This is a genomic window from Gimesia maris, assembly GCF_008298035.1.
Lineage (GTDB): Bacteria > Planctomycetota > Planctomycetia > Planctomycetales > Planctomycetaceae > Gimesia > Gimesia maris.
This window is the reverse complement of sequence record NZ_CP042910.1, coordinates 1-57671: the sequence shown is the minus strand read 5'-3', so window position 1 is coordinate 57671 and position 57671 is coordinate 1. Positions and strand designations below refer to the sequence as shown.

General features: G+C 52.1%; 44 protein-coding genes. 27 read left to right on the top strand and 17 right to left on the bottom strand.

The features are described 5' to 3' along the window. The first annotated feature begins 285 nt into the window (after positions 1-285). The 6 genes from GmarT_RS00215 to GmarT_RS00190 all read left to right on the top strand — a co-directional run bounded on the left by GmarT_RS00215 (position 286) and on the right by GmarT_RS00190 (position 9529). Positions 286-927, top strand: coding sequence for a hypothetical protein (locus tag GmarT_RS00215; protein WP_002644881.1), 642 nt, complete (start codon positions 286-288; stop codon positions 925-927). 140 nt (positions 928-1067) lie between these two features. Next, positions 1068-3290, top strand: a complete 2223-nt coding sequence (locus GmarT_RS00210) for a right-handed parallel beta-helix repeat-containing protein (protein WP_002644882.1) — start codon at positions 1068-1070, stop codon at positions 3288-3290. A gap of 99 nt (positions 3291-3389) precedes the next feature. After that, entirely contained in the window at positions 3390-5027 is a 1638-nt protein-coding gene (locus GmarT_RS00205; protein WP_052301226.1) for a TaqI-like C-terminal specificity domain-containing protein, read from the top strand. After that, positions 5027-5812 carry an MBL fold metallo-hydrolase gene (locus tag GmarT_RS00200; RefSeq protein ID WP_002644884.1) on the top strand — a complete coding sequence of 262 codons (786 nt, stop codon included), beginning with the start codon at positions 5027-5029 and terminating at the stop codon, positions 5810-5812. The genes GmarT_RS00205 and GmarT_RS00200 overlap by 1 nt, the downstream gene beginning before the upstream one ends. An 85-nt stretch (positions 5813-5897) precedes the next feature. Beyond that, a complete protein-coding gene (locus tag GmarT_RS00195; protein WP_002644885.1) occupies positions 5898-6308 on the top strand; it encodes a BlaI/MecI/CopY family transcriptional regulator in 411 nt (136 codons plus the stop codon). Positions 6309-6313: 5 nt separating this feature from the next. After that, positions 6314-9529 carry a M56 family metallopeptidase gene (locus GmarT_RS00190; protein ID WP_002644886.1) on the top strand — a complete coding sequence of 1072 codons (3216 nt, stop codon included), beginning with the start codon at positions 6314-6316 and terminating at the stop codon, positions 9527-9529. 17 nt (positions 9530-9546) lie between these two features. Here the strand turns inward: GmarT_RS00190 and GmarT_RS00185 are convergent, their stop codons facing one another. Next, a complete protein-coding gene (locus GmarT_RS00185; RefSeq protein WP_002644887.1) occupies positions 9547-9831 on the bottom strand; it encodes an antibiotic biosynthesis monooxygenase family protein in 285 nt (94 codons plus the stop codon). Between the two features lie 306 nt (positions 9832-10137). On the opposite strand from GmarT_RS00185, the gene GmarT_RS00180 reads away from it, so the two are divergent. After that, on the top strand, positions 10138-12084 hold the full coding sequence (locus GmarT_RS00180; RefSeq protein ID WP_002644888.1) for a hybrid sensor histidine kinase/response regulator: 1947 nt from the start codon (positions 10138-10140) through the stop codon (positions 12082-12084). Positions 12085-12114: 30 nt separating this feature from the next. Here the strand turns inward: GmarT_RS00180 and GmarT_RS00175 are convergent, their stop codons facing one another. Continuing rightward, on the bottom strand, positions 12115-14328 hold the full coding sequence (locus GmarT_RS00175) for an HAAS signaling domain-containing protein (RefSeq protein WP_002644889.1): 2214 nt from the start codon (positions 14326-14328) through the stop codon (positions 12115-12117). Next, on the bottom strand, positions 14325-14687 hold the full coding sequence (locus GmarT_RS00170) for a PadR family transcriptional regulator (protein ID WP_002644890.1): 363 nt from the start codon (positions 14685-14687) through the stop codon (positions 14325-14327). The genes GmarT_RS00175 and GmarT_RS00170 overlap by 4 nt, the downstream gene beginning before the upstream one ends. Before the next feature lie 249 nt (positions 14688-14936). Here GmarT_RS00170 and GmarT_RS00165 point away from each other — a divergent pair, with 249 nt between their 5' ends. The 3 genes from GmarT_RS00165 (at position 14937) to GmarT_RS00155 (ending at position 20482) form a co-directional block, all read left to right on the top strand. Then, positions 14937-18623 carry an outer membrane protein assembly factor BamB family protein gene (locus GmarT_RS00165; RefSeq protein ID WP_002644892.1) on the top strand — a complete coding sequence of 1229 codons (3687 nt, stop codon included), beginning with the start codon at positions 14937-14939 and terminating at the stop codon, positions 18621-18623. A 296-nt stretch (positions 18624-18919) separates the two neighbouring features. Further along, a complete protein-coding gene (locus GmarT_RS00160; RefSeq protein WP_002644893.1) occupies positions 18920-20044 on the top strand; it encodes a DUF1559 domain-containing protein in 1125 nt (374 codons plus the stop codon). 21 nt (positions 20045-20065) lie between these two features. Next, complete coding sequence (locus tag GmarT_RS00155; protein WP_002644894.1) at positions 20066-20482, top strand: hypothetical protein; 417 nt, start codon at positions 20066-20068, stop codon at positions 20480-20482. A gap of 24 nt (positions 20483-20506) precedes the next feature. Here the strand turns inward: GmarT_RS00155 and GmarT_RS00150 are convergent, their stop codons facing one another. Then, positions 20507-21901, bottom strand: a complete 1395-nt coding sequence (locus GmarT_RS00150; RefSeq protein WP_002644895.1) for a DUF1501 domain-containing protein — start codon at positions 21899-21901, stop codon at positions 20507-20509. Positions 21902-22109: 208 nt separating this feature from the next. Here GmarT_RS00150 and GmarT_RS00145 point away from each other — a divergent pair, with 208 nt between their 5' ends. Then, on the top strand, positions 22110-23570 hold the full coding sequence (locus tag GmarT_RS00145) for a sulfatase (RefSeq protein ID WP_002644896.1): 1461 nt from the start codon (positions 22110-22112) through the stop codon (positions 23568-23570). 354 nt (positions 23571-23924) lie between these two features. Here GmarT_RS00145 and GmarT_RS00140 read toward each other — a convergent pair whose 3' ends face one another. Both GmarT_RS00140 and GmarT_RS00135 read right to left on the bottom strand, forming a co-directional pair. Then, complete coding sequence (locus GmarT_RS00140; RefSeq protein ID WP_002644897.1) at positions 23925-24125, bottom strand: hypothetical protein; 201 nt, start codon at positions 24123-24125, stop codon at positions 23925-23927. Next, on the bottom strand, positions 24122-24934 hold the full coding sequence (locus GmarT_RS00135) for an FG-GAP repeat domain-containing protein (RefSeq protein ID WP_002644898.1): 813 nt from the start codon (positions 24932-24934) through the stop codon (positions 24122-24124). The genes GmarT_RS00140 and GmarT_RS00135 overlap by 4 nt, the downstream gene beginning before the upstream one ends. Before the next feature lie 93 nt (positions 24935-25027). On the opposite strand from GmarT_RS00135, the gene GmarT_RS00130 reads away from it, so the two are divergent. The 5 genes from GmarT_RS00130 (at position 25028) to GmarT_RS00110 (ending at position 29628) form a co-directional block, all read left to right on the top strand. Beyond that, the gene (locus GmarT_RS00130) at positions 25028-25990 is read left to right on the top strand and encodes a hypothetical protein (protein ID WP_002644899.1); all 963 of its coding nucleotides are present in this window, start codon (positions 25028-25030) and stop codon (positions 25988-25990) included. Between the two features lie 105 nt (positions 25991-26095). Continuing rightward, a complete protein-coding gene (locus GmarT_RS00125; RefSeq protein ID WP_002644900.1) occupies positions 26096-26581 on the top strand; it encodes a DinB family protein in 486 nt (161 codons plus the stop codon). A gap of 304 nt (positions 26582-26885) precedes the next feature. After that, positions 26886-27656 carry an SGNH/GDSL hydrolase family protein gene (locus GmarT_RS00120; protein ID WP_081459407.1) on the top strand — a complete coding sequence of 257 codons (771 nt, stop codon included), beginning with the start codon at positions 26886-26888 and terminating at the stop codon, positions 27654-27656. 134 nt (positions 27657-27790) lie between these two features. Then, positions 27791-29401 carry a sodium:solute symporter family transporter gene (locus GmarT_RS00115; RefSeq protein WP_002644902.1) on the top strand — a complete coding sequence of 537 codons (1611 nt, stop codon included), beginning with the start codon at positions 27791-27793 and terminating at the stop codon, positions 29399-29401. Next, on the top strand, positions 29398-29628 hold the full coding sequence (locus tag GmarT_RS00110; RefSeq protein ID WP_002644904.1) for a hypothetical protein: 231 nt from the start codon (positions 29398-29400) through the stop codon (positions 29626-29628). The genes GmarT_RS00115 and GmarT_RS00110 overlap by 4 nt, the downstream gene beginning before the upstream one ends. A gap of 1328 nt (positions 29629-30956) precedes the next feature. On the opposite strand, the gene GmarT_RS00105 is transcribed toward GmarT_RS00110, so the two are convergent. Then, positions 30957-32321: a DUF1501 domain-containing protein gene (locus GmarT_RS00105; protein ID WP_002644906.1), complete on the bottom strand. Its 1365-nt coding sequence runs from the start codon at positions 32319-32321 to the stop codon at positions 30957-30959. Between the two features lie 237 nt (positions 32322-32558). On the opposite strand from GmarT_RS00105, the gene GmarT_RS00100 reads away from it, so the two are divergent. After that, on the top strand, positions 32559-33461 hold the full coding sequence (locus GmarT_RS00100; protein ID WP_002644907.1) for a prolyl oligopeptidase family serine peptidase: 903 nt from the start codon (positions 32559-32561) through the stop codon (positions 33459-33461). A gap of 592 nt (positions 33462-34053) precedes the next feature. On the opposite strand, the gene GmarT_RS00095 is transcribed toward GmarT_RS00100, so the two are convergent. The 3 genes from GmarT_RS00095 to GmarT_RS00085 form a co-directional block, all read right to left on the bottom strand. Further along, positions 34054-34536, bottom strand: a complete 483-nt coding sequence (locus GmarT_RS00095) for a TIGR03067 domain-containing protein (protein ID WP_002644908.1) — start codon at positions 34534-34536, stop codon at positions 34054-34056. A 79-nt stretch (positions 34537-34615) separates the two neighbouring features. Then, a complete protein-coding gene (locus tag GmarT_RS00090; RefSeq protein ID WP_002644910.1) occupies positions 34616-35371 on the bottom strand; it encodes an SDR family NAD(P)-dependent oxidoreductase in 756 nt (251 codons plus the stop codon). Between the two features lie 93 nt (positions 35372-35464). After that, on the bottom strand, positions 35465-36349 hold the full coding sequence (locus tag GmarT_RS00085) for an RNA polymerase sigma factor (RefSeq protein WP_044236863.1): 885 nt from the start codon (positions 36347-36349) through the stop codon (positions 35465-35467). A gap of 1225 nt (positions 36350-37574) precedes the next feature. On the opposite strand from GmarT_RS00085, the gene GmarT_RS30180 reads away from it, so the two are divergent. Next, the gene (locus GmarT_RS30180) at positions 37575-37700 is read left to right on the top strand and encodes a hypothetical protein (protein ID WP_002644913.1); all 126 of its coding nucleotides are present in this window, start codon (positions 37575-37577) and stop codon (positions 37698-37700) included. A 164-nt stretch (positions 37701-37864) separates the two neighbouring features. Here the strand turns inward: GmarT_RS30180 and GmarT_RS00080 are convergent, their stop codons facing one another. From GmarT_RS00080 to floA, 3 genes are all read right to left on the bottom strand, one after another. After that, positions 37865-39499, bottom strand: a complete 1635-nt coding sequence (locus GmarT_RS00080) for an alginate export family protein (RefSeq protein WP_002644915.1) — start codon at positions 39497-39499, stop codon at positions 37865-37867. 392 nt (positions 39500-39891) lie between these two features. Next, positions 39892-40938 (bottom strand): 3-oxoacyl-ACP synthase III, encoded by a 1047-nt coding sequence (locus GmarT_RS00075; RefSeq protein WP_002644916.1) that lies wholly within the window; start codon positions 40936-40938, stop codon positions 39892-39894. Between the two features lie 613 nt (positions 40939-41551). After that, complete coding sequence (gene floA / locus GmarT_RS00070) at positions 41552-42496, bottom strand: flotillin-like protein FloA (protein WP_002644919.1); 945 nt, start codon at positions 42494-42496, stop codon at positions 41552-41554. A gap of 299 nt (positions 42497-42795) precedes the next feature. On the opposite strand from floA, the gene GmarT_RS00065 reads away from it, so the two are divergent. The 9 genes from GmarT_RS00065 to hpt all read left to right on the top strand — a co-directional run bounded on the left by GmarT_RS00065 (position 42796) and on the right by hpt (position 51967). After that, positions 42796-43260: a RidA family protein gene (locus tag GmarT_RS00065; protein ID WP_002644921.1), complete on the top strand. Its 465-nt coding sequence runs from the start codon at positions 42796-42798 to the stop codon at positions 43258-43260. Positions 43261-43463: 203 nt separating this feature from the next. Continuing rightward, entirely contained in the window at positions 43464-44711 is a 1248-nt protein-coding gene (locus GmarT_RS00060; protein WP_002644922.1) for an FAD-dependent oxidoreductase, read from the top strand. Positions 44712-44735: 24 nt separating this feature from the next. Beyond that, complete coding sequence (locus GmarT_RS00055; RefSeq protein WP_002644923.1) at positions 44736-45512, top strand: aldo/keto reductase; 777 nt, start codon at positions 44736-44738, stop codon at positions 45510-45512. Positions 45513-45736: 224 nt separating this feature from the next. Next, positions 45737-46483, top strand: a complete 747-nt coding sequence (locus GmarT_RS00050) for a (Fe-S)-binding protein (protein ID WP_002644924.1) — start codon at positions 45737-45739, stop codon at positions 46481-46483. A 1-nt stretch (position 46484) separates the two neighbouring features. Next, positions 46485-47855 carry a lactate utilization protein B gene (locus GmarT_RS00045; RefSeq protein ID WP_002644925.1) on the top strand — a complete coding sequence of 457 codons (1371 nt, stop codon included), beginning with the start codon at positions 46485-46487 and terminating at the stop codon, positions 47853-47855. Beyond that, positions 47842-48459 (top strand): LutC/YkgG family protein, encoded by a 618-nt coding sequence (locus tag GmarT_RS00040; protein ID WP_002644926.1) that lies wholly within the window; start codon positions 47842-47844, stop codon positions 48457-48459. Before GmarT_RS00045 ends, GmarT_RS00040 begins: the two co-directional genes overlap by 14 nt. Positions 48460-48600: 141 nt before the next feature. Further along, on the top strand, positions 48601-50277 hold the full coding sequence (locus GmarT_RS00035) for a hypothetical protein (protein ID WP_002644927.1): 1677 nt from the start codon (positions 48601-48603) through the stop codon (positions 50275-50277). Between the two features lie 82 nt (positions 50278-50359). Then, entirely contained in the window at positions 50360-51430 is a 1071-nt protein-coding gene (gene truD / locus GmarT_RS00030; protein WP_002644928.1) for a tRNA pseudouridine(13) synthase TruD, read from the top strand. Between the two features lie 15 nt (positions 51431-51445). After that, complete coding sequence (hpt, locus tag GmarT_RS00025) at positions 51446-51967, top strand: hypoxanthine phosphoribosyltransferase (RefSeq protein ID WP_002644929.1); 522 nt, start codon at positions 51446-51448, stop codon at positions 51965-51967. A 55-nt stretch (positions 51968-52022) separates the two neighbouring features. Here the strand turns inward: hpt and GmarT_RS00020 are convergent, their stop codons facing one another. From GmarT_RS00020 to GmarT_RS00005, 4 genes are all read right to left on the bottom strand, one after another. Then, positions 52023-54518: a DNA gyrase subunit B gene (locus tag GmarT_RS00020; RefSeq protein ID WP_002644930.1), complete on the bottom strand. Its 2496-nt coding sequence runs from the start codon at positions 54516-54518 to the stop codon at positions 52023-52025. A gap of 110 nt (positions 54519-54628) precedes the next feature. Then, positions 54629-54973 (bottom strand): DciA family protein, encoded by a 345-nt coding sequence (locus GmarT_RS00015; protein ID WP_002644931.1) that lies wholly within the window; start codon positions 54971-54973, stop codon positions 54629-54631. A gap of 3 nt (positions 54974-54976) precedes the next feature. Beyond that, complete coding sequence (dnaN, locus tag GmarT_RS00010) at positions 54977-56107, bottom strand: DNA polymerase III subunit beta (RefSeq protein WP_002644932.1); 1131 nt, start codon at positions 56105-56107, stop codon at positions 54977-54979. Positions 56108-56642: 535 nt separating this feature from the next. After that, entirely contained in the window at positions 56643-57671 is a 1029-nt protein-coding gene (locus tag GmarT_RS00005) for a helix-turn-helix domain-containing protein (protein WP_002644934.1), read from the bottom strand.

Here is a 57671-nt window from a genome sequence, read left to right as displayed (position 1 = left end):
CTGAAGCAGTTCACGCTCGAAGACAGAGGCATTCCTGAATCCACAATTAAAGGAAGTTAAGAAAATCGTACCAGACGGAAACAGCGTGTCAACAGGCGAGTTGAAATGTCTGGGTTTATTGAAGCGAAAGCCTTTCGAATTTTAACAACTCACCCAGGAGAATGTGTTTTGAACCGATTTACGATATTAACATGCAGTGTTATTTTCTGTTGTAGCTGTAGCGATGCAGAACAGGCTGAACCCGCACCCTCCCTGGAGAAACCAGAGGCTTCCGCAATAGAATCGGTGTCCTCCCCAGCGGTCATTGATCCACATGATTTAATTGTGCCGGGAACGCTCACCGTTGATGTGATGGGGTTGGCTGTGCCGAAAAGAGCGGAAGAAATTGGACGGAAATTCAAACAGGCACTCGCCAAAAATCCTGACTGGTTTCTGGAACACAGTAAAAACAAAAAACCCGGCGAACCACTGCCTCACGATGAGCGGATGGGGATTTCAAAAGAAGAATACGAAGAATTTCTCAAACTTTCTCAGAAAACGACGATGCGGAAAATGAAGGAAGCACCCCTGATCATCACGCAGAAAGAGGAAGATGTTTTTGAGTTGGATGGCGGAACAGAACTGTCCGACTTCACCGGTATCGTGATTGACTTGAAACAGGATCAGGTTCAAAGCCCGTTTGGTACCCTGACAGAACGCTCGATCATCAATGCGCCGGAAAGCACCGCACTCGGCGCCTGGAACGGCGTCCAATGGAAAGGGAACCTGACTGAAGCTGATGGCGTTACGGGATCAGTCGCCAAGTTGGCCATGGGTAAAATCAAAAAATCGGGGCGGTGTGTGATCTACTACGATGTCAGAAAAATCACTCCGGGAGAGAAAACCCACATTTCACATATCCTGAACTATGATGCACCGCAGAAATAATGCTGTCAGAAACGCGGGAACAAGAGGCGGGTCTGAGTAATGTCGTTTGACGGTTCCCGGTTTGCCTCATATAGTCGAAGGTGTAACGTGAGCATACTGTTTCACTGCTACTGGATTCTACTTCCTGCCGAGTGACGATTATGAAATACTTTCTTGCTGTTTTGACCTGTGTTCTTGCTGTCAGTCTTACAAGTTCCGTGAACGCAGATTTGAATCTGTATGTCAAAGCCAATGCGACTGATGGGAATGGAAGCAAAACGAAACCCTTTTCGTCGATTCTGGACGCGCGGGATCAGATTCGCAAAGCGCGGCAAAACGGGAAGTTAAAACCGGAAGACAAGGTGACGGTGCATATTGAGCCGGGCGTGTATTCTTTGCGCATGTCGCTGATGTTTGATAAAAATGATAGCGGCACGAAAGAGAATCCCGTGGTTTATCGGGCGACGAAACCGGGGAGCGTGCGAATTCAGGGAGGTCAAACTCTGGATGCCGGCGCATTTCAGCCTGTCACGGATACGGCAATCCTGAAACGGCTGCCTGAAGAAGTCCGCAACAAAGTCCTGGTCTGTGATCTGTCGACGGTGGTCAAGGAACCTTTTGCCGAGTTCAAAGCCTCTTATCGGGGCGTGCCTGTCGGGCCGTGGCTGTATGTGAATCATCGACCGATGACACTCGCCCGCTGGCCGAACGCAGATGCTGCAGATGAGGGCTGGGCTTCGTTTACGAAAGTCATCGATAAAGGGCTGCCCGACCCCAAAGCGAAAGATCCGGCGAAGCAGAAATCGCATCCCGGTGCGTTTGTGTTTGATGATCTGCGCCCTGCCCGCTGGAAGCTGGATGAGGGTGTGTGGCTACTGGGGTACTGGACGCACGACTGGAGTGACGAAGTCATTCGCATCGCCGACTACGATCCGCAGCAGAAAATCATCAGGCTGGCGGCGCCACACAGTTACGGCATCATGGGGGGCACCTGGGGTGCAAAAGCACGCCGGTTCTTCGCGCTGAACGTGCTGGAAGAACTCGACGCGCCGGGGGAATGGTATCTGGATCGTGTGAACAAGCAGCTGTATCTGTACCCGCAGGGAAAGCTGGACTACGCTGAGATTGTGCTGGCGACGTTAACACAACCTCTGATGCAGGTGCGGGGCACAAAACACATCCGGTTCGAAAATCTGAATTTTGAATATGGTCATTCGGAAGGGGTCTCGCTGAAAAATGCCGAGGGCGTTGAACTGGCGGGCTGCGTCGTGGCGAACCTGGCGAGCGGCGGCATCTCGGTGTCGGGCACACAGAATACGATTCGCAGTTGTGATCTGTATCACCTGGGAACGCGGGGCATCACACTGAATGGCGGCGATCGGAAACAACTGAAACGGGCCGGGAACCGGGCGATTAATAATCACATTCACGATTATGGTCTGTTTCAGCGGACGTATGCTCCGGGCATCTACGCGGGGGGTTGCGGACAGATTGTGCAGAACAACTGTATTCACGACGCGCCACATAATGCGATTCTGTATGGCGGGAATGAAAATCTGTTTGAGCGTAATGAGATCTACCGCGTGGTGATGGAGACCGGCGATTCGGGTGCGTTCTATACCGGTCGTGACTGGACGACCCAGGGAAACATATTGCGTCACAATCTCATCCACAACCTGGGAGGCGGGGATGCAGAGCATGTGAATACGATGGGCGTCTACCTGGATGACTGCGACAGCGGCGACACGATCGAAGGGAACGTCTTCTATCGTACGGGGCGGGCCATCATGATCGGGGGCGGACGCGATAACCCGATTCTCAATAACCTGGTGATCGACTGCCCGATCGGACTGCACGTCGATTCGCGGGGCATGACCTGGAAGCAGTGGAATGATCCCAAATCGTCAGGCTGGAATCTGGAAGAGAAGGCCGAAGCCATGAACTACAAACAGCCGCCGTGGAGCACAGAGTATCCGCGTCTGGCGAAGATCATGGCCGACTCGCCGCGGGAGCCTTTGTATAACCCGATCCGACGGAACGTGTTTGTAGACTGCAGCAAAGAGGTCTGTCACATGGATGGCAATGTGAAGAAGCTGCTCGACAAATTCGAAATCGAACACAATCTCGCCGTGAATACAACAGGCGCGAAAAACGGCATTGCGATGACGAAAGACCTGAAAGGTTTCACCAATTTGAGTGGTTCTCAAAGCAAACCCATTCCACTGGGCATGTCTGTTGACATTAGTGGACAGCTGAAATTGCAGCAGGACCCAAGTCTGCTGAAAGCAAAGGCGTCGTTTGAAGCGATTCCCTTCGATAAGATTGGCCTGTATCGCGATGAATATCGGAAAGAATTACCGAAGCGAGATCCTCATTCCTATTAAACCGTTCAAACCCTGTTTTCTTATTCACTTGAGTTCACTAAAATCGATGCTGATTTCGTGAACGACCCAGGCAGGCTCTCTGGTAGAATGAGGCACTACGTGGCTACGGATGAACTTGCTGTACTTTCGCTGACGATTGCAGACGCCGCGGATTCGCTGGGTGTTTCGACAGCATCGGTGCGAAACTGGATCAAGGCTGGTTATCTGGTCTCGACCGAGCGAGGGAGTATCACGCGCGATTCATTCCATGAGTTCATTGAACATGTCGCCGGCCAGGAGAAGCTGGTTGCCCGTGCCAATAAATCACAGAAGGACAGCCACGACCACGGTGCGCTTTCCCTCCGGTATCGACAGATTTTGTCAGAGAAGGAATTTGACGGCGATCAGATCGGCGATCAGTATCAGGCATCCCTGTCGAACACGTATCGCAATCAGGAAGGCATTTATTATACACAGGACTGGATTATCGAACGTTTCTTCGCGCATCTGCCTGAAGACCGGGAGGGGTTGACGTTTTGTGATCCCTGTTGCGGTTCCGGCAACTTTATTCTCGCAGCGCTCGAACAGGGTTTTACAGCGGAAAATATTTTTGGTTTTGACATCGATCCGGTGGCGGTTGCGATCACCAGGCGTCGTCTGTTTGAACGGACCGGCTTTGATTCACCAAATATTCAGTGTGCTGATTTTCTGGAAACCAGTCTGCAGGCCGGACAACCTCCGTTTGATGTCATTTTCACGAATCCTCCCTGGGGCAAGAAGCTGAATAAAGCGCAGAAGCAGTCGTATGCCGTTCCATTCGCTGCGGGAAACAGTCGCGATACCTGTTCGCTGTTTTTTCATGCGGCGCTGTCGCGGTTACAGCCGACAGGTTATCTGGGTTTCCTGCTGCCCGATGCGTTCTTTAATGTCGCTGCGTTTACCGATGTGCGTGATCGGGCATTGGCGCTGGATATCAAAGCGCTGATGGATTTTGGCAAACCGTTTCCCGGTCTGGTGACCAAGGCGAAAGGGATTGTCCTGCAGAACCAGGCGAACCGGAATGAACCGATCTGCTGCGAAGGTTTGACGGAAACCACAGTCCGTACGCCGAGTTCGTTTCAACAGAATCCGAAATCGATTCTGAATTTCTCCTGTGCACCGGAAGAAGCAGCGACGATCGCGCATCTGTATGCACTGGATCATCTGAAACTGTCTAATCACGCGCGGTTTGGACTGGGAATCGTCACCGGGAATAATAAAAAGTACTGTGTCGCGTCACCTCAAGCCGGTTATCTGCCCGTGTATAAAGGCGCCGATCTGCAGCCGGGGTCTCTGCGGGAACCCTCCACGTATCTTCCTGCGGACTTCTCACTCTATCATCAGGTGGCGCCCCGGGAACTGTATCAGGCACCGGAAAAACTGATCTATCGCTTTATCTCGTCGCGTCTGGTTTTTCATTATGACACAGCGCAGTCTTATTTTCTGAACAGTGTGAATATGCTGGTAACGGAACCGGAATTTCCGATCACCGGCCAGCAACTATGCCAGATCTTGAACAGCCGCGTGATGAACTGGCTGTTTCAATCCATCTTCGAGACGCATAAAGTTCTTCGCGCCGATCTGGGTGCGTTACCGATTCACACGCGGTATTTTGAACGGTATGATGAGTTTGACGAAGCCCGTTATTTGAATTTTCTGGGCATTGAAGAGATCGAGTCTGGCGGGTACTGCATCAAAAAGAGTGGAGAGTCAGCGTGATGAAAACCGAACTGCTGCATGCGAATTTTGGCTGGTTACACGCACCTCCGTTTCCGCCGGCCTGCTGTCACTGTCTGATCATACGCAGCGAAGCCGGGCTGATGCTGGTTGACACGGGGATCGGCATGCAGGATATCGCGTCGCCGGAAGAGCGGGTCGGTACAGAAGCGATGCAGGCCGCCGGCTTTCAGTTTATTGAATCGGTAACCGCGCTCGCACAGATTCAGGAGCTGGGTTATACCGCCGCGGATGTGACCGACATCATTCTCACGCACGGCGATCCCGATCATGTGGGAGGTCTCGCTGATTTTCCGGACGCGCGCGTGCATCTGTCTGCAGAAGAGAAACTGCAGCTGGAAACCGACGATCCCCGCTATCGCAGCGCGCAGTTTTCGCATCGCCCGCAATGGGTGACTTACGACATCAACGACGCCGACTGGTTCGGAATGCCGTCCCGCTGCGTCGATACTGCCGTGAACATCGATGTGCGGCTGATTCCCCTGTTCGGTCATACCGGCGGCCACTGCGGCGTGGCGGTAGAGACGGAGGGGGACTGGTTCCTGCATGTGGGGGACGCCTATTATCTGCGGGGAGAACTGACTGACCCGCGGCATCCGATTGGCGAGCTGGCTGCGTTTCGCGCGACCGATAATGCAGAACGACTCACATCACTGGCGCGGCTCAAAACGTGCATCGACGCGCACGGCGATGCTTTCGCATACTGCGGCTATCACGATACGAGTGAGCTGCCCGCTTCCGTGCCTGCGTTCGAAGAGATTTGCTGATTTGAAAAATCCCTGTTGACATACCTACAATGCGTAGGTATTAATTACCTACATAACGTAGGCACAACGCAGACAGGAGTTTGACATGGCGAAAGCAGATACCACGCCGCTGACGGAAATTCAGCGCGAGATGATGGAAATCGTGTGGCAACGCGAAGAAGTGACGGTGAGCGAAGTGCGGGAAGCATTGTCGACCCATCGTCCCCTGGCCCGCAACACGGTGCAGACAATGCTCGTGCGGTTGGAGGAAAAGGGCTGGCTTAAACACCGCGAACAGGGTCGGACGTTCGTCTATTCAGCGAATCGCCCCCGTACGCTCTCGCTGGGCGCCAAAGTTTCTCAGATGGTGGATCGTCTGTTTGCCGGTTCTCCCGAAGAAATGGTGACCGCGCTATTGGAATACCGGGGCCTGTCTGCCGACGAAGCCGAACGCATCCGTGCGATGATTGAAGCTGCGGAAACAGAGCCAAAGCAAAAACCCAAACGACAGAGGTAAGCTCGATGAACGCGTTTGATTTCTGGAAACCCGGTGATCTGCTCCTGCTGGGGAGCGTGAATGTACTGCTGCAGGTCACGTTTGTGACGGCCCTGTTTCTGGTACTGGCTGCCTTTCTGCGCCGCAACCCGACTGTTCGCTACGGTCTGTTGTGTACGGCACTCATCCTGATCATGCTGAGTCCGGTGATCACACTGGTCATACAGTCTTCCGGAAACAGCCTGTTGACCTTTTCGCTCGAAACAGAGGATGCAGCGAGCCGCCCGAGCTCCGAAGTCAGATATGTTCCTGTCGAAGTCGATGCACTGCCTTTGATGTCCTCCGCCGGGAATCGAGAACGACAACACTTTGCCCGGTCTGCATTGCCTGATCCGACAGAACCGGGGATGCTCAAACGGAAACTGCATTCCGGCTCGGTGCTGGAATTATCAAGGGGACCGAAACAATATACACTCGTCGCGAGTGAGGTTCCCACAACAGAAACAGGGGCGGTTCAGACATTCCGCCTTACATTGCAAATCTTTCTGTTTGTCTGGATTGCGGGTACTGTGATCGCGCTGATCAGACAGCTCACGGGCTGGTACCAACTCACCATCATTTTACGTACTGCGAAAGCCAACCGTCATTCTTCTCTGGCAGAGTCCTTTGCAGAAGCGGGGCGACTGTTTCCACAAAAAAGACTGCCGGAACTGGTTTTATCAGTGCATGTCTCAGGGCCTGTTTCCGCCGGTCTGTTCAGGCCGCGCGTCATTTTCCCGGAACAGCTTGCGAGCCAGATTGCTCCCGAGGCATTGCGGGATATTTTCATTCACGAAATCGCGCACAGTGTCCGCCGCGATCAGGTGATTCTGCTGATTCAAAACCTGGTGTCAGCACTGTTCTGGTTGCATCCGCTTGTAAAAATCTTGAACCGACAACTGGCACAGGCACGGGAAGAAGTCTGCGATAATTACGTGCTGGAGGAAACGGACGCAAAATCGTACAGTCAGAACTTGTTGACATTTGCCAGCCTGATTCAGAACGAACGGCTGTTACCAGGTGCGATTGGTCTGTTTACCTCGCGCTGGAAGCTTGAACATCGAATCGCGGGTCTGCTGGACCGGAAGCGAAGTCGTTTAACCAGGCTCACGAGAAAGAAGCTGCTGTGTCTGCTCGCGCTCTCATTCTGTATGACTGTCGGTATCGCGGCGGGAACCTTCACGTCGGCAGTTGCACAAACCGAGGATTCTAAAAAGGCCGAACCTGTAGAGAAAGGCATTACGGTGCGTGGCACGATCACCACCCACGAAGGCAAACCGGCGGCAGGGGCACACGTCGAAGTCATCGGGTTGAAACCTGTGGATGAGACAAAACCCGATCGAAAAATGCTGGCAGAAGGAGTGGCAGACCAGTCAGGTCACTACGAACTGACGCTGACAATGGATGAGCCGAAATCGTACAGTCAGATGAGACTCCACGTCAGGACCGAGCACTCCGGATTGTTCTCGCGGGCCAAAAAATGGCAAGGTGATCTCATGACGGTCGATTTGAAACTTCCAGTACCATTAAACGGCATCATCCAGTTCGTCGATGCGGAAGGACGGTCTGCGAAAAATTTATCGCTGGAAACGCAACTGCTCAACTTTAAAATCTCGGCGACTCCCAGCGCCGCCATTCAACCGTTACAGACTGCAGATAAGCCAGTCAAACGCCCTCAGAAAATAATGAACGTGGGTCCTGATTCCATGCTGCACTTCAGTCCCTGCAAAACTGATGACCAGGGCAAACTGTTGCTGAACATGTTTGATCTGCGAAGAGGCGTCACCCTGAAAATTACCGGCTCGGAACAATTCGCACCGCAATGGGTGATCATCAATTCGGGTCAACCGGAAGAACGCAGCAAACACGACGGAACGTATCGTGACATTATCCGAAATATCAAGCCGGGAGAGACGTTGACGATTCCTCTCGCACCGGCACAATGGTTTTCAGGTCGTGTTCTGCTGGGTGATACAGGGAAGCCGGCAGCTAACACGCGAATCAAAATTTGGGCCAGCCAGCAGGAAAAGCATGGGTCGATGGTTTCGATTGAAGGCAAGACCGACGCTGCGGGAAATTTTCGTTTGAACCCCCGACCAGGGGTCCGGTTCGGAATCATCGCCTATCCGCCACAAGGCACTCCCTATCTTACACGGGAAGTGAAAGACCTGCGCTGGACTCCTGAAACTTCGAAAAAGATTGAGATTAAACTCGACAAGGTCGTGCTGGCAGAAGGCTTTGTCCGCGATGCAAAGACCGGCCAGCCGTTAGAGGGGGCAGCGGTCCAGTACTACCCGGAGAGCGGCAATAACAAGCGGGATCGGGAAGACATCATTGCCGGCTGGCAAAGCATTCAGAAAACGGACAAAGCAGGCAAGTTTCAGATTCCCGTTTTGCCGGGGCCGGGAACCCTGCTCGTACATGCTGCTGATCGAAAGTATATTCTGCAGGAACAGGGGACGAGAGAATTACACGAGAGAAAGCCAGGGGGCGCGCGGATTTATGCACACGCCTTTCAGCGGATCCATCCCGTGACGGGAAAAGCCTTAGAGCCCTTGCAGATTGATTTGCAACCCGGAGCTACGGTCGCTGGTACACTGATCGATCCATCCGGTAAACCCGTGCCGCATGCGCTGGTACTTTCGCGTCTGAAGGTCTCATCCACTTCGCCCGACTGGTGGCGCGGTGATTCGGACAAAGCGAAGAACGGGACATTCGAATTGAAGGGGCTACGCGAGGGCGAAGAATACCCGGTCTATTTTCTCGACCCAGAGCATCGGCTGGGCGCTGCAGCGCTCATCAGTACGAAGAATCTGGCTCCTCGGATTGTGCTGAAACCGTGTGGCGCTGCCACCGCAAGATACGTGGATCAAAAAGGAAAACCGATTGCTGATGAGATGCTGGGGGGATTGCGACTGGTCGTCACGCCGGGCAAACCTCAATATGATCTGCAGGCGGTTCGACGGGGAGAAAAACTGGCTGACGAAGCGTTCGTCGCTAATATTGACCGCTTGAATTATCAATCACCGACCACATCCACCACCAATGCGCAGGGAAAACTGTTTTTTCCTGCGCTGATTCCTGGTGCCCCTTACCGACACGTGGAGATTGTCGACGGGCATCCTGAAATCACGCACGAGTTTATACTGCAACCTGGTGAGCAGAAAGACCTGGGTGAGATCGAAATCCAACTCAATGAGTGACTGCGGCCCACTTTGATTTAGTGCTTGTAAATCTTGTGCCGTGGACGATCGGAGAGGATTTCTTCTTTGCCCCAGTTGGTGACAGCGCGGAAGGCATCACTCTGGATGAAGTCTTTGAAGGCCTGCTCGTCCGACCATTCGCTGGTGATCATGTACGAGGCATCGTCGGCAACATCTTTCCACAGGTGAGAATTGTCGTGCCCTTCCGCTTCATTCAAAGCAGCAAGCACGCTGGCGAATTTTTCTTCAAATGATTCCTGTTTCCCTGCGATAACGTGATAATTCATGCCAACGGTGATCATGGATCAATCTGCTCCTGAATGGATTCTGGTGTTCATAAAGATTTCGCTCATCTTAGTACACAATCGTCCGGTTCACAATCAACATGAATCGAGTACCTGTTCAGCCCCGCTGAGAAATTTGTGCTTGACTTAATTACTTCTATTCTGAAAGCGATTCCCATTTTTTAATGCTTTTACCGGGAAATACCGTTATATAATGACCATTGCGGGCTTGAGTTCACATGATCTTTTCCAAAGGAGAGACTCGGTCCGGATTTCCTGAAATATCTGCAGCTGCAGATACTCATCTAAGCCGGAATCTTTTATATGGACCAACATGGTACAGACTGGTATGCAGCGGCATTGCAGAACCTGACTGACACATTAATTGTAGCCAGTCTTCAAAAGCAGGTCATGCTCTTGAACTCCGCCGCCGAACAGCTGACAGGCTGGAAACAGAGTGACGCACAGGGCAAAGCTGTTTCTGAGATCCTGGAGTTTTCCTGTAAGTCTCAGACGCTTGATCACAGCCTTCTGCTGGAACCGGTCTTCCAGTCTGGCCTGTCAGTGAATATCCCGGACAGGACTTTTCTGAAAGAAAGCCATGCTGCAGAGCATTTAGTTACGGGACGGATCTTACCGGTAAGGGAGGAAAACGGGAACATCATCGGAGCCCTGTATCAGCTGCATACAAAATCTGTTGAGCAGAGTTCTCATCCCAAACTCGGGATCAGTGAGCATGTGTTACACACCTTCATTGAAAACGCTCCCATCGCGATCGCCTTATTCGATCAGCAACTCCGTTATCTGGCGACGAGCCAGCGCTGGTTGCAGGATTACGGTCTGGACGGTGAGATCCTGCTCGGTCGTTCGCATTATGAAGTCTTCCCTGAAATCCCGGAGCACTGGAAAACCGCGCATCAGCGGGCATTGGCTGGTTCTGTTTTACGTAACGAAGAATGTTTCATTCGCGCGGATGGTTCACTGCAGTGGCTGCGCTGGGTGATCCAGCCCTGGCATGAATCGCCGGGTACCATTGGCGGCATCGTGATGCTGACTGAAGATATCACTGAGCGAAAATTACTGGAAGAAGAAAACCGGAAACTGCTGGAACAGTTCGCTGCATCTCAGAAAATGGAATCGGTTGGCAGACTGGCCGGTGGTGTGGCCCATGATTTCAATAATATGCTGAATGTCATTTTAGGCCATGTCGGCCTGGGGCTGCTGGACATTGATGCGAAACATCCCCTGTACGACCATCTCGTGGAAATTCGCAGTGCCGCCGAACGTTCTGCGGAACTGACGGAACAATTACTGGCCTTTGCCAGTCGCCAGGTGATTGAGCCCAGACTGCTTGATCTGAATGAGACGATCGAAGACATGATCAAGATGTTGCGCCGGCTGATTGGTGAGGGAATCGAATTTGTCTGGTTGCCGGGTGCTTCCCTGGGACTGGTCAAAATGGATCCCTCGCAAATCGATCAGATCCTGGCCAACCTGTGCGTGAATGCCAGTGACGCAATCTCCGGCATCGGGAAAATCACGCTGGAGACACGTAACATTGAATTTGATGAAGCGTTCTGCCGGGAGCATCCGGGTTATCTTCCCGGCAAGTATGTGCAACTGGCGGTCAGCGATAGTGGTAGTGGCATCGACCAGGAGACCTTGAAGAATATTTTCGAACCTTTTTTTACTACCAAAAGAGCGGGAAAAGGAACTGGCCTGGGACTGGCAACCATTTATGGGATTGTGAAACAGAACAAAGGTTTGATTCAGGTCAGCAGTGAAGTCGGAAGTGGTTCGCGATTTGAAATCTCTCTGCCTCGGCAGGCCGCGGGGGAGAAAACAAAAGTCATTAAGGAAACATTTGAAACACCTCCGGGCCAAAACGAAGTCATCCTGCTGATCGATGATGAAGCGATGCTGGCGCGCACCACTCGAGATATTCTGGCATCGCTGGGTTACCAGGTTTTGACGGCGACCAACCCTCGCGAAGCGATACAGGCTGCACAGGATTTTCAGGGAACGATTGATCTGTTGATCTCAGATGTGGTCATGCCGGAAATGAACGGGAAAGATTTGTTTAACACTCTGAAGAGCATTCGTCCCGAACTGAAAGTCTTATACATCTCCGGCTATACGGTGAATATCATCGCCGATCATGGTGTACTCAAAGACGGGATCATCTTTCTGCAAAAGCCATTCAGCCGTCATCAGCTGGCCGTCAAAGTGCGACAGGTAATTGAACAGAATAAATCCAGCGACTCCGCCTGACAAACTGAGTATTCTCTACTGCAGATTTACTCATTCCTCTGCTGATCCGGCTTGCTCTGCTGCAGTAACTTCAGGACGTCCGTCCTTGAGCTGATAACTTAACGGTTTACCCGTCTGTGGATCGACGGGAATTTCGGAGAAATACGCGGGAACGAGCTCCTGCAGTCTTTTCGGAAACCGACCGTGCTCCCGGCGATACATTTGGGCTGCCAGAATCGTCAATGCTGCCGCACGCTGGGTTATCGAATCCTTGTGTAAATTCATGAAAGTGTAGGACTCGAATGGAGACATCAACAATAAGGCAGGGAGATATTTGAGCCGCAACTCAGGGGAATCCATCAGGCGATGATACTCTTTATTGTAAGCATCTTCTGCCTCTGGCGTTGCATTGGTAATCGCCTCACTCAAAAGCTCGTTTAAATACAGCAGCTCACGACGCATCTCTTTGCGATCTGCAATCTGCATCGCCAGGAAACCTGACTGGACCTGAAACGGGATCCAACTGTTTCGCTCTGGTTCTTTTGGATCCTGCCTGACCAGAGACGGAATCGTGGAGAGCAACAGATTACGATCATGAATGGAACCCTCTGCCAGTGTCTGCAAACTCTGGAAGCCATGTATCGTAAATCGGCCTTGATCATTACCATCGTCTGTGTAGGCATGCTGTAGCAGATTCTGAACATCCTGTTCTCGGGTTTCACTGATATTGAGTGGTGGCATCGGCATTTGTTGCACTTTTTGAAAGAGAACCTTCAACTGTCGATTATTAAACAGATCTGGATATGTCTCTACGATCTCTGCTGCCAGTTGTGCGCTACGACCTGCCTCTCCATTTGCAGTACTCTGGATGATGGCCCAGGGGCCCGACTGACGGTAATGTTTAACCACATTGATACGCGCCAGCAACAGTTGCAGACAGCGTTCCGCATTCCCCTCTTCCGCTGCCAGATGAATGCCGCCGGTCAACAGGGAGAAGACGTTACTTCTCAGTGCATCAGCTTGCGGCAGATAAATGTTGAAGTCTGTATTACCAGCCGGATTCGCTTCGTATGGTCTGTTTAAGTCCCGATATTCATTGAGATCATTGGCCTGGGGTCGATTGATAAATCCGAGTGCGGGGCGGCTGGCTGCTTGAAGATACATATCGATCTGCTCAGAATGTGATTTCAGATACTTTTTCATATCAGGCCAGTTTTTGCCGGCAGGTCCATCAGTCATCCCGGCAAGATCGAGTTTTGCCGAGTTGATGCGGTCCACTTTTGTCAACATTGAGAGCCCCTGCAGGTAGAGAGGCCAGGCGCGCTCCTCCCTGGGAATCGTGCGGCTCTGCTCATCCAGTTGCTGAACCATATCAAACTTGATTGTGGGTCGTGCGACCATTAATCGAACGGTCACTACGGACCAGGGAACCAGAATGAGGATCAACAGTATTCCCAGTGCCTGCGTGGCGTGACGGCGGGCGCGCCAGCGGAACGGGCGATTCCGCAGACGCGCGCGGCGGATGAGCTTCGCGGCGGTTTTGGGGGAACCGAACGATTCGATCAGCGCTGTTTCACTTTCTCCCTTCTCGATTCCGTCGGCAAAGTGAGCACAAAGTTCCCTGGCCACATCCCGTTTTTCCGCAGGCCAGAGCCGGGATTTCTGTACGACATCCAGCACAACCGCCATTAAGGGTTCGGACAGCTGATAATCCAGCAGTTCTCCCAGCGATTGTGTTTCGTAAACCAGACCGCTTAAAGCAGCAGCGTCACCACATTGGGTGACAATCTCTTCAGGCGTGCGCCCGCCGTCCAGCTGCCACTGCAGAGTCTGACAGACGCGGTTCAGCATCTGGCGGGCAGCGCGTGCTTTCACATGCTGATTGACGACAATCCGTTCGACGGTGGGCCATAAATGAGCGGGCAACGGGGCGTTTAATATCCAGTCGGTCCTGCGTGTCGCACGGATCAAAGCGGCGATGCTTTCCGGTTCACTCAGCTGCTCTACCAGTTGAGGTGCCGCACAACCTTCGCGTAACAGACTACTGCAGGACTTCGCCAGACGGATCGCAACGGTCCAGCGCAGGCGACCGTCCAGACGATCTGCAATTTCCCGGATTGCCTCGACCAGACTTTCAGGCAGGGCACTCGTATCGAGTTGTTCCAGTGGCTCTTGAGGACCCGTGATTCGTCCGCGGAGCAGATGAGAAAGCGGTGTGTGCAGAATCTGTTTCCATCTGGATAGTGAAGCGGAGGCGACGTTCATGCTTCCCCTCCCCGTAACTTGGGCTGTGTGCCGGAGAGGATGCCCAGGCTCTGCATGGCGCTGGTGACGGCGCCCCACTGCGCCGTGTCGCTGGCCAGTCGTTTTTTACCTTTCGCGGTGAGCGAATAATATTTGCGTTTGCGGCCGCTCTCCGATTCCTGCCAGCTGGGACGGATCAGTCCCTGTGACTGCAAATTATAAAGCAGCGGATAGAGCGTGGACTGCCCCATGTCGAGAATGCCGCCCGTCTGTTCGGACAGCGCTTCCACGAGTTCGTAACCATATTTCGGGCCCTCTTCCAGCAGCTTCAAAACCGCCACCGGACCGGCACCCCGCATCAGTTCGCGTTCGATGCGCATGATTGCTTCCTTCCACGAATGGGATTCAGAGAAAACTCAGTTACTTATATACTATGTGTGACATAGTATGTCTGTCAAGAATTATTTTTCCAGCGGGCTTGATAAGTGGTTTGTGCGTGCCGTGAATGAAAAACTGATGAAGTTGGCAGACCTGCCTGTTAAAACCAAACTCACTCCGTTACTTTTAATAGATCAGTGGTGATTGATGGTTGGTTGTCCGACATAAAAAGTTCGTTCAGGAGTTGATGAATGCCTTTCCCTGTGACGCGTCTTACTGCTTTTGTTTGCTGCAGCCTGTTCAGCGGGCTGCTGTTTCTTTCCTCCGCTGCAGCAGAAGACTGGCCGACCTGGCGGAAAGATGCACGGCGGACGGCAACCACGAACGAGCAACTCGCGAAAGACCTGCATCTCCAGTGGACACGGCAACTGGGGCCGCTCAAGCCGGCCTGGCCTGAAGATCCCCGCATCCAGTTTGACGCTCACTACGAACCGGTGATCGCCGGACAGACCTTGTTCGTCAGCTCGTCGCGTAATGACAGTGTGAGCGCCTTTGATCTTAAGACCGGCCAACAACAGTGGCAGTTTTTCGCGAATGGTCCGGTCCGATTCGCGCCGCTGGTTGCGGGCAAGAATGTTTACTTCTCAGCCGACGATGGCTGTTTTTATTGTCTGAATACAGCAGACGGAAAACTGAACTGGAAATTTCAGGCCGCCCCGAACGCGCGGAAAGCGCTCGCGAATGAGCGGCTCTCTTCGGTCTGGCCGATTCGCGGAGGCGCTGTACTTTCTGAGGGTAAGATTTATTTCACCTGCGGCGTCTGGCCGTTCGAGGGAACCTTCCTCTACACACTGGATGCAGAAACAGGAGCAGCGGTTTCCGAGCCGGAACATGAAATCAAAACATTGACGGATGTGACACCCCAGGGTTACCTGGTCAAGAATGAAAATAAGCTTCTGATTCCCTGTGGCCGTTCGGTCGCTGCCTGTCTTGATCTGAAAACGGATCAGTTCATCACACATAAATATGGAAACCGGGTAACCAATTATCATGTCTCTTCTGTCGGCCCCTACATTTTTCATGGCGGTTCTTCTTTTCGAATGGACACCAGCCAGGATCTGGGAGTGGATGCCCGTTTTCCCGTGTTGACGGAAGAAATTGTCTATTTTGGCAGAGCCGGCAATGTGGTTGCCTACGATCTGAAAAATCTGAAGACAGTGGAATCAAAAGACCGCCGTGGTAAAGTCGTGAAGAAAAAAGTGCTCAATCAGCTCTGGAGTCTGCCCATCCCTCCACAGCAGAAGCAGCCTCAAGCGGAATGGGAAGCCTGGGTCAAAGCACATCCGGTGCAGCTTGATTTGAAAGCCGGCAATCGTTTGTATGGCCATCAGGGTGAGATGATTTTCGCGCTGGATCTGGCAGAAGATGGCAAAGCCGCTGACATTAGCTGGACACAATCCATCACCGGCACACCAGCCACCATGATTGCCGCAAATGGTGCACTGGTCGTTGTGACCGAAGCAGGCGACCTGCTTTGTTTCGGAGACAAACCGATTAAACCAATTACGTTTTCTGCACAGAAACGCGCATTGAGTGCACAACAGGATGCCTGGACCGAAAAAACCAGCCAGTTGCTCTCACTGACACAGCCCGGCGCTGGATATGGTCTTGTGCTGGGAACCGGTAGCGGGCGTCTGCTGGAAGAACTGATCAATCAATCAAAGCTGACGCTGATTGCAGTCGAGCCGGATACAGAAAAAGTGGCAGCGCTGCGGGCGAAATACGATGCGACAGGTCTGCTGGGAACACGGGTCGTCATACACCAGGGCAATCCGCTCACATTTGAACTTCCCGCTTACATGGCGGAATTGATCGTCGCCGAAGATTTAAGAGCGCTGGGTGGGTCGCTGAATGCAGATACCTGGAAGACGGTTTACAAATCGCTGCGCCCCTACGGCGGGACCGCCTGTCTGAACCTGGGTGAAACAGCATACACACAGTTAGCGACTACGGTGGAGGAGAAGCATCTGCCTCGCGCGGAACTCAAACAAGCGGAAGGTTTCACACTGTTGACCCGCGTCGGTGCCCTGCCCGGTTCTGCAAACTGGACCCACGAGTACGGGGATGCCTCGAACACACTGATGTCCCGCGATGAACTGGTGAAAGCACCGCTGGGCGTGCTCTGGTTTGGCGGACCTGCGGGTCACGGCGACCTGTTTTACAACCGTCATGACTGGGGCCCCAGTATGGCGGTGATCGAAGGACGAATGTTTCTGCAGGGACCCGGAAAATTAACGGCCGTTGATGTCTATACCGGGCGGATTCTATGGATGATCCCTCTGGAAGAAACGCCGGAAGACAGCCCGGGACGTCGCGGCCAGAGCTATGACGGAAAACTGGTCGGCCATCATTTCATCGCCCTCGAAGACAGTATCTATCTGGTCACCAGTCAGAACACCTGCGTGATGCTTGATCCGGCAACAGGGAAAACGCTGGCCGAGATGACCCTGCCCCACGTTGATGATCGCTGGGGACGCATCCGTATACATGAAGACCTGCTGTTAACGTCGGTTTTCCGGACTTCAAAAAAGATTGGTGAAAAGTACGGCTTACTTCCGCTGGAACTGGTGGCACTCAACCGCCACACCGGGGAAGTCATCTGGACACACAAGGCACAGATGAGTTTTCCCGTCGTCTCTTTGAGTGGAGACCGGATTTATGTTTATGATGGCGCGTTGGAAAACTTTTATGGGGACTGGAAACGCCGCGGTAAAATTCCCAATGCGCTGGCGGAACGATTTATAAAAGCGATCGATTTAAAAACCGGTAAATTGATCTGGGAACATCAGACGGACGTCGTGGGGACCTGGCTCTCCTATAGCGATCAGAAAGATGTGATGCTGGTTACCAACCGCGATGGAATCTCAGCCTTTCGCGGCAAAGATGGTTCGGAACTCTGGAAAAAATATTCGACCGGCCAGGGATTTCGCGGGCATCCCGAAACGCTCTGGGACAAGGTCATCATCTGGAACGACCGCATTCTGGACCAGCGTGGTCCCGGCCTGTCTTATGATCTGGAGACCGGCGAGCCGATTCTGCGTAAAAACCCGATCACCGGCAAACCGATTCCGTGGGAGTTCACCAAGGCGGGACATCACTGCAATTACGCGATTGCCAGCCCGCACCTGATGACTTTCCGCGCGAGCTCCGCCGGGTTCTGCGATATCGACAGTGCGAATACGTCGCGCCTGGAAGGCTTCCGCACCGGTTGTCGCAACAGCCTGGTACCGGCGAACGGCGTGCTCAATTCACCGAACATGGCACATGGCTGCAGTTGTGGTTACTCGCTGTTTACTTCCCTGGCGCTGACCCATGTACCGGATTCGGAGGTCTGGAGTTATAGTGCGCTGGCGATGAACGCCAAAGAGGATCAGGTGCAGCAGCTGGGTGTCAACCTGGGTGCGCCCGGCGATCGTCAGGCAGAGAACGGCACACTCTGGCTGGACTATCCCAGCGTGGGAGGCTCCTCGCCTGTGGTCTCACTCAAACTCAGCGGCGCTGATCTGGAGTACTATCACAAGCATTCGTCTTTTGTTGAAGAAGGCGATTTGAAATGGGTGGCCGCCTCGGGAGTAGAAGGAGCAGCCGCATTGTCAGTGACGCTTTCACCGGTTCCCACGCCGGAACGCAGTTATACGGTCCGGCTTTACTTTCTGGAGCCCCAGGATCTGAAGCCGGGCGAACGTGTGTTCGACGTGAGTCTTCAGGGGAAACCGGTGCTGCCGGAACTGGATGTAATCAAAGCAGCCGGCGGCGCGAACCGGGCGATCGTCCGGGAATTCAAGGGCGTTCGCTGCTCAACCAGTCTGCAAGTGGATTTGACTGCGATCAAAGGGCGAACACTGTTGTCGGGCGTGGAAATCGTGGTGGAAAAATAGCGGTCTGCTGACAACACACAGATGACTGTTGCCTTCCGCAGGTATCTCTTCGATACCGTACAGGTCCGGTGCGCAGCCGGATTTCAGAAAATCGATCCGCTTTATAAACATGCCGCGTACTGCAGATTAAGAAACCCTGCGACTGCATTAAGATCTTTTTAAGTTTCTGGTATCTGTTTTAATCGCTCTTGTCACACCCTGAATCCGCCTTAATGTGTGCAGGAAACAGGGCTCACACCCCACATGCTACCATACATGTTTCCTTCTATCTCTGACTCATTACGGAGTATACTCAGATGAAGACCTCCCCTGCTTCGAGAGAAAATCGCGCTGGATTCACGCTGATTGAACTGCTTGTGGTGATCGCCATTATTGGCATCCTGGTGGCTCTCCTGTTACCGGCAGTTCAACAGGCGCGTGAAGCAGCCCGTCGCAACCAATGCAAAAACAACCTGAAGCAGTTGTGCCTGGCGATTCACAATTATCATGACAACTACCTGACCACCCCGCTGCATATGCATCGGGGTTCAGACGATTATGACGGCGCGAGCAATGGCGGTTCGGGAAATCTTTCCTGGTATGTCGGCCTGCTGCCGTTTGTGGATCGGGGTAACATTTATGACCGAATCCCCTTTGAAACGTGCGGCCTGGGTGACTCCTGGAGTGGGATTGCCAATAACAGTTCTGTACTGGGAGGTCTGGCACGGATTGAAGTTCCGCTGTTTCGATGCCCCAGCGAATCGGTCGTCAACACCGTGGTCTCTACCGCGAATTTCAGCTATGTCGCCAATGCCGGCCGACCGCGCAATTTACTTTCTCCGGGTCAACCTTCCACGGGAGCTGCAGCACCGCCTTCCTCAAAAGGGATTATCTCAATGTCCCGCATGAACGAAGCAGGACCTTACAGTTCCAACTGGCGGTCCACCACGAACGCTGCATTTGGATTCAGCGATATTACCGATGGGCTTTCCAATACCGCGGCAATCTCAGAATCGCTGGTCAATGATGGCAGCGGAGATCATCCAGACCGTCGCCGCAATCTGTATTACACCAGCTCCGCCATGATTGAGCAGTATGATGCCTACATTGACCAGGTGGTCTCAGACGGGCTCACAGGTTACACCAACTGGTCAGACTGGAGTCAGTATAAAGGCCACTCATGGCTGTATACCGACTCGTGGCAGAAGCATGTTTATACACACGTTTTTCCACCCAACACGATTTCGATTCCCTCTTACTCCAGTGACACTTTCCGCTGCCATGAAGGTGATTCCGGAATCAGTCCTTCCAGTGATCATACCGGGGGAGTCCAGGTCGCAATGATGGATGGCTCCGTGCGATTCATTTCCAACTCCATCGACTTGAATACCTGGTGGGCGCTGGGAACCAGAAATCAACGTGAAGTGATCAGCGAATTTTAAACTCTGTTTTGGGCCTCACTAATGTCAGTACGATCAGCGCGTGTCTGTTTTTCCGTAAGCTTCCTTTTGCTTTGCGCGATTGCTGCAGGCTGTGCGGGAGAGGAAGATCCCATTGAAGCGCGACTGAAAGAAGTAGGTTATACACCGGAGAAAATTGTCGCCGAACTGGAACTTCGCATTAAGAATCTTGATAAGATGTCAGCGCACCAGCACAGTGCCGGCAACGATTCGAAACAGGGGGGAACCCGCGCAAGTGACCCGCGCGGCAATCCCTTCTCTTTTGATTCGATCATCAAAGACATCAAACATAAAATTGATCAAGTCCAGCAAAGATCTGGTGAAGACGTGAACGTCCTGGAACAGGTCACGCAGAAAATCGAAAACGGCAAACTGGATGACACCATGCGAAAGCGGGTCCTTGAGGCACTGCAGAAATGAGAAGCACCGTCTGAGGTGAGACGATCAGAACAGGCCGGGAATCGGTGTGCCTGCGGTGGCGACCTGGACCACTTCGCTGGGAACGCCGCGCGTAATGCGAAGTTCGCCGAGGTCGAACAGGGTGTGCATGATACTGGTGACCAGGTCCTTGCGTTCAATGGGTTCGGTCTGAGGTCCGCCGGCATGTCGGTCTGACTGGCCAATGACCTGCCCCATATTCAGACCGCCGCCTGACAGCATGAGTGGCGATAGATTGCCCCAGTGATCGCGTCCGCCACGACTGTTGAGTTTGGGAGTGCGTCCCATTTCGCCCGTACAGACCAGCAGAATATCATCACTGAGGCCGCGTGCGTGCACGTCTTCCATAAAGGCAGATACGGCATGATCGAAGGGGACTCCCATGTAGTCCATGCCTTCCCCGACGCCGGCGTTATTTTTATCCGCGTGCATGTCCCACACAAAATTGGTGGTGATCGTCACAAAGCCGCAGCCTGCTTCACAGAGCCGACGGGCCATCAACAGCAGCTTGCCCAGTGACTGTGCGTTGTCAATGTAGCGTTTGTAGTTCTTCCAGCGCGTGCTGATGGATGCCGGCTTGACCAGGGGAGCGGTATCGTAGCGGGCGACGACGGCTGAATCTTCCTGAGATAAATCAAAGGCGCGAGAGACGCCACCCAGGATCACGTCAAACGCCTGTTGCTGAAGTTGCGAACTGGCGGCAAACGTCTCACTTTTTTCAGCCGCCCAGCGGGCACGATCCAGTTTTGAGAGTAACAATCGGCGATCATCAAGACGGTTCGGGGAGATAGACAGAGACATATTCGACTGCATATCGCCGCCAGCTCCGGGAACAAACGGGGCATACGCGGAGCCCATCAGACCATGCGAATCAAATTTGCCGAACTGGGTGACAGCGGGCAGCATCTTGTCATCAATGGCCTGCGGAAAGAGCACCGCGTTCGTCGGCATCCCGTTCTCGGGATGATTGGCGCCTACGACCCGCGAATAAAGCGAACCCAGATTTGCGTTGAGCGTATCCTTGTGCACGATTGGCTTGATATCGTGGCGACTGTCGCCTGATCGATACGAACGGACTATCGACATGCGATCGGCCAGTTGGGCCAGTCTGGGAAACGTCCCGCCGAACGTCACGCCGGGAATCTTCGTCGCCACTTCGCCCGTCACACTGTGTATACCCGACGGCGCGGTCATTTTGGGATCGAACGTTTCAATCTGGCTCGGTCCGCCATGCATGAACAGGAAGATGACCGACTTGTTCTTCAGCAGCGTGCCTGATCCCGCCGCCTGCGCTTGTAGCGACAGCAGACCAGGCAAGGTCAACCCACCCAGTGCCAGACCGCCCACGCGCAGGAATTCCCGCCGTTCCTGTTTGCCATGATGATTACAGAAAGAAAGCATGATTTTACCTGAGCCAAAGAAAACCGTCTGCTTATAGGTATCGACTAATATATCGACTTTTGTTTATGTTTTCCAGTTCTAAATCTGCAATGAGACAATTCTCTCTCTGCAAATCAATACAGGCATTTTCTTTCGCTCTCCCCAGTCGTTATGATAAATCATTGCTTCATTTCTTTATGCTTTCAGGATTCATCGAAAGGAACTTCGGATGCGCTTGCTGATGATGCTCATATTCTTCTGCTCTGTCTATTCTCCGCTGCAGGCGGCTCAAAAGCCTAATATTCTGTTCATTGCCATTGATGATCAGAACGACTGGATCGGTTGTCTGAAAGGACATCCGCAGATCAAAACTCCCCACATCGACAAGGTGGCAGCCAGAGGAACCCTGTTCGCAAATGCCCATTGTCAGTCGCCACTCTGCAATCCGTCGCGGACGAGTCTGATGACCGGGCTGCGACCTTCGACGACGGGCGTGTATGGCCTGGCTCCCTGGTTCCGCACGATTGAGAAGTTCAAAGATCGCGTTTCGCTGCCACAGTATCTGGAACAGAACGGCTACAAAACTTATACGACCGGCAAAATTTATCATGGCGGTTATGGACGCAAAAAAACCGACAAGGAATTCTCGGTCATCGGACCTCCGCCCGGCGTGGGAGTGAAGCCTCCGAAAAAACTGGTCGAGACCCCCAACCCGCATCCGCTGGTCGACTGGGGCACATTCCCTCATAAAGACGAGGACAAAGGAGACTGGAAAGTCGCAAGCTGGGCCGTCGATCAATTGAACAAAAAGCCAACCGAACCGTTTTTTCTGTCGGTCGGATTTTTCCTGCCTCACGTTCCCTGCTACGCCACACAGCAGTGGTTCGACCTGTATCCGGAAGAGACGCTGCAACTCCCCCCGTTCCTGGCGACCGACCGCGACGACACGCCCCGCTTTTCCTGGTACCTGCACTGGAAACTGCCTGAGCCGCGCTTCAAGTTTCTGCAGGAAGCGAATCAGTGGAAGAACCTGGTCCGTTCGTACCTGGCGTGTACCAGTTTTGTCGACAGTCAGATCGGGCGCGTGACCGATGCGCTTGAGAAAAACAACCTGGACGAAAACACGATCATCGTGATCTGGTCGGATCATGGCTGGCATCTGGGTGAAAAACTGATCACGGGAAAAAATACGCTGTGGGAGCGTTCGACGCGGGTGCCTTTGATTTTCGCCGGTCCGGGCATTACGGAAAATGCGGTCTGCGAAAAACCGGCCGAGCTGCTGGACATTTATCCCACACTGATCGAACTATGCGACCTGCCTCCCCGCACGGATCTGGAAGGGCACTCACTGGTACCTCAATTGAAAGATGCGAACACGCCCCGCAAGTGGCCTGCGATTACTTCGCACAACCGCAACAACACGTCGGTGCGGACAGAGAACTATCGGTACATCCATTACGCTGACGGATCGGAGGAGTTTTATGACATGAAACAGGATCCGGCAGAATGGAACAACCTGAGCGGTGATCCCAATTATGCCACGCTGATCGAAGAGCATCGTGCGTGGCTGCCTACCGTGAATGAGAAACCCGCGCCGGGCAGCAAGCATCGAATTCTGCGTTATGAAAACGGTCAGGCAAACTGGGAAGAGGTCGACATCAAAGCCGACGAACCGATTCCCGAACTGTAAAAAGCATGGCGTATTCGCAGCCGATATACATCGGAAAATCTGCAAGCGAACGGAAGCAGATAAAACCAGTTTTACCATTCAGTAAAATCGTGACGGCAGTTTTTTCGGCACACGATTTCTGCAGAATTTTTTGTGATGCGCATTCAAGATTCGTCACACAGGCTGCCGAACTAAGCGTGTATAACAATTAAAACTGGGAGCAAGTCACTGCTGATGAACCCAAGACAGACGCTCGCGTCTGAGTAGTCAGTTGCGGATCTTGTAACCCAATTGTAAGTGTTACACGAACAGGAGTACTACGTACTTTAAGGGCTGGGAGCTTGGGCTTCCAGCCCTTTTTTATTGCGCGTGTTTTTAACGCGACTGCGTAGCCCAGTAGAGCTGTTTGTGACCATGCGATTCAAACTCCGCAACCTTCCGTTTCGCGACTTCTTCCGAGAGCCCCGCTTCGATCAGAAAGCGATTCCCATCATCCCCCTGCCGCCAGACCGACCAGTTTTCCGCCGGTGCAAGTTGGTCATCTGTAATATTTTTGTGTGTCGTGTCGTCGTTCATTTTGATTCCAGTAAATGTGATTGCTTTTCTGCTGGATACAAAGTGAAGACCGGTCTTTTCTCTAACGTCACAGGTGCATTCAGTCGTCCCTGTTTGCTGAACCGCCCCTCTAACCCGGTAAATTCCTCAGCTGTCATTGTCTTCGTGCGAACGTAGCTTCCCTGGTTCAGCGAATAGATGGTGAACTCTTTGGGGCCAGGTACATTCTCCTGTGCCACCCATTCAAATCCGGCATTGGCAAGTTCATATTTTCCGTCATTGTCGATATCAATGATCCGCAGAGAGAATCGGCTTCCATCCTTGTAGATCTGCCTGACGCCCGCAGACGTGACTTTGAAGATTGTCAGAAACGCATTATCAGCGACTCCACCAGTTGACGTCAGCAGCACTTCATCAGACCCATCTCCATCTAAATCGATGCGATGAAAAAATGAATTTCGCGGGTAAGTCGAGCCGAAATACAGCAGACGCGGATCACCGGCTTTCATGTTCTGTGTCAGTAGTTGCTGAAATGTATTTTCCACTAATACCTTTTCACTGGTCACTGCCAGAAATCGTCCTTCTCCTTCCCTGTTTCTACCAATCCAGAAAATGACTCCCTCTTCCGGGGGATCAAGACCGTCCGTCTTTCGAAACACCCACATCTGCTCCGGGACAATGGGTACCTTGAACTGCAATTGAATCTTCTCTGCAGGGCCCCCTTCAGCCTGACCCCGGGAATCATTCACCCACAGACACGCCATCAGCAATAGCACTAACAGCACGAAACGGCCGGTGATAGAATTAATAAGACCTGATAATATCTGCATCGTTTCCCCTCGATTCGTCTTGAACTCCTTACTATCAAAGAGAGTATAATCGAGCGCGTCCTCAGTAACACACGATTTTCGGGAGAAGATTCCATGCGGCTGCCTGCCACTACCGGAAACTCAACTCAGAACAGACTGAAGCTGGTCCTGATTCTTGGCTTGCTGATCTCTTTACCCGACTGTCTAACGGCCGACGAAACCGGGGACCTGATCTGCGAAGTGAAAAGTCTCGCTCTGACGGACAGCGCGGATCAGACTGCTGCTGGACTGCCGCCCCTCCAGCTTGGCAATCGTGCGATCGCTGCCCATTCACCCTGCCGCAATACATTGTTTTCCATTTCCAGTGAGACACGTGACCTGTTACTGAGTATTACAGGTCCGAATGGCACAGACTGGCGTGAGATTTCGCTCAAAAAAGAAGATGGTTCTCGCTGGGCAATAGGCTACATTGATTCCATTTCCCTGTCTCCGGACGGCACAACTATGCTGGTGATGCAGGAGACAGGCCGGCTTGCAGTGATCCGCGAACAGTCAGCAGGTTATATCGCGCGTAGTTTTCAGTCATCCAACTATCGCCAGATGGACATCGGAATCGAATCTGAAAATAAACAGGACATTTTTAGACTTTTTGAGTTTCCAGGATCAATCCGGATTTTAATAAATCCCGAGCAGCCCTACATTGCGATGCGCGGCCTGGAAATAAAAACTTTCTGCTGGCTGGATGAGAATCGATTTCTGGCAATTTCATATGAGGATGGGCGAATCATTCAATTCGACACCCATACCATGCGCGTTCAGCGAACGCTGCGGCCCAGTCAATGGAAATGGAGTCGACACACTGGCAACTTGCAGTTTTTTATTGAAGAACATGGGAAATCCATACCCGGTGCCAAAATCAATCTGGCAGAAACGGGAAAATCGATCTACCTGAAACTCGTCGGCGTGTATGCAGATCAGTATTTGCTTTACCAGGATCTCTCTCAGAAGAAACACCTGCTGGAACTCAAAACGGGTAAACAAATCGACTGGCCTCTCCCGTACAAAAATTCTCCATAACGGTCTCTCAATCTGAATTTGCCATTCTTGACTGTCACATTTCACCTGACTACCTTAGACTTTCATAACTATTGACAGACAATGGAAAACTCCAGAGGTGATAATATGTTCGAAAACGAAATTGCCATTAACCAGTTGCAGTTGAAACAGTTTGCAGCCATCGTAGCGGATCTGCCTGAGGAGTCTCTTGATACACGGGGTAACGGGCACGGGCATCCTCCGGTCTGGATTCTTGGTCACCTGGCGATTGTCGGCGAAATGGGACAGACGTTTCTGGGAGGCAGCCTGACACATCCAACGTGGGCGCCGCTGTTTGGCCCCGGTTCGAGTGATGAAGTTCAGCCGGATGAATCTCTGACGCGGGATACGTTGATTACGTCGCTCAATCAGGCTTATGAAACACTGCAGTCGATGGCGGCGGAGGCACAGCCCGAGGATGTTGCGGGGCCGCATGGAATTGAATTTTTCGAAGGGACCCCCGTGCAAACAGTGGGGCATGCAATCTCGCTGCTGCTGACGAATCACTTCGCCTTTCATCTGGCGCAACTCTCCAGCTGCCGCCGCGACCGCGGGCTGGGGCATATTTTTTAAGATGGCTGTTTGCTGTGAAAACAATTGCAACCAGAGGCTGCTTTGTTTAGTCTGAATAGACTCACTGAGACTACCTGGGTCGTGTTTCCTTATTTGATCTGTTGATACATATGTGGCAGAACCGGGGCTAAGGCCCTTCGGCTAATGAGTCGCTCTGGCTGGCATATTGTATAAAATCAGCCGCACGGCGTTAGCCGCGGTTAATACTGGCCTGAGTAATGTTGCGGTCCTGAGAATCACATTCGAAACGATTAAATAAACATTACCTGGCGCCTCTTTTTTTCTTCACAGACAGGCTGAAATCATGATGCAACGTACTGCGCGTTTCCTGTTTTGTTTCTCACTGCTGACGGGTTGTCTGTTGGGTTCTCCCCTGATGGCGGCGGATAAAGAACCGGCGGCGAAAGCGGACAAACCGACCATCGTCACCTTTGGTGATTCGACGACGGCAACGCGCGGGCCGCTGGTCGTGTATTCGATGATTCTGGAGAAAGAACTTCCCGCAGCGGGTGTTCCCGTAAAAGTCGTGAACTCCGGGATCGGGGGACACACGACTCAAAATGCGATCGCCCGGTTTGAGAAGGATGTGCTGCAGCATGATCCCGATCTGGTGGTGATTCAGTATGGCATCAATGATTCCGCCGTCGATGTCTGGCGCGATCCGCCTGCGACTCAATCGCGTGTTTCGGTGGAACAGTACGCCGCGAACCTGCGCAAGATGATTAAACAGCTCAAAGAGAAACAGATCTCTGTCATCCTGATGACGCCGAACTCGCTGCGGTGGATTCCCCGCCTGAAAAAACTGTACGGCAAACCGCCTTACGATCCCGAAGATGTTCAGGGTTTTAATGTACTGCTGAAATCGTACGCGGCTGCGGTACGGAAGATCGCCAAAGAGGAAAATGTGCCTCTCGTCGATGTCTACGCGGCCTTTGAAAACTATGACAAACAGGCCAATCAGGCCGCCGATGATCTGCTGCTGGACGGCATGCATCCTAATACCCAAGGCCAGAAGATGGTGGCGGACCTGCTGCTGCCCCAGATCAAAGCCGCATTAGCAAAACAGGACCAGTGAACGTCTGCGGTGCCGTCCCTGCTGATTTTCTGCGCTGACGGTCGATTTTTGCAAGGGTTCGCTGTATCGTAGGAATCACGTCCGCGGTTCGCTCACTCCCTCTGATTTCGAATGTATTCCAGGGTTCATTCCTCATGCAGTCACTGTCGTTCCTCGATTTTGCCGTCATCGCCGCATATCTGATCGGAACACTGGGCCTGGGTCTGTATATCGGTTCTAAAATCAAGACCGGCTCCGATTACTTTCTGGCCGGTCGCAAGCTCCCATGGTGGGCGATTGGCATGTCGCTGGTGGCGACCGACATTGGTGCCGTCGACATTGTGGGCACGGGAGGTGCCGCGCATCAGCATGGACTGGCGGTGGCGAATTTCGAATGGATCGGCTGCGTGCCCGCGATGATCATCGCCGCGTTTGTGTTCATTCCCTTCTTCTGGCGGAGCGGCGTGACCACGATTCCCGAATACATGGAACGACGGTTCAATGTCGCAGTCCGCTCGGCACTGGCGATCTGCTGGATCATTTTTATGGCGTGCAACCTGGGCATCATGCTGCTGGCTTCCGCGAAAATGATGCACGTGCACCTGGGAATGACTGTCAATGCCTGCATTTATCTGACGGCGTTCCTGGTCGGCATCTACACCATTTCCGGCGGACTGGCGGCGGTCGTCTATACCGACATGATTCAGTGTGTGATCATGATCGGGGGCTGCCTGCTGGTGCTTGTGCTGGGAATCATCGACCTGGGCGGCATCGACAATTTCCAGGCGGAGATCAAAAAACAGGAACAGATTCAAAGTGAGAAGCAGGCGGCTGTCGTCGAAAAACAGGAAGCGAAAGCAGCGCCGGCGGCCGGAGTCCTTGATGTTTCGCATACGTCGCTCATTCTGCCTGCTGATGCCGACACGCCGTTTCCGTGGACGGGCATTTTCTTTGGTCTGGCGTTGATTCTGAGCCCCGCCTACTGGATTGGTAACCAGGCGATTGTACAACGTTCGCTGGGAGCCAGAAGTGAATTCGACGCGAAAGCCGCCTATGTATGGGGTGCACTGCTGAAAAATCTGGTACCAGTGGTCGTCGCGGTGCCCGGTTTGATCGCGTTTGTGAAATTTCCCGAGCTGACCGATGGCGACCAGGCGTTCCCCGAACTGATTTCGCATCTGCTGCCGACCGGATTGAAAGGGCTGTTCCTGGCGGCTTTCCTGGCGGCGCTGATGTCGAGCATCGACTCGTATCTCAACTCCGCATCCACGATTGTAACCAATGACTTCTACAAACGCTTTTTTCGCAGAGACGCCAGCGATGAATCGCTATTGAACATCGGCCGCGTGGTGACGTTTCTGCTGGTGCTCTGGGCGATCGGCTTTTCGTTCTTTCTGATGACCCGCAGCGAAGGCATCTATACGATCTTCCAGACACTGATGGCGTTTTTCCAGGGACCCGCGTTTGCGATCCTGCTCACCGGGCTGCTCTGGAAGCGGGCAACCGGCGTGGCTGCCTTCATCGGGTTCATTGTCGGTGTCTGCTTTTCGATCACGCTGTTCGCGTTGAACCAGGAATCGGTCTACACGGCACTGGGGATGGAGCCGCTATTTCAGATTTCTGAACCGTTCCTCTACTTTTCGATCTGGGCGTTTGTGGTTTCGTTTTCACTGATTGTGATCATCAGCCTGCTGACGAAGCGCGAGCCGGACGAAAAGATTGAAGGGCTGGTGTTCAGCCTCAAACCGCGAAAGGAAACCGCATGACGCCCCTGCATCATATAGGAAATTTCGTGCGCGACCTGGTGGTGCAGATTCCAATGTCCGCCGTCCGGCTGCTGTTTGTCGGCACTCTGGTCGCTGTCCTGATCTGGGTCTTGCGACTTCCCCGCGAAACGACGACGGCAGAGAACGCGACACACTGGTATCAGAACCTGAAAATCTGGGCCTGCCTGGCACTGGCGATTCAGATTGTGATCTACAGCATTTTCTGAATCGGAACTGGTTTCGTTTTTTCTACCACAAAAAGCACGAAATGACACGAAAGCATCTGGTTAGTGAGAGGTCAGAACCTGAGTGAAAATAATCGCATGAAGGGTGTGATTTCGAGTCAGGTTCCTCTTGGGTTCTGCTATTCCTGAAATGATCGCTTACTCTGACAGTTTCCTGCTCGCTGCGCTCGGCCCGAATTTTATTCGGGCCCACCCATTATTCTTTTTTTCGTGTGGTTTCGTGTTTTTCGTGGTAGTAAATCAAAAAGTATGAACCCCGACTAAAATCGGGTGGCCTCGGATATAATCCGAGGTTGTCGCAGACAACAGGAGGTTGTGAGAGAAACTGCTTCGTCTGGGTTGAGGATGAATTTCTGATAGAGACTCGTGAATTGATCTCTACATGACAGGAAACCGAATCTGGTTTGATTGAGTCAACTGCGACCTCCTGCTCGCTGCGCTCGGCCCGGATTTTATTCGGGCCCACCCACTATTCTTTTTTTCGTGTGGTTTCGTGTTTTTCGTGGTAGTAAATCAAAATTTATGAACCCGACTAAAATCGGGTGGCCTCGGATGTAATCCGAGGTTGTCACAGACAACAGGAGGTTGTGAGAGAAACCTGCTTCGTCTGTGTTGAACTTGAGTTTCTGATCGATACTCGTAAATGGATCTCTACATGATAGGGAATCGAATCTGGTTTGATTGAGTCAGCTGCGACCTCCTGCTCGCTGCGCTCGGCCCGAATTTTATTCGGGCCCACCCACTATTCTTTTTTTTGTGTGGTTTCGTGTTTTTCGTGGTAGTAAATCAAAAAGTATGAACCCGACTAAAATCGGGTGGCCTCGGATGCAATCCGAGGTTGTCGCAGACAACAGGAGGTTGTGAGAGAAACCTGCTGCGTCTGTGTTGAACTTGAGTTTCTGATCGATACTCGAAAATGAGTCTCTACATGACAGGGAATCGAATCTGGTTTGATTGAGTCAGCTGCGACCTCCTGCTCGCTGCGCTCGGCCCGAATTTTATTCGGGCCCACCCACTATTCTTTTTTTTGTGTGGTTTCGTGTTTTTCGTGGTAGTAAATCAAAAAGTATGAACCCCGACTAAAATCGGGTGGCCTCGGATGCAATCCGAGGTTGTCGCAGACAACAGGAGGTTGCGATAGAAACCTGCTGCGTTTGAGTTGAAGTGGAGTTTCTGGTTGATACTCGAAAATGGGTCTCTACATGATAGGGAATCGAATCTGGTTTGATTGAGTGAGCTGTGACCTCTTGCTCGCTGCGCTCGGCCCGGATGTGCATCCGGGCTTACCCTGCCTGTTGAGTGAACTTCACTCAGCTTTTCAGAATCTGCGGGATCGGTTTGGCGCCGTGGTCAGCGAGGGGAATGGGGCGGCCGATGTTGGACATGTTCTGCTGCTGGGGATCGAGGCCGAGCGCGGCGCAGATGGTTGCCATCAGATCGGGAACGACGACCGGCTGGTCGGTGACTTTCATGCCGTCCTCGCTGGTTTTGCCGATGACCTGTCCGCCGCGAATGCCACCACCGCCGAGCACCGTGGTCCATGCTGCGGGAAAATGATCGCGGCCCGTGTTCTGATTGATCTTCGGTGTGCGGCCGAATTCCCCCATCCAGACAATCAACGTGGAATCCAATAACCCCCGCTGTTCGAGATCGGTCATTAAAGTCCCCCAGGCGGGGTCGAGGACTTCACTCAGACTTTTGACGGCTTCGAAGTTTTCCTGATGCGTATCCCAGCCGAACGCGTTGTTGCCTTGCACGCCGTTCAACGAGACTTCGACAAAAGGGACTCCCTGTTCAATCAACCGGCGGGCCAGCAGACAACCCTGCCCGAAGCGATTGCGGCCGTAGGCATCGCGGAGCGCAGCCGGTTCCTGATCCAGTTGAAAAGCTTCGATGGCTTTAGAACGCATCATGCGAACGGCGGCGGTGTAGGCACTGCGATGACTGCTGGTCGGTGTGCCGGGATGCGTGGCGGAGAATTCGGTTTCCAGGTCTTTCAGAATGGATAATCGTTCGTCGGCCTGCTGGCGCGTAATGCCAGTGGGCAAAGTCAGGTTTTTGACTTTTAACGCGGCGTCGACATTCGCGGCATCGTTCGGCACGATCCCTGTGCCTTCGCCAACGATCAGGGGAGCGAACTGCGGCCCCAGAAAGCCGGGGCCGTAGGCATTGGGGCTTAATGTTTTATTGGGGGCGATGCTGACGAAGTTGGGCAGGTCGGCGTGTGTGCTTCCCAGTTCCTTACTCAGCAGTGAGCCGAGCGTCGGATAGCTGAGGGGGCCGGACGGGAGATAGCCGGTGCGGAGCAGATACGTGGCGCGGGTGTGGTCCCCTTCTTTGGTGCTCATCGAGCGAATGGGAGCCAGATGCTTCATGACCTTCGCGAGTTGAGGCAGATGTTCGGAGATCTGCACGCCGGGCACATCGGTGTCGATCGCTTTGAACGGGCCACCATTTTCGTGCTGCGGTTTGAGATCGAAGGTATCGGTCTGACTGGGGCCACCCGACATCCACAACAGGATGCAACTGCGTTTGCGCTGCGGGTTGTCGGCGGTTTCAGCGGCCAGACGTCGGAGCCAGCCCGACATGCCTGTGCCCAGCACACCCAGGGCGGAGAGGCGCAGATAATCGCGGCGGGAAATCCGGGGGCTCTGTCTGTCTAATCTGCCTCTCATCTTTGTGTCCTTAATATATAGCGCTCTTTTCTTATTTTAGGGGATTTTTTGAAACAAATGCGAGTCTTTTCCGGTAAGAATCATGAAGCGTAGTCTGTTCCCGCCGATCGCGGGCAGATTTTGTTTCAGTCGCTGTAATCCCTTTGATATGATACGGGTCAGCCGGTGGTTTTATTTAACGGATTTCGTATTGGTGTTCGTTCTTCGACTTTTTCTTTGTATGTCAGGTTTGAATTGATGTTGAGTCTTTCGCGATTCCGCTGCGTATCGGCAGTCTCTCTGTGTGCGTTACTCCTTTGTGTCTCTTCGGTTAGAGCGGAAAAACCCGCCGAACTGCCTTATCATCAGCAGAAAAATCTGGTCTATGCGGAAGTGCATGGCGTGGGTCTGCTGCTGGATGTGTTCACGCCCCGCTCCCAGCCGAACGGGCTGGGTATCGTCGATGTGGTTTCGGGCGCGTATCACTCGGATCGCGGCAAGCTCCGCGATCACAAGCAGGCACAAATGTTCGACATTTTCTGCAGTCGCGGCTATACCGTATTCGCCATCCGTCCCGGTTCAATCGCGAAATTCAACGGACCCGAGATGCTGGACAATGTGAATCGAGGTATTTTGTGGGTCAAAGAACATGCCAGGGTATACCAGGTCGATCCGAATCGACTGGCAATGCTGGGCGCTTCGGCCGGCGGTCACCTGGCCTGTATGGCGGCGGTATCGGCGGCGGATGCGAAGTCCAAAACGCGGGTGAAAGCGGTGGCCGTCTTTTTTCCCCCCACCGATCTGATGAACTACGGCGGCTTCAAAATTGACATCAGCGGCGAAGATCAACTGGCGCAATCCATCCGCCGACTGATCACGCCCAAGGGTTCAGAAACGATCGACGTCAGCCGCCTGGACGAACTGCGGACCGCGTTCTCCCCGGCCCGCCTGGTGAAGCCGGGCCTGCCTCCGTTTCTGATCATCCATGGCACAGCCGATTTCATGGTGCCGATCCAACAGTCGCGGGTGATGGTCGCCGCTTTGCAGAAAGCGGAGGTGCCGGTAAAGTTCATCATCAAAGAAGGGGGCGGCCACCCCTGGCCGACGATCCACGAAGAGGTCGAACAAATGGCCGACTGGATCGACGGGCAGTTGAAGTAGAGGTGGGTTGTCTGATCGTGATTTTTTCTACCACGAAAAACACGAAATGACACGAAAGCATCTGGTTGGTGAGAGGTAACAACATCGGGTGGTCCCGAATGTAATTCGGGATTGTCGCAGACAACAGGAGGTTGTGAGTGTGACCTGCTGCGTCTGTGTTGAAGCTGAGTTTCTGATTGAGAGTCGTGAATTGCTTCTATCTGGTGGGAAGTTGGTTTTGGTTTGATTGCGTGAGCTGCGACCTCCTGCTCGCTGCGCTCGGCCCGAATTTTATTCGGGCCCACCCATGATCCTTTTTTCGTGTTTTTCGTGGTAGTAAACAAAAGACACGAACACCGGGTGGCCTCGGATGCAATCCGAGGTTGTCACAGACAACAGGAGGTTGTGATAGAAACCTGCCTCGTCTGTGCTAAACTTGAGTTTCTGATCGATACTCGTAAATTGATCTATACGTGGTAGGAAATCGAATCTGGTTTGATTGAGTGAGCTGCAACCTCCTGCTCGCTGCGCTCGGCCCGGATTTGCATCCGGGCTTACCCTTTCTTTTTCACTTTCGTGTGGTTTCGTGTGTTTTCGTGGTAGTAAAAGAATTTCAGGGAGACGCAGCTTTGCGCTGCAGGTTCAACACCACATCCGCTTCGGGTAATTTGAATACATTTGGACGTGGTTTGCCGGTCCACTTTTTCTCTTTCCAGGCACCCACGACACAGGAAACCTTGAGTCGGTCGCCGTCCAGTTCATAGATCCCCAGGACATCGCCCCCTTCCTTCTGAGCGGCCTGGGAGCGGTGGTCCCATCTTTTTGGCATAGCTGTCGGATCGAGATCGAAGGTTCCCGACCAGAGTTCCTTTCCCTGCTGATCCAGTGCCGCGTAAGTCAGATCTTTGTGAAATACCAGTTGCGTTGCCTCTTTTGTCGCTCCTGCGGGTTCACTGGAAACGATCTTCCAGGTCCCGGCGAATTGCTGCAGCGCCTGACTGACTTCCTGTTTGGGGGGCGCGGCTGCCGACAGTTCCTGCACCTGCATGATTGAAACGAAAAGCAATAAAATGTTAGATGCAAAATTCATATTCATTGGAATGTTCCTCCCGCTATTGAAGATGATGAAAATTATGTGACGCGCTTTCGCTATTATTCAATTCTTCCGATTAGTCTCAGCGCAGTCCCCCGGATGCCTGGATGATCTCGCCGGTCAGCCAGGCGGAATCGTCAGAGGCGAGAAAAGCGACCACGCGGGCAATGTCTGCTGGTGTGCCGATGCGGTTTAAAGGCGTCATCGCGACCAGTTGTTTCTCGAAATCATTCTCTACGCCATACAGGCCCGCTGCCTGCGTTCCCTCGCTTAACGTCGCGCCTGGATTGACTGAATTGACGCGGATGTTGCGGGAAGCCAGTTCCTTCGAGAGCACTCCGGTAATCGCGTCGAGCGCGCTTTTGCTGGCTGAATAGATCGAATAACCGGGTGGACACATCTTTGAAGCGCCGGAGCCAATGTTAATGATGGTACCCCCTTCAGAACCAAAGTACTGCAGCGACTCCCGGATGACTAACAGAGGACCAAGCACGTTGATATTGAATTGACGGTGAAACTCTTCTTCAGTCAGTTCCTCTATTGGAGTCTCGCGATACACGCCGGCATTGTTTACCAGGATGTCGAGTCGGCCAAAGGTTGAAGCAACATCCTGGAATAAACGTGACACATCTGCTGCATGCGAAACATCTGCCTGCACCGCAACAGCTTGCCCGTTCTCTAGTTTGATTTGTTCTACCAGGGCTTCGGCACGCTCCCCATCGATCGCAAAATTCACAACCACAGCTGCTCCCGCCGCAGCCAGTTCCCTGGCGATCCCCGCACCGATTCCCTTGGAGGCCCCCGTTACAAGTGCCACTTTTTTGTCTAGCTTTGACATCGTATCTCCTCCTCGTGTTATTGAAAGTGATTGAGCCCTGCACTAATTCTTAGACACATTGAGGAGACCGGTGTGACAGTCGCCGTTCTTTTTTCAGTTCAAACGTAACGCAGCGCGAATGCCCGGTTGCTCCAGCAGCTGTTGCAGCCAGTCGATTTGACTGGAAGGTTCCAGAAAGGGATGAGTGCGAAACAGGGCCGCGTATTGCTGCTCCGTGGCGTCGTCCATTTTGCGAATGGTGTCGGAGGCAACTTCACTGATGCGTTGAACGTGTTGCGGCACGAACAGTAAATGCTCGGGGTCGACGTGCCCCTCTCTGATGAAACCCCTGGTTTTCTTCGGGCAGCGGCAGGGATTCCTCTCATTGACCAGACCACACTGGTTCTGCATGAACTGATATAAATCGTTACGGGCCCGTGACAGGCACTGCCGAAAATTGTCTGCCGACATCTCCATGATTTCACTCCCCACTTTATCACTGGCCCCGAAGATTTCACCCAGAGTGAAAATCAGTCGTTGCCTGCGATCCAGACAGAGCAGCATGCCGGTTGTACACGCGACTTTCGCTTCTTCGACGAGCAGTGGCACATCCACGGGAACAGTTCTGGGGTCTGGCAGATCCAGATCGGGAATGTCGTTAATCGCAGCAGCATAACTGGAAAATGTTTGCGGCTGAGATTCTCCCCCCCGTCGTTTCATATTCAGAACGTGATTGACGGTGATGCGATAAAGCCAGGTGCGAAACTGACTGGTCCCCTGAAAAGTACTCAGTCGTGTGATGGCTTTGAGAAGGACTTCCTGCGTGACTTCTTCCGCATCGTGCGGGTGAAACACCATCCGGATCGCGATGTTATAAATCCAGGCCTGATGTCGCAGAACCAGCTTTTCGAGTGCACTGCGATCACCATTTTGGGCCTGATCAACCAGTTCGACATCCTGCTGGTCATCGTCAGCGATTTCGGTAAAGGGATTGTACATCAGGGGTTTCGGCATTTCGTCTCTCACTGATTGGAATGAACCTTTGGGTATTCTCTCCCTTTGACACATTCTGATACAGACTGTGACAGTCAGGCCAGTATTTTTTTACAGAAACATGCAGAGATTTGCTTCGTCTGTGCTGAACTTGAGTTTCTGATTGAAACTCCTAAATGGATTTCTGCATGATCGGAAATCGAATCTGGTTTGGTTGAGTGAGCTGCAACCTCCTGCTCGCTGCGCTCGGCCCGAATTTTATTCGGGCTTATCTATTAATCATTTTTCGTGTGGTTTCGTGTTTTTCGTGGTAGTAAATCAAAATGTATGAACCCCGACTATAATCGGGTGGCCTCGGATGTAATCCGAGGTTGTCGCAGACAACAGGAGGTTGCGATAGAAACCTGCTGCGTTTGTGTTGAAGTTGAGTTTCTGATTGATACTCGTGAATTGATCTCTACGTGGTAGGAAATCGAATCTGGCTTGGTTGAGTGAACTGCGACCTCCTGCTCGCTTCGCTCGGCCCGAATTTTATTCGGGCTTATCTATTAATCTTTTTTCGTGTGGTTTCCTGTTTTTCCTGGTAGTAAACAAAAGACACGAACACCGGGTGACCTCGGATGTAATCCGAGGTTGTCGCAGACAACAGGAGGTTGCGATAGAAACCTGCTGCGTCTGTGTTGAAGCTGAGTTTCTGATTGATACTCGTGAATTGATCTCTACGTGGTAGGAAATCGAATCTGGCTTGGTTGAGTGAACTGCGACCTCCTGCTCGCTTCGCTCGACCCGAATTACATTCGGGCCCACCCTTTTCTTTCTTGAGTTAGATGGTTTTTCTTCACTGTCGGGCAAGCCGACAGTGGCACACGGGGAGGTGATTATGACACTCGTCGTGCTGATCTGGTGATGCTCATTCTGATTTCTTTTTCTCGCTGTTTGCTGATCACTGGTCGCTGATTTTCAGCTGGGCAGTCTGGTGGCATTCCTTAAGATTCTCTCTATGTCTGTGCGCGTTTTCTGTTGCTGTGCGGGCCGCTGACAGGAATACCTGGTTTGAGGGGAGAGTCGGTCATGTGTTACATGTTGGAAAATGTTTTCTGTGGACTCTGGTTGCTCGTAGTTGGGTTGTTCTCTGTCATCTCGAGTGCGTCTGATCTTCGCGAACGGCGCGGCGGTGTCAAGAGGGGTCAGAAGAAAACGGGGTGGCGATACAGGTTGACAGGGTCGCGATATGAGGCGGTACTGGGGCGGTGCCGGGACGATGCTGTGCGATGTGCGGCGACCCGCAGGCATACATCACGAACTGGTGCTGTTTCAGGCAGTGCAGATCTGGAAAAAACGTCCGGTTTTCGCGTGAACCTCGGGAAGTGGTTCGCGGTGTTTCAGTGCACTGTAAACTGGGCACGCGCGCGACACAGGTCTACGCTTATCGTCGTTGGCGCGACGCGGTCAAGTTCAATGTTTGCAGACACGGCGATTGAGCAGTGCTCGGATGACAGCTGCTCTTTCTACTTCCAACAGTTAGAAGCGGAGTGTGGTCTGCACGTAGAACTGGGTGGCGGTGTTGCGGGGCGGAATGTTGTCGCCGACAAAATCGCCGTACCAGAACCAGGAGTAACCGGCCTGGATATTGAAGTTGGGGTTGAAAGTGTAGGTTCCAATCAGGTCGAATTCCTGTCCGATGTCGCGACTGCCGCCCAGTGTTCCCGTGGGGGCACCGGCGACGTTGTAGAGATAGTCGTTGGTGGTGGCTTTTTCGAACCAGTGGAAAGCTCCGACCAGGCCCACTTTTTTCGTCGGCTTGGCGTTCAGTTGCAGACTCCAGTCATACAGGTTCTGGCCGGACAGGTTGTCGATGATCCCCCAGTAAGCGTGTCCCAACGGGTAGAGTGTGTTGAAGGTATTGTTGGTACTGCCATTCGGATCGGAGTTACCGGAACCGTAATAGAACAGACCGCTCAGGCGTGGCGACCAGGGAACCGTGGTCCAGGTGTGACCCAGGACCGAGGTAAAGAAGCCTGCGGAGACGCGTTTGCCGTCATCGTTTCCGAACTGGTAGGCACCTTCGGTTTCGAAGTCCCAGATGCGGGTAACTTTGCAGCAGTCGTCCTGAACTTCGCGGGTGGTTTTGAAGCGACCGCCGGCGGTGTGACGCGAACCATCGGGTCGGTTGGGGGTGTTGGTTTCATCACGGAGCCAGAGGTAATACAGGTCGAGCAGTTCCGGACCGCCATCCGACAGAATGGTGGCGTAGATCCCGCTGAAGGTGACGGAGGTATCGGGTTTGTCTCTGCTGTTATCGTACTGGCTGAGAGGCTGGTTACCGCCGCCCGTATTCACAGGGTTAGTGATGAAGGCGTCGATGTGAACGGTTTCAGTATGATGAAAATATTTGAAGCCTTCAAAGTTACGACGTGTGTTCGACCAGTCGAGTGGCGAGATCAGATGCTGCGAGCCGTAGAGCATTTCCTGTCGACCATACCGAAACCAGCCGGGTGCGCCGTTCCATTCATGGAGTTTGACGTCAACGAATGCGTTCTGCACATTCCAGCGGTTGATATCAATGGGCGTGGGTGGCAGATCGTTATCGAAGATGGAGGCATCGATGCCTTCGAAGTAGACACGGGCGTAATCGCCGAGCTGCAGATCGAAATACTGACGCCAGCGCCAGAGATTGTAATCGGTATTGACGGGTCCACCTGGTCGCAGACGATTCTGTTCGTGCATATAGCGATGTCGCAGTTCGCCGCCGACCGAAAGCGTGTAAGGCGAACAGTCATGGCCGAGCGGCATTTCCTTGAAGCGTTCCCCGAGCAGGTAAGGATGGTCGGGATTGCTGAGGTAGCTGCCAAACGTGTTATCATAGAACAGTGGTTTATACGGATTAGCAGGAGGTTTCACAGGCGATGGGTCATCGAAAATGATTTCATCTTCGGACTCTTCGGTATTCGGCGGAATGACCGAATCGGCAGAGGGTTCTTCTGCGGACTGGAAAACTGTAGAAACAGGTGTCAGCTCTGGTTCGATGCCATCGTATTCGGCCTGGGCCGCTGGTGCGGGCGGTACGGCAGGGGAATTAGTTTCTGCGCTGAGTCTGGCGGTGGCCAAAGCAGATGAAGCGACCACACTCAAAGATAAAATCACGCGAAGACGCATTCGGCATTCCTTGCTGTTACATGTCTGGTGATAGAACGTTCTATCTCATTTGTCTGTTCGCGAAAACAAATGGAAATTCCTGATGGGTCGACGTCACATCCTGTTCCTGGATGATCGCGGTGGATTGGTCTCCCCGATTAGAATCGGTTTATCGGGTGTAATCAGACTATCCCGTTCAGCCAGATTTACAGCAATCAACGATACTTAGAAATGATTGAGGGTCAACTTTGCCAGAAACTGCCTATTCAAAACAACCAAAGCAACCGCTACAAACTGCCACCCCAGCAACTGTCGCGATGAAAATAAAACGATTACGCGGTTCAGGAAAGATGACTAAAGCTGAACTGCAGGATTAAGGAAATCTCAGTGAAGCGGGCTGGTCAAATCGATGGTTACCACTGGACACCCAGCATGAGCGAATTAAGGCCGCTACCGATGCCGAGTAAAGCGATACGATCCTGTTCCTGAAGGATCTGATTTTCGATGCCGAGCGCCCAGGCCATGGGGAGTGCAGCGGCGCCGGTGTTACCCAGTGTTTCGACGGTGGGATAGTCAAGGCTGGTATCGAGACCCAGTTTTTCGAGCAGGAGTTTGCGATGTGCTTTACCGACCTGGTGGGTGAAAACGCGGTTGACGTCTTCGTTTTTCCAGCCGAGCGTGGTTTTAGTCTGTTCCCAGGTGGGGATGGCGAGATTGACGCCGGCGACGAGCAGGGATTCGGAATCGGTCTGCATACGAGGGCGGTGATCGCCGTGTTTTTGTGCTTCGACACCGCCGGCGCAGAGTTCGTGGCTGGAGGTATCGGTCTGAAAGTTACCGCCGAGCAGACGATGACCAGTTTGACTGAGTTTACGGTCACAGAGGAGAATGGCCGCGGAGCCACTGCCAATGGTCAGGGAAGCAAAGTCGTTTTTAATGGATTTGCGGGTTAAGGTGTCGTCGTGGAGCAGATCGTGAATGGTGCCTTCCACGAGGTCGCGTCCGACTTCGGTTCCGACGACGATTCCGGCGCGGATCTGTCCCATTTCAATCATGTTGGCGATGAAGACCATCCCATTGAGCAGACCGAGGCAGGCATTACTGATGTCGAGCACTAATGCGGCGTTAGGGAGTTGAGTAGCATGATGCACGCCGCTGGCGGTCGCAGGTTCGAGCTGATCACGACAGACGGAGCCATGAAACAGGGCACCAATGTATTTGCGGTCGAGCTGACAGTGATCGAGGAGCTTGTTCACGGTCTGAGCGCTGATGGTACCGGGGAGCGTGCCCGGATCGAAAAAGCGTCGTTCCTGAATGCCTGTCATCAGTTCCAGTCGGCCTGCGGGCAGACCGAGTCGATCATAAACGGGTGCCAGCTGCGCTTCGATTTCGTCGGAAGTGACGATATGGGGTGGCAGGGTACAGCAGACAGCTTCGACGCAAACATGCTCATAACGCATAAGCGGTATTCAATTCCCATTCCAACAGGCTGATAAAAGAGACGACGTGACCGGGCACAAAAGTGAGAACTTCTGCGCGCAGAAAGAACGTCCTATTGAATTGGATCTGGGAACGAAACTCAACCTAAGCGCTGAAAAAACTTAAACCTGAGCTGCACTTTGTTTGCGAGGCGAGGAATTCAGAGTATCGACGAGGTGTTTGATCTCGTTCAATTTCTCTGTGCGAGTGCGAACATAGTCCGTAGTCGGTTCTTCGACTCGCAATTTTTCTGCACTCTTTACGTAGCGCAAACCTGACAACAGGAGGTCCAGTTGTTTTTCAGTAATATTTATTGTTGTGATATCAGTCATAGGTAAACGAAAACTCTCTCGAGGTGATCCGGAGAATTCAGTCCACAACAACCTCCTGCTGCTGTTACTGACATAATATTAGTCAATCACCAACCCAAATTTCAACCAGTTTTTACAAAAACACATCCTGTCTGGTATTTTCTAATCATCGACTTATCAAAGAAGTTTGCTTTGAAAGCTTTTCCGGTGCTGTTGAATCCCTTACAGCCGGCCTGATTGAATCGATCGATACGCTTGAATTAAACTATACATACAAACATGCTCAGACGGCTCTCAGATTGCCTTCCTGGAAGGAATCGGCCATGGCGAGCGGAATTTCGGCTTCGGCGAGGACCACTTTTGCCTGATTTTCCTGAGTCGTGGCGATCATTTCCTGTTCGGAGGCAACCGCTTCGGCCCGTCTTTCTTCTGCGAGTGCCTGTGCGATCCGCATGTCGGCTTCGGCCTGATCCACCCGGAGGCGTGCACCAATGTTTTCACCAACATCAATATCAGCGATATCGATGGAGACAATGGAAAACGCTGTCTGGGTATCCAGACCACGGTCCAGCACATTGCGGGCAATGACAGACGGATTCGCCAGAACTTCCTTATGACTTTCACAGGAACCGATGGCAGAAACAATTCCTTCGCCGACGCGGGCGATAATTGTCTCTTCGGTGGCTCCTCCGACCAGCTGACTTAAATTGGTTCGCACGGTGACACGGGCACGCGCCTTGAGTTGTATCCCATCCTTGGCAACGCCGTCCAGCGTGGGCCGACCACTTTTCTTGGGATCGGGGCAATCAATGACTTTGGGGTCCACGCTGGTTTCGACCGCGGAGATGATATTTCGTCCAGCCAGATCGATCGCAGAGGCGGTATCCCAGTCCAGATCGATGCGGGCCCGGTGGGCGACAATCAGAGCATGCACGACGCGGTGTACATTCCCGCCTGCCAGGTAGTGTGCTTCAAACGCCTGTGTGGGAATATCCGTCAGTCCGGCCTGGACCGCCATGATTTTGGTATCAACGATGACAGATGGCTTTACCTTCCGGAGTGACATAAAGACCAGGGCAAGCGGACCAATTTTGGCGCGCGAACTGAAGGCCTGGATCCACAACTTGAAATAACGGGCAAACAACGCCACGAAGACGATGCCCAGTAAAATTCCGATTCCACCGATGGCAAATGCTACAACTGGCCAGAGATCTTCCATTGTCTGCATAACTCCCTTGTTAGTATTTGTTTCTGAGACAGCTGCCTCTGAAATATCATAACTGCCTGAAGGTCAAAACAAAAAGTAATTTTCAGCAGCTTTTTGCATTTTTCGCATTAGTTCACATCAGAAAACGAAATTGAGCTTGAATTGGATCATTCTGTTTTTCAAAACAGTCTGGTTCGATCGATTGGAAATCGGTTTTGCGGTCTTTATTCTGTTTTAAATAAACCATGTTTTCAAATTCCGTTGTTACCGGGACAGCGGATTCACAAATAGAACGGACTTCAGTAAAGCAGGAAAACCCTATGAGTATCGAAGCCAAGATCGAAGAACTGAACCTCGAACTTCCCACAGCCCCCAAGCCAGGCGGCATTTATAACCCTGTCGTACAGGTCGATGATATGTTGTATGTCTCCGGACATGGCCCTATTAAACTGGATGGCAGTATGCACACCGGGCGTGTGGGCGACGATTTGACTGAAGAACAGGGCGTTGAGGCAGCTCGTTCCGTTGCTTTGACGATGCTGGCGACATTGAAGCAGTACCTGGGCGACTTGAATCGGATTGATCGGTTCGTCAAAGTACTGGGCATGGTGAATGCGGCTCCTGATTTCAAACGGCATCCCCAGGTCATCAACGGTTTCAGTGATCTGATCGTGCAGGTGTTCGGCGAGAATGGCCGCGCCGCCCGCAGTGCCGTCGGTATGGGCTCTCTTCCGGGAAATATTACCGTCGAAGTCGAAGCGATCGTGATGCTCAAAAAGCAGTAGCAGACGGTTCTGTAAGCACGCCCGGATACGGTACTTGAGCAGCAGACGGGGGCTTTTTCCCGAAAACTGAAACTGTGAACAGTTCAATCGGGCTGATTCATCTTTTCGGATCAGGGCAGAAATAGTAAAAACCGTTAGCGCCATGGTTTCGCGCTAGCTGACCAGGGAAATGGTGCCTGCTGTATTGAGAAAGGATTCTCGGTGTGCCAAACGTTGATTTGATCATATTCGGAGGAGGGATTGCCGGCCTGTGGACGATGCATGAAGCCAGTCGACGGGGATACAGGTGCCTGCTGCTGGAAGCATCCGCCCTGGGAAGCGGGCAGACCGTTGCCTCACAGGGAATTATTCATGGTGGTTTAAAATATACCCTGCAGGGCATGATGACCGGCTCTGCCCGCCGCATCCGTGAGATGCCCTCGATCTGGAGACAGTCGCTGGCCGGCGAAAAGCTGCCCGATTTATCCCAGACCGAAATTCGTTCGAATAACTGTTATCTGTGGCGTACTGAATCGCTGTCTTCCCGGCTGGGTATGTTTGGCGCGAAGATGGGGCTGCAGGTGGTCCCGAAAAATCTCGCCCCCGAAGATGTTCCCGAACTCCTCTCTGACTGCCCGGGCTCGATTGGTCAGATGGACGAACAGGTGATCTCGCCTTACAGCCTGATCCGAAATCTGGCGGAAGCGTTTCCTGAACAGATATTAAAATACGATCCGGAAAGTCTGAAATTCGTTCACGATCAAAACGGAAAGCTATCAGCGGTTCAGATTCTGGATCCCCAGCGGACGCCGGTGACCATTCAAACGGCGGCAATATTACTGACGGCAGGCAGTGGAAACGAAAGCCTGTTGCAGCAGGCAAGTCCTGCTACTGAAGTACCGGGTAAAAGTGTGATGCAGAAGCGGCCGCTGCATATGGCTTTGGTCAGAGGGACGCTGCCTCCCTTTAACGGGCATTGTGTGGATGGTGCGAAAACCAGAGTCACGATCACCTCAGACATTGATTGCCAGGGACGCACGGTCTGGCAGATTGGTGGCCAGGTTGCCGAGACGGGCGTGAGCATGAATCGACGCGCTCTGATTGAACATGCTGCCCGGGAGCTGGTGGCTTCGGTACCGGGAATCGAACTCAACGGCCTGGAATGGAATTCTTACACTGTCGATCGCGCCGAAGGGGCAACGAAATCGGGACATCGCCCGGAAACGCCACAAATCCTGCAGGAAGGCAACCTGTTCACGGCGTGGCCTACCAAGCTGGCGCTGGCACCTCAGCTGGCGGAAGAAATCTGTGAGCGACTGTCCGCAATTCCTGTTGCACCGACGCCGCTGGATGATTCGTGGAAGTCAGAGCTGACGCGATTTCTTCGTCCGCAGGTGGCTTTGCCTCCCTGGGAAACAGCAGTCGACTGGGTGAGGCTTGATGAACCGTTTAGTCAACGAGAGGCTGCCTGATCTCCGTCAGGTTGAACTTCGAACATGCAATACCGTCCTTTGGGAAACACCGGCTTTTCCGTCAGCGCACTGGGTTTTGGTGCCTTCAAAATAGGCCGCAACGAGCAGATCAAATACAGTCAGTCTTACGATCTTCCAGATGATCAAACTACGGATCGCCTGCTGAATTCGGTACTGGACCTGGGGATCAATCACATTGATACCGCGCCCGCTTATGGCATCAGCGAAGAACGCATCGGCCAGTTCCTGTCACATCGACGTAATGAATTTCTGCTGTCGACTAAAATTGGTGAGACCTTTGAAAACGGTGCTTCCACCTATGACTTCTCCCGTGTGAGTCTGCAGTCGAGCCTGGAACGCAGTCTGAGTCGACTCAAGACCGATGTACTGGACGTGGTGCTGATTCATTCAAACAACTGTGAAACAGAGATCTTAAACCACAGTGATGCCATCGAAACACTGCAGGCAGCCAAACAGGCGGGGTCGATTCGCTGGATCGGCCTGTCTGCTAAAACGCTCTCCGGCGCGAAGGCGGCGCTCGACTGGGCGGATGTACTGATGGTGGAATATCATCTGCAGGATCGCAGTCATGAAGCACTCCTGGTTCAAGCCGCACAAAAGGGTGTGGGAGTCTTCGTGAAGAAGGGGCTTGCTTCAGGTCAGCTCTCTCCCGCGGAAGCGATTCCCTTTGTGCTGCGCAACCCGGGTGTCAGTAACCTGGTGGTGGGCGGTTTGAATCTCAAGCATCTTCAAAGCAACTGGCAGACTGCCTGCGATACATCGATCGCGCCAGCTGCTTAATTCTTGCGGTTGCTCGCGAATTCTCTCTCCAGGAGCGTTTAACGTAAGAAACATAAGTATTTCCTGCGCTGACCGTCTCTGCTGAAATGCAGGTTTCTGAGGTGTACATCCTCTTTTCCCGAGCATCTGTCGGCTTGGCATTCGTGGTGGTACGGACTATAAAGGAGTAAAGCATCATCAAAGTTTATTATGATCGAATCTGAACCTCTTTTGAGTCCCGCACTATGGCGCCCAAAGTCGGCTTGTTTATCCCCTGTTATATTGATCAACTGTACCCGCAGGTAGGAATTTCGACCCTGAAAGTATTAGAACATTTCGGGGTGGATGTGGAATATCCGGAAAGCCAGACCTGCTGTGGTCAGCCTATGGCAAATACCGGCTGTACTAATGAAGTGGAGCCGCTGGCAAAACGCTTTCTGGAAATTTTCAAAGGCTATGACGCGGTTGTCTGTCCCTCGGGCAGTTGTGTCTCGATGGTCACACACCACTATGATGAATACTTTCCGGATAACGCCGAGTATGAGGAGCTCAAAGCGAAAACCTACGAGTTCTGCGATTATCTGACGAACGTCCTGGGAATCAAAACTCTATCGGGACGCTTTCCTCACAAGGTCGGCCTGCATCAGAGTTGTCATGGACTGCGCGAATTAAGACTTGCCAGTTCCAGCGAAGTCATGGGCCCCCCGTTCGGCAATGTGCGCGTGCTGCTGGAAAGCATCGAGGGGGTGGAACTCTCTGAACTGCAACGGCCCGATGAATGTTGTGGTTTTGGTGGAACATTCGCGGTCGCTGAAGAAGCGGTTTCCTGCATGATGGGAGAAGATCGTGTGCACGACCACGAACAGGCGGGTACGGAAGTTCTGACGGCTCTGGATATGTCCTGCCTGATGCACCTGGATGGCATTATCCGCCGCCAGAAGAAACCGATTCGCGTGATGCATATCTCTGAAATTTTAGTCGAGTGTTTGTAAGATGCCTTCACATCCAAAATTAGCTGCGGAATTCGTTAAGAATAAAGACCGTGCGCACTGGCACGATCAGTCTCTGTGGTTTGTCCGTTCCAAACGTGACAAGGCTGCGAAACAGATTCCCGAATGGGAGCTGTTGCGCGAACAGGCTTCAAAAATCAAAATGTTTACGGTCTCGCATCTGCCTGATCTGCTGGAAGAATTCGAGCGAAATGCGACCGCGCGAGGCGTGCAGGTTCACTGGGCCCGCAATGCCACCGAACATAACGAGATCGTACACGGCCTGTTAAAAAAACATAATGTAACGCGCGTGGTGAAGAGCAAATCCATGCTCACGGAAGAGTGTCATCTCAATCCCTACCTGGAACGGCATGGGATTGAAATCATCGATACCGACCTGGGTGAGCGGATCGTGCAGATGCAGAATATGCCTCCCAGCCACATCGTGATGCCCGCGATTCATATCAAAAAAGAAGAGATCGGCGAACTGTTCCACGAACAACTGGGTACAGAGAAAGGGGCAACGGATCCCCAGTATCTGACCGAAGCGGCCCGCCAGCATTTACGCCAAAAGTTCATCGAAGCAGAAGCCGGGATCACGGGTGTCAATTTTGCGATCGCGGAAACGGGTGGCTTTGTAGTCTGCACGAATGAAGGAAACGCCGACCTGGGAACGTCGCTCAACAAACTGCATATTGCCTGTATGGGGATTGAGAAACTGATTCCCCGCGCGGGCGACTTGAGCGTGTTTCTGCGACTGCTGGCCCGTTCAGCGACTGGTCAGCCCATCACCACGTATTCCTCTCACTTTCATGGTCCGGCTCCGGGAGCAGAAATGCATATCGTGCTGCTGGATAACGGACGCAGTGAAATTTCCGGCAGCGACGAATTTCGACGGTCATTAAACTGCATTCGTTGTGCCGCCTGTATGAATACCTGCCCTGTATATCGACGGAGTGGAGGTTACAGCTACAGTAACACGGTTCCCGGTCCCATCGGGTCGATTCTGGGTCCGGCCAAAGATCCGAAAGCGAACTCCACCCTGCCCTTTGCCTGCAGTCTGTGTGGATCCTGCACCGATGTCTGTCCGGTGAAAATCGATCTGCATCATCAATTGCTGACCTGGCGAAAAGAGCTGCGCGTGAAGGGGTTATTACCGTTTTCCAAACGGCTCTCGATGAAAATGATGTCGTGGATGATGCGGATGCCGGGCCTGTATCGTTTCGTGGGAAAATTGGCACGGTCGATTGTGCCTTATCTGCCTCGGTTCATGCTCTACAATCGCCTGAACGACTGGGGCAAACAGAGAGAACTTCCCATCATACCCAAACAGAGTTTCCGGGAATGGATGAAGCAGAACCATGACGACAAGTAAAAACGACATCCTGAACAAGCTGCGCAGTCAGTCGGTCCCCCAAAACGAGTTACCTGACCTGCAGTCGCTTGAACTCTCCTCGCAGTGGATTCGCTATGAGGATCCAACAGAGCAGTTCGCGGAAACGCTGGCTTCCGTTGGCGGACTCTGTCTGCGCGTTAAAAATGTAGACGAAGTCAACTCACATCTGTCAGAGTTGCCCGCATATCTGGAATCGAAAAATGTCTGTTCTCAGGTTGCCGGTTGTGGACAACCTAACGTGAACATTCCCGAAATCACCGACCCACATGATTTTGAGAATATTGATTTTGCCATTTTACCGGGTGAATTCGGCGTCGCGGAAAATGGTGCTGTCTGGATCTCCAATGATGGCGGCCCGGCGCGGACCCTTTACTTTTTATCTCAGCATGTCGCGCTGCTGGTTCCCGCCAGCGAGATAGTAAACAACATGCACCAGGCGTATCAGAAACTGGGATTTGCTGAAAACGGGTTTGGGACCTTTATGTCTGGCCCTTCCAAAACGGCTGATATCGAACAGTCCCTCGTGATTGGCGCCCATGGGGCCCGATCCCTAATCGTGTTTCTGGTCGAAGAAGCATTTTGAAATCAGTGATCCGCTGATCAGATTTTATCAGATTTTCTGTAACTTTCCCGGGTTCAAACAGGTACACTAAGCTGTATCCAGATTGTGTACTATCGATCTGCTCCTTTTCTTAGATCTGTTTTTCCATACCGGAGGTTCTCCGTGTCGACTGCAATTGCAAAATCCTTCCTGAAACGACTTACTCTGACTGTCTGTGTTCTCTCGCTCGGTTCGCTGGCTCTGGCTCAAACCAACACCGAGTCGCGTAAGGAGAAAGTGGACTGGAATAAGCCGATTGCCGTGGCGACGATCGCCAGTATTGACCGTGTTCTGGATGACATTGATTACATTTTTGCCACTGTGGACAAACCGGAATATCCCGCAATGATCAAAGGGTTTCTGGCACAGTATCGTAATCTGGAAGGCCTGGATAAAACGAAACCGCTGGGGGCATTTGTCTTTCTGAACGAAGGTATCGCGCCGCAAGCGGTTGTGGTGGGATTTATTCCAGTCAAAAGTCTGGACGAGCTGACGCAGACCCTGGGCGAAGTCGGCTTTCTGTTGAATCCGGTCGACGGGAAAGAAGATCGCTACACGCTGGCATTGCCCACATTCACAGTGCACATCAAGATGGCCCACGGCTACGCATTTCTGCACATTAAAAGTGAAGCGCTGGACAGAGAATTTTACAACCCCGATGAGTTCACCAGCGCGCTGGCCAAAGAGTATGACATTGCCGGGTCGCTGTTTCTGAGTAATGTCCCCCAGCCGATGCGGATGATGGCCGTTGATCTGACCAGAGCCCGTGTGGATGAACAACTGCCACAAAAGCCGGGTGAAGATGATTTAAAATACAAAGGTCGCAAAGAAACCACCCTGCTCATACTGAAGCAGTTTGAACAGGTCGCCGAAGATGGGAATCAGCTGACGATCGGTTATAACCTGTCGAAAGAGAAAAAGAACATTCAGCTGCATCTGGGTGTCAAAGCACAACCAGGTACACCACTGAGTAAAGAATTTGAGCAGTTGTCGAAAACTTCCAGCCAGTATTCTTATCTTCAGGCTGATTCTGCAGAAATGCTGGGATATACCATTCTTCCGCTCCGGAAAGAGGTGGAGCAGAAAATGATTCTGGATCTGATCGAAAAATCTACCAGAAATATTCCACCGATACTGCTGGGCGATGATGCGAATCCTGGTCCCGTCGCTAAGATTCTGGATTCTCTCAAGGCAACTGTTGGCTCTGGTAAACTCGATGGACACATTCAGATGCAACAGGTGGGTGAAAAGAAAGTGGCATTACTGGGCGCAGTGAAACTTTCGAACGGATCTCAATTTCAACAGGGTCTGCAGGAGTTCTTCGATTTAACTAAACAGGCCGATGATACAAAAGGCGTTGAAGGAAATGTCGCGGAAGTGGAAGGCATTGCCATTCATAAAATTACCCCCGACAACCTGAAAGAAGATACAAAAAAACTCTTTGGTCAAAACCCGGTCATTTATATCGGCTGCAGTCAGGACGAATGCTGGGTGGCCATGGGGGAAACGGAGAGCCTGGAACTGTTGAAAAAGTCGATTTCAACAGGCAAAAGTCATGCACAGGACCGCAAACAGGGTACCGCTTTTCTACTGTCTTTTAAACTGGCATCGATGATTCCCCTGGCAGAGGAGAATGCAAAAAATCCCGATTTCATTGAATCTGCGAAAGTGGCCTTCGCTTCCGGTGGCGATCTGATGACCATTTATCCTAAAATCACAGCCGATCAAGCCAGCCTGAATCTGGAATTCGGTGAAGGATTCATCAGGCTGATTTCCTTATCCATTGCCAATCGCAAGTAGCCTGATTTCCGTTTGACTGTCGCGTCTTCCGATCAAAGACGCGCCATGATCCTGGAACAGGCACTAGAACTTTATTCCCGCTATGCCTGAACCAGAAACTGAAGTGCTGCCTTATCTGACGGAAGGCTTACCGGGAACCGGCGGTGAATTAAAACAGACCCCCGAAGACTTTATCGTGGAGGAGATCCCGGTCTACGCCCCTTCGGGTGAAGGAGATCATCTGTTTCTGTGGGTGGAAAAACGGGATGTCTCGGCGCAGTTTCTGGTAAAGATTCTGTCAGAAAAGTTGAGAGTCGATTCACGGGAAATTGGTGTGGCCGGCCTGAAAGACCGCTGTGCCATCACGCGGCAAATGGTCTCCGTTCCTGTAGAATGTGAGCCTTTGCTGGAAGGGTTTGCCTTCGATGGCATTCGCATTCTGCAGGCAACCCGGCATGAACGGAAACTGAAAACCGGGCATCTCAAAGGGAACCGCTTCACACTGTTACTGAAAGAAACTTCTGAGAATGCGTTTGCTAATGCGAAGGCCATTCAGGAGAAAATTACAGAGTTCGGCTTTCCCAACTTTTATGGTGCGCAGCGAATGGGCCGCGATAATGAAACGTTGCGAATGGGAATGAAGCTGTTAAAAAATGAAAAGGTCTCCGCCAAATACTTTCGGAACAAATCACTGAAACGGCTGGCTCTGTCGGCGGCGCAGTCCTGTCTGTTTAATCGGGCACTCTCTCAAAGGGTCTCTGCAAAAAACCTGCATACGGTTCAGCAGGGCGATATCATGCAGGTTTGTGAATCGGGGGGTCTGTTTGTTGTTGAAGATGTCGCTGCGGAGCAACAGCGGTTTGATCAGCGGGAAACCGTCATTACCGGTCCTATTTTCGGGCCTAAAATGAAACAGCCTGCCGATCAGGTTCTGGAAGCGGAGACTGCGATTCTGCAGGAGTTCTCCCTGGAACCGGCATACTTTTCACGTTTCAAAAAACTGACTCCCGGTGCCCGCCGACCATTCCTGATCTGGCCGAAAGATCTTAAAATCAGTCAGACGGCGGACGGCATCCAGTTTGATTTTACGCTGCCTTCCGGCGTGTATGCGACCATGTTGCTCAGGGAATTTATGAAAAACGAGACGGCTGCCATGACGCCAGGCGACTCGTGATGAAAGGAAGATATTGTGAAAGTTCTGATTGATGAGGAACAGATTAACTCGCGTGTGATTGAACTGGGACGGGAACTAGCCCAGGAATATCAGAATCGGCCCTTGACCATCATCGGGATACTGGCCGGCAGCCTGGTGTTACTGGCAGATCTGATCCGGGCGATTGATGTGCCCCACCAGGTCGGTGTGTTACAGGCTTCCAGTTATCGCGGTAAATCAACCACGCCGGGAGAATTACAGGTCAATCTGGATTACCTGCCCGATTTAACAGACCGTGATGTTCTGCTGGTGGATGATATTTTTGATACGGGTAAAACCATGCAGACCGTGCTGGCTCAAATTCAGAATCAGAATCCCCGATCTCTGAAATCAGCCGTCCTGCTCTGGAAAGAAGAAGCGTCAACAGTCGAACTGAAACCCGACTATCACTGCTTTAAAATTCCCGAGCATTTTGTTGTCGGCTATGGACTGGACTTCAACAACGAATACCGCCATCTGCCTTTCATCGCATCCCTGGAAGGCTCGGATCTTGCGTAAAACGAATCTGTAGAACGCACTCGAATCATGTGCGTTCTACAGAATTCATAATTGATTACACATCCAGATTCTTCACATCGAGTGCATGTTTCTCGATGAATTCGCGGCGGGGTTCCACAACATCTCCCATCAGCACGCGGAAGATTTCATCAGCGGCGGCGGCATCCTGCATGCCCACCTGCAGAAGCACCCGTTTTTCCGGATCCATACTGGTATCCCAGAGTTCTTCTGAGTTCATTTCGCCCAATCCTTTGAAGCGGGTCAGCTTGAGTCCTTTTTCGCCGATGTCTCGTAGCGAAGGCAGGAGCTGGCGGAGATTGCTCAGTTTAACTGCATTGCTGCCACTGTTAATGCAAAACGGATAGATGGGTTCACCGTTGCGGTTTCCAGGTGAGTAGAAATCTTTCAGGTGAATCCCGTAACCTTTCAGCTTCTGCAACAGATCGTTAATCGTGCGAATTTCGTGCAGATCGGTCACCTGCAGGGCTCCTGCTTTTGCGAACTCATCCTCGTCTTCTTCGCTGTCTTCAGAAGTTTCTGCTGCTCCGTTGTCATCGGCGATCTGCAGTTCATCGCCGCGTTTGGCTTCTTCTTCTTTCAGGAAACTTGCCATTTCCTCCTGAGACGTAAACCAGAACTGCTGTTTGCCGAGGAAGATGCGATATTGGGGCAGTAAACCGTCTTCGGTCGCAAAATTCAAAGCAATGAATTTCAAATCGATGCCGCGACGATCGAGTGTTCCCAGTGGCTCTTCCAGATCAGAAACCAGATCCACCAGTTTTTCCAGCATCTCTCCCTCAAAGATGGTTCCGTCTTCATGCTGCAGATTCGAATCTGAGAGAGCCAGTTCGACCAGCTCGTTCATCATTTCATCCTGCGTCTGCACATAGCGGATTTTCTTACCCTGGGTAACGCGATACAAAGGTGGCTGTGCGACATACACACAACCATTGTTGACCAGTTCCCGCATGTGACGGAAGAAGAAGGTCAGCAGCAGCGTGCGAATGTGGCTGCCGTCAACGTCGGCATCGGTCATCAGGATGATCTTGCCATAACGTCGTTTGGTAACGTCATCAAAGGCAGCTCCCGGTGGAACACCGACCGCTTTGAAGATGTTGGCGATTTCCGCGTTATCCAGAACCTTGACCAGCTGTGCTTTTTCCACATTCAGGATTTTACCACGCAATGGCAGAATCGCCTGGATGTTAGAATCGCGTCCGGTGTCTGCCGAACCGCCGGCAGAATCCCCTTCGACGAGGTAGAGTTCGGTGATGTCGAGTTCTCGGCTACGGCAGTCACGCAGTTTTTCAGGCAGACCGCCTGTGGTGAGTGCCCCTTTGCGACGAACCATTTCACGGGCTTTTTTAGCTGCTTCACGGGCTTCTGCCGCCAGCAGACCTTTGAGCGAGATCTTTTTCGCGACGCCTGGGTTCTCTTCGAAAAACTTGGTCAGCTTTTCATTCACGACGGTCTGAACAATGCCTTCGACTTCGCTGTTCCCCAGTTTGGTCTTGGTCTGACCTTCAAACTGCGGATCGGGAACGCGGACGGTAATCACCGCTGTCAGGCCTTCACGGAAATCGTCGCCGCTGGGTGTGAAGTCTTTGAAGAGGTTGGCTTTTTTACCGTAGGCATTGATCGAGCGGGTTAACGCCCCCCGGAAGCCGGAGAAATGGGTTCCCCCTTCAATGTTGAAAATGTTGTTGGCGAAGCAGCGTACATTTTCGGTAGAACCATCGTTGTGCTGTACCGAAATATCGACCTGCACGCCTTCGAGTTCTCCCTGGATATGAATGATTTCTTCGTAGAGGACAGTCTCAGTACGGTTCAGATGGCGTACGAATTCGACCAGTCCTTCTTCATAGTGAAATTCATCTGACTGGCCGGTACGCTCATCATTGATGCGAATCCGCACGCCGGCGTTCAGAAAAGCGAGTTCCTGGAGTCGCTTGGTCAATGTGTCATAGACAAATTTAGTATCCGGGAAGATGGTGCCATCCGGCTTGAAGGTGATTTTGGTTCCGCTCTTGTCGGTCTTCCCGAGTTTTTTGAGCGGAGTCTTCAAAAGCCCCTGGTGGAAATCCATGGTCCAGACATGCCCTTCACGTCGGACTTCGGCTTCCAGCCATTCGCTCAAGGCGTTGACTGCGGTAATCCCGACGCCGTGCAAACCACCGGTTCCGGTTTTGTAGCCCCCTTCCCGGTCAAACTTTCCGCCGGCATGGATTTCCGTCAAAACCACTTCCAGAGCCGGACGGTTATTCATGTCCGGCATGATACCTATGGGAATCCCGCGACCATCATCGCTACAGGTCACGCTGCCATCCGCATTGATTTTAACGTTGATGATTGAAGCATAATTATTCACACATTCATCGATCGAGTTATCGACGACTTCATAGACCAGATGGTGCAGACCCCGGAGCGTGGTATCCCCGATATACATGGCAGGTCGAGTACGAATCCCTTCGACGCCTTCCAGGGCACGAATATTGGATTCATCGTATCCCGTTTTTTTCAACTCTGTCTGACTCTCTTCTTGATCACTCACGCTTTATCACTCCCGTGAATTGTTTTTCTGTTTCGCTGCTGCGAAACGTTGTCTGATCTTAGACCAGTCTCAAACAGTAATTTCACATTCCATTTTTTAATCTGTTTGAGCTACTTATTTGCCTTGGATTTCAAGCGAAATTTTATCTCGCGGACATCCTGTTTTCCGTACTCCTGCTGTAATTTCGTCAGCAATGATTTCTTATGAAATGAATTCAGCTCATTCAGCAGAGCTGAGTTCTCGACTCCGACCTGCACCACCCTGTTTTTGATGCCCATTACCGTTGTCTGACCTGAGATTTTTTCACCCGCCGCCTGTTTCCAGGCATTGGTCAGTCGTTGATCTCCCTGCACGCGGGAGAGCCCTTTCAAAGCAATCAGCTCAGAAAGTACCTGTGAGACAGGCACCGGTGCGGGCACGGCACGACTCTGTTTGAATTCGTACTTTTGAGACATGTATTACCGTGCTTGCGAGAGAGGCATGATGACGTAGGTGTAACCATCGTCTGTTTTCAGAACCGCGGCACTGTCTGAATCGATCAGCTGCAGTCTGATATGGGCGGCTGAGTCGAGCGTTTTCAGAAAGTCGGCCAGGTAACGAACGTCAAATGTGATCACGATGTCTTCCCCTTCGAAGGGGATCGGGATTTCCACTTTTGATTCCCCGACGGATGCCGCCACACTTTTCAAAGTCAACAGACCGCTGGAGAAGACAAAATCGACTCCCCGTGTTTCCACGTCGGTCACAATCTGCGCCTGGCGGACTGCCCCGAAGAACGTGCCCACTTCCAGATCGATACTATGAGTCGGCTCGGGAGGAATGACATCACGGTATTTCGGGAAGCGGCCTTCGACGAGTCTGCCGAAAATTGTGGAACGGCCACTTTTCACAATCACATCATTGGCTCGAATCGCGATCTGGATGTTTCCTTCATCGCCTGTCAGACTCTTTTCGATCAGTGACATTGCTTTGGCGGGAATCACGGGGCGATTGTTTTCATACGCTTCGGAACCCTGGTAACTGCATGCTGATTCGACCATCGCCAGTCTGCGTCCATCGGTGGCGGCCAGGGTTAATTTATCACCTTCGACATCAAACAAAACGCCGCCGAGTGCATAACGCGTGCTTTCCGGATCGGTGGCAAACACGGTGCGGCGAATCATTTCACGAAATGACTGCATCGGAATTTCGAAGAAGTTGGATTCGTTGAAGGTTTCCACGGCAGGAAATTCGGAAGGATCATGAACTGACAGACGGAATTCACTTTTGCCGGCCTGAATCAGGATGAAGTCCTGGTCTGCCTCTTCGTCTTTCTTGAGTTCGATTTCCACGGAATCGGTATGGGCTTCCCGCAGGATGGAAACCAGCTCATGAACGGAGAGCAGAATCTGCCCGGGCACCATGACTTCGACTTCTTCGAAATCAAAGCGAATACTGACTTCCAGATCAGTCCCGCTCAGCGTTGCTTTTCCGTCTGCTGCTTCCAGTTTGGCGCACTTCAGAACTTCTTTCGGTGTGCGGGAACTGATGACGCTTCCAATGATCTGAAAGCCGGATAACAGGGTAGATCGAGAACAACTGAGCTTCATGTTTGAATCAACTTTTGTAAAAATGCGTGGAATTTGACGGCAACCGCGGACATCGATGGAAACACTTTCTGGCTGCCTGTAATTTGATCTTTAATGCTGATGATATTTTATGTGATTTCGATGACTTTCACAATCAATCTGAGGTCCCGAATCTACACAACAACCTTGTTTTTCAAGGGAGTTTTAATCTAAAAGATTTTTATTTAGCAGTAGTAGTATCAGAGGGAGAAGAAAATTGTGGATTATCGCAGAGAATTAAACGTAAATACCGATTTAGTATGACTTTAAATCAATGGTATTAGCGATATTTTCTGTCGAAAACCTGTTGGTGGGATCTTGGTAGGAAGCAGATAGACTGATCACAAAGAAGAGGACTTTGAAAAGTCACGATCAGCGCTGTTCAGAAACGAAAAACCAGTCGACTTCTGGCAACAGACTTTGAACAGGTTGTCGACAAAACAGAGCATCAGAAACTGTGAAAGGGGGCCTGGAAAAAGTTTCCTGATCCGGTTTCTCTGGTTGAATTTCCTGTCCGCTATAAAGGGTATACCCCAAGTTGTTGCTTGATGCGAGAAATCTGCTGACGTAATCCGGGTGATTTTTCGAGATCGTTCTGAATTTGACGACAGGCATGAATAACCGTGCTGTGGTTCTTGCGATTAAAATAATTCGCGATATTTGCTAAAGATTCACCGGTCAGTTCCCGGGAGAGGAACATGGCACATTGCCGCGGTAGAACAATCTGCTGAGACCGGTTGGCAGAGCGGACCTGGGCCAGGCTGGTCTTAAATTCACGACAGACGACTCTGGTGATTTTAGCCGTACTGGTGCGTGGCGGATCCAGATTCCCATCCAGGAATTCCTGTACGAAACGGCCTTCAATGCGTTTCTGCTGAATTCGGCTGACCGTATGCAGCTGATTCAGGATGGCAGACAGCTCTCGTGGTGAGCATTCTTTCTGACGGGCAATCAGGGCGAGTTCTTTTTCTTTGATGGGAATCTGCTCAAAATCAGCCCAGAATTTTAGCAGCTCCAGTCTGCTCTGGTATTTCAAGGGAGCTATTCCCACACAGACGCCCCCATGGAATCGATTAATCAGCTTCTTCTGAAAATGAGCCAGTTCGCCGGGCGGTTTGATCGAAGTCACAATGACGGCGCCCCCCTGTTTAAGAATCGTATCCAGTGTTGAGAGTAGTTCTCCCTGTGTATGCGTCCGGTTTTCCAGGCTGTGAATATCTTCCAGAACCAGCAGCTTCATCCCGCGGTGTTTCTCTTGAAACGCGGCAATTCGCTTGTTTTTTGAAGCGACAGCATATTTCGCAGCGAATTCACTGGCTGTCATGCTGTTCCATTCCGCCTCCGGATGGAGATTTACATAATCGGGTAACAGCGAGTTGATCAGAGCCGATTTTCCACAACCCGAAGGTCCGTAAATATAGACCAGCGGGGGGTCAGGCAAATCTGTTGTCTGAAACAATTGCGAGACAGCCGTGAATGCATACTGATATTCAGGGAATATCCTGAAGGGTCGCGCGGTCACAGATTGCAGAGGTTTTGACATCAT

Excerpts from the sequence above, each read along its gene's own strand:
- GmarT_RS00210 (WP_002644882.1), top strand. The coding sequence starts at position 1,068 with ATGAAATACTTTCTTGCTGTTTTGACCTGTGTTCTTGCTGTCAGTCTT.
- GmarT_RS00200 (WP_002644884.1), top strand. The coding sequence starts at position 5,027 with ATGAAAACCGAACTGCTGCATGCGAATTTTGGCTGGTTACACGCACCT.
- GmarT_RS00195 (WP_002644885.1), top strand. The coding sequence starts at position 5,898 with ATGGCGAAAGCAGATACCACGCCGCTGACGGAAATTCAGCGCGAGATG.
- GmarT_RS00190 (WP_002644886.1), top strand. The coding sequence starts at position 6,314 with ATGAACGCGTTTGATTTCTGGAAACCCGGTGATCTGCTCCTGCTGGGG.
- GmarT_RS00185 (WP_002644887.1), bottom strand. The coding sequence starts at position 9,831 with ATGATCACCGTTGGCATGAATTATCACGTTATCGCAGGGAAACAGGAA.
- GmarT_RS00180 (WP_002644888.1), top strand. The coding sequence starts at position 10,138 with ATGGACCAACATGGTACAGACTGGTATGCAGCGGCATTGCAGAACCTG.
- GmarT_RS00175 (WP_002644889.1), bottom strand. The coding sequence starts at position 14,328 with ATGAACGTCGCCTCCGCTTCACTATCCAGATGGAAACAGATTCTGCAC.
- GmarT_RS00170 (WP_002644890.1), bottom strand. The coding sequence starts at position 14,687 with ATGCGCATCGAACGCGAACTGATGCGGGGTGCCGGTCCGGTGGCGGTT.
- GmarT_RS00165 (WP_002644892.1), top strand. The coding sequence starts at position 14,937 with ATGCCTTTCCCTGTGACGCGTCTTACTGCTTTTGTTTGCTGCAGCCTG.
- GmarT_RS00160 (WP_002644893.1), top strand. The coding sequence starts at position 18,920 with ATGAAGACCTCCCCTGCTTCGAGAGAAAATCGCGCTGGATTCACGCTG.
- GmarT_RS00155 (WP_002644894.1), top strand. The coding sequence starts at position 20,066 with ATGTCAGTACGATCAGCGCGTGTCTGTTTTTCCGTAAGCTTCCTTTTG.
- GmarT_RS00150 (WP_002644895.1), bottom strand. The coding sequence starts at position 21,901 with ATGCTTTCTTTCTGTAATCATCATGGCAAACAGGAACGGCGGGAATTC.
- GmarT_RS00145 (WP_002644896.1), top strand. The coding sequence starts at position 22,110 with ATGCGCTTGCTGATGATGCTCATATTCTTCTGCTCTGTCTATTCTCCG.
- GmarT_RS00140 (WP_002644897.1), bottom strand. The coding sequence starts at position 24,125 with ATGAACGACGACACGACACACAAAAATATTACAGATGACCAACTTGCA.
- GmarT_RS00135 (WP_002644898.1), bottom strand. The coding sequence starts at position 24,934 with ATGCAGATATTATCAGGTCTTATTAATTCTATCACCGGCCGTTTCGTG.
- GmarT_RS00130 (WP_002644899.1), top strand. The coding sequence starts at position 25,028 with ATGCGGCTGCCTGCCACTACCGGAAACTCAACTCAGAACAGACTGAAG.
- GmarT_RS00125 (WP_002644900.1), top strand. The coding sequence starts at position 26,096 with ATGTTCGAAAACGAAATTGCCATTAACCAGTTGCAGTTGAAACAGTTT.
- GmarT_RS00120 (WP_081459407.1), top strand. The coding sequence starts at position 26,886 with ATGATGCAACGTACTGCGCGTTTCCTGTTTTGTTTCTCACTGCTGACG.
- GmarT_RS00115 (WP_002644902.1), top strand. The coding sequence starts at position 27,791 with ATGCAGTCACTGTCGTTCCTCGATTTTGCCGTCATCGCCGCATATCTG.
- GmarT_RS00110 (WP_002644904.1), top strand. The coding sequence starts at position 29,398 with ATGACGCCCCTGCATCATATAGGAAATTTCGTGCGCGACCTGGTGGTG.
- GmarT_RS00105 (WP_002644906.1), bottom strand. The coding sequence starts at position 32,321 with ATGAGAGGCAGATTAGACAGACAGAGCCCCCGGATTTCCCGCCGCGAT.
- GmarT_RS00100 (WP_002644907.1), top strand. The coding sequence starts at position 32,559 with ATGTTGAGTCTTTCGCGATTCCGCTGCGTATCGGCAGTCTCTCTGTGT.
- GmarT_RS00095 (WP_002644908.1), bottom strand. The coding sequence starts at position 34,536 with ATGAATATGAATTTTGCATCTAACATTTTATTGCTTTTCGTTTCAATC.
- GmarT_RS00090 (WP_002644910.1), bottom strand. The coding sequence starts at position 35,371 with ATGTCAAAGCTAGACAAAAAAGTGGCACTTGTAACGGGGGCCTCCAAG.
- GmarT_RS00085 (WP_044236863.1), bottom strand. The coding sequence starts at position 36,349 with ATGTACAATCCCTTTACCGAAATCGCTGACGATGACCAGCAGGATGTC.
- GmarT_RS30180 (WP_002644913.1), top strand. The coding sequence starts at position 37,575 with ATGAGGCGGTACTGGGGCGGTGCCGGGACGATGCTGTGCGATGTGCGG.
- GmarT_RS00080 (WP_002644915.1), bottom strand. The coding sequence starts at position 39,499 with ATGCGTCTTCGCGTGATTTTATCTTTGAGTGTGGTCGCTTCATCTGCT.
- GmarT_RS00075 (WP_002644916.1), bottom strand. The coding sequence starts at position 40,938 with ATGCGTTATGAGCATGTTTGCGTCGAAGCTGTCTGCTGTACCCTGCCA.
- floA (WP_002644919.1), bottom strand. The coding sequence starts at position 42,496 with ATGCAGACAATGGAAGATCTCTGGCCAGTTGTAGCATTTGCCATCGGT.
- GmarT_RS00065 (WP_002644921.1), top strand. The coding sequence starts at position 42,796 with ATGAGTATCGAAGCCAAGATCGAAGAACTGAACCTCGAACTTCCCACA.
- GmarT_RS00055 (WP_002644923.1), top strand. The coding sequence starts at position 44,736 with ATGCAATACCGTCCTTTGGGAAACACCGGCTTTTCCGTCAGCGCACTG.
- GmarT_RS00050 (WP_002644924.1), top strand. The coding sequence starts at position 45,737 with ATGGCGCCCAAAGTCGGCTTGTTTATCCCCTGTTATATTGATCAACTG.
- GmarT_RS00045 (WP_002644925.1), top strand. The coding sequence starts at position 46,485 with ATGCCTTCACATCCAAAATTAGCTGCGGAATTCGTTAAGAATAAAGAC.
- GmarT_RS00040 (WP_002644926.1), top strand. The coding sequence starts at position 47,842 with ATGACGACAAGTAAAAACGACATCCTGAACAAGCTGCGCAGTCAGTCG.
- truD (WP_002644928.1), top strand. The coding sequence starts at position 50,360 with ATGCCTGAACCAGAAACTGAAGTGCTGCCTTATCTGACGGAAGGCTTA.
- GmarT_RS00015 (WP_002644931.1), bottom strand. The coding sequence starts at position 54,973 with ATGTCTCAAAAGTACGAATTCAAACAGAGTCGTGCCGTGCCCGCACCG.
- dnaN (WP_002644932.1), bottom strand. The coding sequence starts at position 56,107 with ATGAAGCTCAGTTGTTCTCGATCTACCCTGTTATCCGGCTTTCAGATC.
- GmarT_RS00005 (WP_002644934.1), bottom strand. The coding sequence starts at position 57,671 with ATGATGTCAAAACCTCTGCAATCTGTGACCGCGCGACCCTTCAGGATA.